This window comes from Enterobacter sp. WCHEn045836 (genome assembly GCF_003965585.1).
Taxonomy (GTDB): domain Bacteria; phylum Pseudomonadota; class Gammaproteobacteria; order Enterobacterales; family Enterobacteriaceae; genus Enterobacter; species Enterobacter dissolvens.
Map to the genome: position 1 here is coordinate 1 of NZ_RXPT01000027.1, position 48931 is coordinate 48931.

Here is a 48931-nt window from a genome sequence, read left to right on the forward strand (position 1 = left end):
AACGCAGAATGAGGATAATTCAACCGTTGGCCGCCACTTTACGCAGGTCAAACACCCGGCAGGCTTTCCCCTCCGAGCGCGGGATGCTGCCGCAGTTAACGATCATGACGTCCGTTGAAATCCCGACCATCGATTTAATGCGATGACGCAGCTGATGGCAGACCTGACAGCGCTGTTCGTGGGTCAGCGAGAGACTGCTCTCTTTCAGCTCTACTTTTACAGAAAGTGAATCAAGATGCCCCCGACGATTCACCTCCAGCTGGTAATGCGGAGAGAGATGCTCAAACTTCACAATCTCCTCTTCCAGCTGCGACGGGAAGACGTTGACCCCGCGGATGATGAGCATGTCATCACTGCGACCGCTGATCCTGTCCATGCGGCGCATGGTGCGGGCGGTCCCCGGCAGCAGACGGGTCAGGTCCCGGGTGCGATAGCGGATCACCGGCAGCGCCTCTTTGGTCAGCGTGGTGAACAGCAGTTCGCCCTGCTCGCCGTCATTAAGCGGGGTGCCGTCGTTCGGGTTGACGATCTCCGGGTAGAAATGATCTTCCCAGATGGTCGGGCCGTCGGCGGTTTCGATACACTCCATCGCCACGCCCGGCCCCATCACTTCCGAGAGGCCGTAGATATCCAGCGCGGTAATGCCTAACCGTTTTTCGATCTCATGACGCATCGCTTGGGTCCACGGCTCGGCACCGAACACACCCACGCGCAGGGAGCAGGCGCTGGCATCGCCGCCCATCTGGCGCTCCAGCTCTTCAATCAGGTTGAGGCAGTAGGAGGGCGTCACCATGATCATATCCGGCTTAAAATCGCGGATCAGCTGCGCCTGCTTCTCGGTCTGGCCGCCGGACATCGGGATCACCGTGGCCCCTAAACGCTCGGCACCGTAGTGGGCGCCCAGCCCGCCGGTAAACAGGCCATAACCATAGGCCACATGTATTTTGTCCTTCGCGCTGCCCCCGGCGGCACGCAGGGAGCGGGCCACCAGGTTGGCCCAGTTGTCGATGTCGCCCTGAGTGTAGCCGACAACGGTCGGTTTCCCGGTCGTGCCGGAGGAGGCATGAATACGCACCACCTGCTCCATCGGTACGGCGAAGGTATCGAACGGATAGTTATCGCGCAGATCCTGCTTGGTGGTACACGGGAATTTGCGGATATCGGCCAGCTCGTGGAAATCGTCAGGGTGAACGCCCGCGGCATCAAACTTACGTTTGTACATCGGCACGTTGTTATAGGCGTGGTTCAGCGTCCATTTCAGACGTTGGGTCTGCAACGCCTGTAATTCATCAATGGACGCGGTTTCGATCGGATCAAGCTTTGTTGTATTTATCATCGCAGGGTACTCACATTATTGTTCGCTCAAACACGCTCAAGGATCATGGCAATGCCCTGACCCACACCGATGCACATCGTACACAGCGCGTAGCGCCCGTGGCGTCGATGCAATTCATTGCTCGCGGCCAGCGCCAGCCTGGCACCGCTCATTCCCAGCGGATGGCCTAACGCAATGGCCCCTCCGTTCGGATTGACGTGTGCGGCATCGTCCGGCAACCCCAGCTGACGCAGCACACCCAGCGCCTGCGAGGCGAAGGCTTCGTTCAGCTCAATCACATCCATCTCGTTGATGCTGAGCCCCGCTCGCTCCAGCACTTTGCGGGTGGCGGGCACCGGCCCTAGCCCCATCAGACGTGGCTCCACGCCTGCGGTGGCCATGGCCACAATCCGCGTGCGCGGCACAAGCCCCTGTGAAAGCGCCATCTGCTCGCTGGCGATAATCAGTGCAGCGGCGCCATCGTTCACCCCAGAGGCGTTACCTGCGGTAACGACGCCATTTTTGCGAAACGGCGCTTTCAGGGCGGCAAGTTGCGCCAGCGTGGTGTCGGCGCGCGGGTGCTCATCAACAGAGACCTCCGTGACGGCCCCTTTTTTCCCCGGCACCAGCACCGGCACGATCTCCTGCGCCAGAATGCCGTTTTGCTGCGCCAGGGCGGTACGTTGCTGGCTGCGCAGCGCGAACGCATCCTGATCGGCACGGCTGATATTTAACAATTCAGCTACATTCTCTGCCGTTTCCGGCATGCTGTCAGTTCCGAACGTCTGATGCATGAGCGGATTCACAAATCGCCAGCCAAGGGTGGTATCGAAGATCTCCGCCTGGCGCTGAAACGCCGCGGTGGCTTTCGCCATCACAAACGGCGCGCGGGACATCGACTCGACGCCACCGGCAATCAGCAGATCGCCATCACCGGATTTTATGGCGCGTGCAGCAAAGCCAATCGCATCCAGCCCCGAGCCGCACAGGCGATTGATCGTCGTGCCGGAGACGGTGTTCGGCAGCCCGGCCAGCAGCGACGCCATACGCGCCACGTTGCGGTTGTCTTCCCCCGCCTGGTTGGCGCAGCCGAAGATCACATCATCAATCCGCTCCGGGTCGAGTTGCGGATAGCGCTCCAGCAAGGCTCGCAGCGGTATGGCGCCCAGATCGTCCGCGCGTACGGCGGATAACGCCCCGCCGTACCGCCCCACCGGGGTTCGCACCCCATCACAAATAAATGCGTCACGCATCAGGCTTCTCCTGTCACATTGCCGCCGATGCGGTGGGATTTTCCGCGAAAGAGAGCGACGGTTTTCTGTTGTTGGTTCTGAATTTCGATGTCATACACGCCGGTCAGTTTGCCCTGATGCTTTACCCGCGCGGTGGCGGTCAGCTTGTCTCCGACAAAGCCCGGACGAAGGAAATCGATTGTGCAGCCAGAGGCCACCGCCGCCAGCCCCTGGCTGTTGCAGGCGTAGGCAAACGCGGTGTCGGCCAGCGAGAAGAGCTGTCCACCGTGGCAGGTTTTGTGGCCGTTAAGCATCTGCGGGGTGATGGTCATGGTCACCACTGCGTAACCCTCGTCCATGTCGATAATGTCCATCCCCATTGCCTGCGCGCAGGCATCCTGTTCGTACATGGCGCGGGCGTTATGCCAGGCGTTATGACTCATAGCTACTCTCCAGAAGCGCACGCTGGCGCAGCAGTGAACAGGGGCGATAACGTTCTTCGCCGTAGTGACGCTGCAGGTTTTCCAGCAGCGTTAACAGACGTTGCCAGCCCAGCCGCTCGCCCCAGGCAATCGGCCCGGACGGGTAGTTCACGCCCAGACGCATGGCGGTATCGATATCTTTTTCGCTGGCGACCCCTTTCTGAAGCGCATCCAGCGCTTCGTTGGCAATCATCGCCACCGTGCGCCAGACCAGCAGGCCAGGGTAATCGGCAATCTGCACCACCCGCTTTCCCTGCTGTTGCAGGTAGCGGATGACTTTTTGCGTCGCGGTATGCGGGTTGCTGGCTGCCGACGCAATCACCGCCACGTCGCGCTCAATACGATCAACCACCACCACCGGGCAGTTGAGGCGCAGCGCCAGCGCCTGAGCGGTTTCGCCCTGCGTTTCAATCAGCAACACCTCATCGATTTCCGTGACACCGTCACGTTTTCGTTCAACCCGCATTGGGCTAAAGCTGTCGTTGATCGTTTCAAGCCATGGCACCGGTGGCGATTCGCCGCGCCAGTCGTAAACGCCCTTCCCGCTTTTTTTGCCCAGCCGTCCCGCCAGTACCAGCTCCTGCTGCACCAGTGAAGGCAGAAAACGCCGCTCCTGCCAGAACGCGTTAAACACCGAACAGGTCACGGCGAAGTTCACGTCCTGCCCAATCAGATCGGTCAGTTCCAGCGGCCCCATCGGGAAACCACCGCCCTCGCGCAGGGCCGCATCAATCACTTCAGGGGCTGCAACCTGTTCTTCCAGCGCGCGCCAGGCTTCGGAATAGAACGGGCGCGCCACGCGGTTCACGATGAAGCCCGGCGTTGACTGGCAGCGCACCGGCTGTTTCCCCCAGTTCAGCGCCAGCGCACACAGCGCGTCGGCCACTTCCGGCGAGGTCGCCAGCCCGCTGACCACCTCCACCAGCTTCATCACCGGGGCCGGGTTAAAGAAATGCAGACCTGCCACCCGCTCGGGATGACGGATATCCGCCGCAATCGCGGTGATCGAGATAGAAGACGTGTTGCTGGTAAGCAGGGTTTGCGGTGGGCAGATCTCAGCCAGTTCGGCAAACAGCGCTTTTTTCACCTCAAGGCGCTCGGAGGCGGCTTCTATCACCAGGTCCGCCGCGGTGAGCGCACTGATATCCGTGACCGGGGTCAGCCGGGCGAGGATCTGCCCACAGGCCTCCTCAGTGAGTTTGCCCCGCGTCACCCGGGAGGCCAGGCGCTGGCGAATGCCGTCAATGGCGCGGGAAATGGCCTCTGAGGCAATGTCGTACATCAGCACCTGATGCCCATGGCTTGCCGCGACTTCGGCTATTCCAGCGCCCATCGTGCCGCTTCCAATGACGGCGACAGTACGAATGTTCAGCATCTTACTTCCCCGTAAAATTGGGCGTGCGTTTCGCCAGGAAGGCGCTCACGCCCTCACGGTAATCGTCGCTGCGCCCGGCCAGCCGTTGATAGTCGCGCTCCAGGTCAAGCTGTGCGTCCAGGGTGTTGGTTTCAGCGGCGTTGATCGCCTGCTTGATCAGCCCCAGCCCAAAGGTGGGCTGCGAGGCAAAGTGCAGCGCCAGCTGCTGCGCCGTACTGGAGAGCTGGTCGTCATCCACCACCTGCCAGATCATTCCCCAGGCGTGCGCCTGTTCGGCGCTCAGTTTGTCGCCAAGCAGCGCCAACCCCATGGCGCGGGCACGTCCGGCCACGCGCGGCAGGAACCAGGTCCCGCCGCAGTCCGGGACTAACCCCAGCTTGCTGAAGGCCATTACAAAGGTGGCGGAGCGCGCGGCAATCACCATGTCGCACCCCAGCGCCAGCGTGGCCCCCGCTCCGGCCGCCACGCCGTTGACCGCGCAAATCACCGGTTTTGGCAGCGCTGCCAGACGACGCACCAGTGGGTTATAAAAGGTCTCGACGGACATCCCCAGATCCGGCGCCGGACCGTTCGGGTCGACGTTACGGTCGTTCAGATCCTGCCCGGCACAGAAGCCGCGCCCTGCGCCGGTGATCAGCAGACAGCGGATAGTGTCATCGCGCTCGGCCTGCTTCAGGCACTCTGAAAGCTGCTGGTGCATCACATCGTTAAAGCTGTTCAGACGCTCCGGACGGTTCAGCGTCAGGGTCATTACGCCTTGCTCTACATGACTGAGAATAAATTCCACAATTAGCGTCCTTTAAAGTCGGGAGTACGTTTCTGTAAGAAGGCGTCGATGCCTTCTCGCCTGTCTTCCGTGGCCGAGAGCAGCGTGAACAGTTGACGCTCCTGGGCCAGACCCGCCTGCAGCGGCACCTCCTGCGACTGGCGCAGCGCCTGTTTAGCCGCCTGTAGCGCCAGCGGCGAGTGGCGCGCCATCAGTGCCGCCTGTTTCAGGGCGTATTCCAGCGTCAGCGAAGCCGGGAAAACGTCGCTAACCAGACCGGCTCGCTGAGCCTGCTGCGCCGTAATACTTTCCCCGGTCAGCACCATTCTGCTGGCGAGCGATTTACCCACGCAGCGGATCAGGCGCTGCGTGCCGCCCGCACCGGGCATGATCCCAAGCGTGATTTCCGGCAGACCGAAGCGGGCGTTGTCACCGGCAATCACCACGTCGCACAACAGGGCCAGCTCGCAGCCAGCCCCGAGTGCAAAACCGTTCACGGCGGCAATCAGCGGTTTATTGAAGGCGTCTATCCGCTTCCACAGCTGAGGACGACTATCGTTCAGGGTGGCGGGCAGATCTTTTTCTGCCATTTCGTTGAGATCGGCCCCGGCCGCAAAGCAGCGCTCGCTGCCGTAAATCACGCAGGCAGAAATACTGTTGTCGCAGGCTGCGGCCTCCAGTTGTTCGGCAAGCTGCGTCAGCAGTGCATTGTTGAGGGCGTTGCGTGCCGCCGGACGGTTGAGCGTCAACTGCAGCACACGGCCATGACGGGTAACGAGGAGTTCGCTCATGCCATCCCCTTTGCGTCGAAGTCGACCACCACGTCGGCGGTTAGCGGCAGCGCCTGACAGCTCAGCACATACCCGGCAGCCAGTTCGTCCGGCTCGAGGCTGTAGTTGGTCGCCATGTCCACCTGGCCGCGCAGCACTTTGCATTTACAGGTGGCGCAGACGCCCCCCTTGCAGGCATACGGCAGATCCGCCCCCTGACGCAGGGCGGCATCCAGAATGCTGTCGTCGTCCGCCGTCAGGACGATCTCGCGGTCACGTCCGTCCTGACGCACGATCACCTTCTGGCCTTCCGCCTGCACGCTCACCGCGCGTTTAACGGCCGTGCCCGGCGTATTGAACCGCTCAAGGTGAAGGGATTTTTCGGCCATCCCCAGCGCTTTTAAAGTGGTTTCGGCCTCGTCCATCATCGCCGCCGGGCCACAGATAAAGGCCTCGTCGTACTGGCGGAAGTTGATCAGCGTTTTTGCCAGCGCCTGCAGCTTTTCACCGTCGATACGGCCGTAAAGCAGGTCGCTGTCCAGCCGCTCCTGGCTGAAGATGGCAACCAGCTGCAGCCGCTGCGGGTATTTATCCTTCAGGTCTGCCAGCGCCTGACGGAACATCATGCTCTGGCTGCTGCGGTTGCCGTAGATCAGGGTGAAGTGGCTGTTCGGTTCGGCGGCCAGCGTGGCGGATAAAATCGCCAGCATCGGGGTGATGCAGGAGCCTGCGGCAATCGCCAGATAGTGACCTTCCCGCTCAGGCTGCGGCTGATAGCCAAAATGCCCCTGGGGAACCATCACCTCCAGCGTCATGCCCGGTTTGATCTCATCCCGGGCGTAACGAGAGAAACGCCCGCCTTCAATGGCTTTAACCGCGACGCTGATCTCCCCCGGCGCGCTACTCCGGCAGATGGAGTAACAGCGGCGCAGTTCGTCTGCACCCAGTCTGGTTTTCAGGGTCAGGTGTTGGCCGGGACGAAAGCGGTACGCCTCCTGCAACGCCTGCGGAACCGCGAAGGTAATGGTCACCGCGTCGCGGGTTTCGGGTTCTACTTTTGCCACTGTTAATGAATGAAACGTTGTCATGGCAACCTCAAATACATTTGAAATAGTCGAAGGGCTCGCGGCAGCTATTGCAGCGGTAAAGCGCCTTACAGGCCGTTGAACCAAATTCACTGATAAGCGAGGTGTTGGTACTGGCGCAGCGCGGGCAGCTCACCTCAGCGGGAACGTGGGCATGACAGCTGTGCCCCACGGGTGGGCTGATGCCATACGCGCGCAGACGTTCACGCGCATCGTCGGTCATCCAGTCGGTGGTCCAGGCGGGTTCAAGCTGCAGCACGATGTGCACCGGCGTATACCCGTGTGCCGTCAGGGTGTCGCGGATAGCGCCAAGCAGGTGTTCCGTCGCCGGGCAGCCTGAATAGGTTGGGGTAAAGCCGATCACCCAGCCCTCGCCCTGCGCGGTGACGCTGCGCACCATACCTAAATCGGTGATGGTGAGCACCGGCACTTCCGGGTCCGGGATCTGGCTGAGCAACGACCAGATGTGCGGAACCTGCGGGGGGGCGATGTCGACAAGACGTTGCATGGCGTTCTCCTTTACCACTGCTGACCGGGATACGCGCGCTGGAGATACTGCATCTCTGCCAGCATCGGTCCCAGATGCTCGGTATGCAGCCCGCGTTTTCCGCCGGTGCGATAGGCCGTCTCATCGGGTACGCGCAGGGAGGCTTCCTGCAGTCCGGCAAACACTTCGTTTTCCCACGGCTGGCGCAGGGTGCGCGGATCAACCGCAACGCCGGACTCAATCAGCTCAAGCTCAACGTCATCCGCCTCGAACAACTCGGCCGTAAAGCGCCACAGGTTGTCGATGGCCTGCTGCATTTTTTGCGACGAGGTTTCACTGCCGTCTCCCAGGCGCACCAGCCAGCCGCGGCTAAAGCGCAGGTGATAACGCGCCTCTTTAATCGCCTTGGTGGCGATGGCGGCAAGCTGACTGTCGCTGCTGTGGATCAGCCGCTCGTAGAGGGCAACATTCCACGCGTCCATCAGGTACTGGCGGGCAATCGTGTCGGCGAAGTTGCCGTTCGGCTGTTCCACCAGCAGTAAATTGTGGAACTGACGCTCATCGCGGCCGAAGGCCAGGGTGTCTTCATCGCCCTGACCTTCCCGCTCTGCCGCGCAGGCGAGGAAGTTGCGCGCCTGCCCCAGCAGATCGAGACCAATGTTGGCGAGCGCAAGGTCGATTTCCAGCTCCGGCGCGTGTCCGCACCAGGCTCCGAGGCGCTGCGAGAGCACCAGACCGTTGTCGCCCAGACGCAGGGCGTATGCAGATACTGTTTTCATCCCTGACCTCACATATGCTCGATGCCATCAGGGATGGTGTAAAACGTGGGGTGGCGATAGACCTTGCTTTCCGCCGGGTCGAAGAACTCGCCGCTCTCTTCCGGCTGAGAGGCAACGATCTCGCTCGCCTTCACCACCCAGATCGAGCAGCCTTCGCTGCGGCGGGTATAGGCATCCCGCGCGTTTTCCAGCGCCATGCGATCGTCAGCGGCATGCAGACTGCCAACATGGCGGTGGGATAACCCTTGTTTGCTGCGTACGAACACTTCGTACAGCGGCCAGTAGACATTGCTCATCGTGATTTCCTCTTATGCGGCCTGACGGGCGCGTTGTTTTTCTGCATGCGCCAGTGCGGCTTCACGCACCCACGCCCCCTCTTCCCAGGCTTTGCGCTTAGCGGCCAGGCGTTCGTGGTTGCAGATCCCGCGTCCGTTGATCACCTCGTCAAACTCCTGCCAGTCAATCTCACCGAAGCGGTAGTGGCCGGTTTCCTCATCAAAGCGCAGGTCTGGATCGGGTACCGTCATCCCCAGCATCTCCACCTGCGGGATGGTGTTGTCGACGAAGCGCTGACGCAGTTCGTCATTACCAAAGCGTTTAATTTTCCAGGCCAGGCTGCGGGCGCTGTTCGGCGAGTTGTCGTCGTTTGGCCCGAACATCATCAGGGCGGGCCACCAGAAACGGTTGATGGCGTCCTGCAGCATCTGCCGCTGGGCGTCGCTTCCCTGCGCCAGCGCCATGCAGGCTTCAAACCCCTGACGCTGGTGGAAACTCTCTTCTTTACAGATTTTCACCATCGCGCGGGCGTACGGCCCGTAAGAGGTCCGGCACAGCGCCACCTGATTGACGATGGCGGCACCGTCCACCAGCCAGCCGATCACACCGATATCGGCCCAGCTCAGCGTCGGATAGTTAAAGATGGAGGAGTATTTCATCTTGCCGTCGAGCATTTTCTGGTAGATGTCTTCCCGCGCGCAGCCCAGCGTTTCAGCCGCGCTGTAGAGATACAGCCCGTGCCCGGCTTCGTCCTGCACTTTCGCCAGCAGGATCGCTTTGCGGCGTAGCGTCGGGGCGCGGGTGATCCAGTTCCCTTCCGGCAGCATGCCGACAATTTCAGAGTGGGCGTGCTGACCAATCTGGCGGATCAACGTCTTGCGATAGGCTTCCGGCATCCAGTCCTGGGGCTCAATCGCCATCTCCTGCGCTATGCGCTGCTCAAAGCGTTGTTCTTGCGTCACGTCATCACCTTTATGATTCGTTAGTTTGCAACTTAAAGCGTAATTGTGAATCACTTTGTTTTTTAAAAGTTACACAAAGGTTAAATACACCCCCAAGAAATGTTTCCTGATTTTGTGATGTCGCTCGCAGGGCTTTTGCGCAAAGGCCGCCACACCAGGGCTACAACCGCCACACATCTTCCCTTGAGATCACATTGTTAACAATTCATTAAAACTCAGCTTGATTTTTATGATTCATGATCAAACTATTGATAGTGAAATAACGAAACATGTGGAGATAAGAGATGCAGCAGTTAGCCAGTTTCTTGTCCGGTGTCTGGCAATCTGGCCGGGGCCGCGAACGTACTATTCATCACGCCATCAGCGGTGAAGCGCTCTGGAGCGTGACCAGCGAAGGGCTGGACATGGCGGCGGCACGTCGCTATGCCATTACGCATGGCGGTGAAGCCCTCCACGCCATGACCTTTATCGAACGCGCGGCGATGCTGAAAGCGGTGGCGAAGCACCTGCTCAGCCTGAAAGAGACGTTTTATGCTCTCTCAGCCCAGACCGGAGCGACAAAGGCCGACAGTTGGGTCGATATTGAAGGTGGGATTGGCACGCTGTTCACCTATGCCAGTCTGGGGAGCCGTGAATTACCGGATGACACGCTGTGGCCCGAGGATGAACTGATCCCACTGTCGAAAGAAGGCGGCTTTGCGGCACGCCATGTGCTGACATCGAAAGCGGGCGTGGCGGTACATATTAACGCCTTCAACTTCCCCTGCTGGGGCATGCTGGAGAAACTCGCCCCCACATGGCTTGCCGGGATGCCGGCGATCATCAAACCGGCCACCGCCACCGCACAGGTGACGCAGGCGATGGTGAAAGCGATTGTGGAGAGTGGCCTGGTGCCGGACGGTGCCATCAGTCTGATCTGCGGCGGCGCGGGCGATCTGCTGGACCATCTCGACAGCCAGGATGTGGTGACCTTCACCGGCTCCGCCAGTACCGGTCAGCAGCTGCGCGTTCACCCGAATATTGTGGCAAATGCCATTCCCTTCACCATGGAAGCCGACTCCCTGAACTGCTGCGTACTGGGGGAAGACGTGACGCCGGAACAGCCCGAATTCGCCCTGTTCATTCGTGAAGTGGTACGTGAGATGACCGCCAAGGCCGGACAGAAATGTACCGCCATCCGCCGCATTATCGTGCCGCAACACCAGATTGACGCGGTAAGTCAGGCGCTGATCGCCCGGCTGGAAAAGGTGGTGGTGGGCGACCCGGCGCAGGAAGGCGTAAAAATGGGTTCGCTGGTCAACAGCGAACAGCGTGCGGACGTGCAGGAGAAAGTGGATCAGCTTGTGGCCGCAGGCTGCCAGGTTCGCCTGGGCGGAAAAGCCGATCTGCAGGCCGCCGGGGCGTTTTACCCGCCAACCCTGCTCTTTTGCCCGCAGCCGGATGAGACCCCGGCGGTGCACGCCACCGAAGCGTTCGGCCCGGTGGCCACCCTGATGCCGTATCGCCATACAGACCACGCGATGCAACTTGCCCGTGCGGGCGGCGGTAGCCTGGCCGGGACGCTGGTCACGGCGGATCCCGCACTCGCCCGCCAGTTTATTTCTGGCGCAGCGCGGGCGCACGGGCGCATTCAGATCCTCAACGAGGAATCAGCAAAAGAGTCTACCGGGCACGGTTCTCCGCTTCCTCAACTGGTGCACGGCGGTCCGGGACGTGCGGGTGGCGGCGAGGAGCTGGGTGGCCTGCGTGCGGTCAAACACTATATGCAGCGCACCGCCATTCAGGGCAGCCCCACCATGCTGGCCGCCATCGGCAAACAGTGGGTACGTGGCGCGACGGTGCAGGAAGATCGCGTTCATCCGTTCCGCAAATACTTCGAGGAATTGCAGCCGGGCGACAGTCTTCTGACGCCGCGTCGTACCCTGACGGAAGCCGATATCGTTAACTTTGCCTGCCTGAGCGGGGATCATTTCTATGCCCACATGGACAAGATTGGCGCAGCGGAGTCGATCTTTGGCGAGCGGGTGGTACACGGTTACTTCCTGATCTCTGCCGCCGCCGGGCTGTTTGTTGATGCGGGCGTGGGGCCGGTGATCGCCAACTACGGCATGGAAAACCTGCGCTTTATCGAGCCGGTGAAACCGGGCGATACCATTCAGGTGCGCCTGACCTGCAAACGTAAAACCCTGAAGAAACAACGTACGGCGGATGAAAAACCCACCGGCGTGGTCGAATGGGCGGTTGAGATTTTCAATCAACACCAGCAGGCGGTGGCGCTCTACTCCATTCTGACGCTGGTGGCTCGCCAGCAGGGTGATTTTTAAGGCTGTTACCCGTGTGGGTTTATTAATCAGTTAATCACACTAAAAAAAGATGGGAAAACACGGACTGGATGGCTTTGGGTAACACATCATCCAGTCCGCATAGTCTGGCTAATTTACATCCAGAAACATTAAGAAAATTGACCATATAATTATCATGGTTATTATCCCTTACGGGAATTTTCCCCCAACTAAATTACATGGATGATGAGTAGACTATGGCAATTCCTGTATATCTTTTCTTAACTGACGACGGCGGTGCAAAAATCACCGGCTCGGTAGATGTTCATGAACGTGAAGGGAGCATAGAAGTTACTGGCTTTACACATAACCTCCGAATGGTACCGCATAAACGATGCCGGACAGGAAGTGGAATATTACAATATGCATCTCGATAATATTCGCGTCGTTTCCGTTACGCCCTTAATGCATGACACAAAGGATCAAACGAAAGAAAAACACAATCATCTTGAAGTTGTGGAGCTACGCTACGACAAGATTACCTGGACGTATTGCGACGGTAATTTGCGTTTCGCAGATAGCTGGGCAGAGCGTTAATTATGCGTACTCCTTTATATTCCACGCCGTACGATATCTCCTCTTTTTGACCGCCAGGGGTTGATGTTGTAAGCCATATGGTAATAGCCCGATTTCATGGCGGGGCCTCATTGATGACTTACGTGTGGTTTTATCAAATGGTGAGAAACCATGGTCCATGGGATTTTAAGCAAGGCCGTGCGCAGTATGCCAACTTTGGAAATTTCCATTTCGGTGCCGTGGGCGCGGCAGCGGGCATCCCTGATGGTGTGTTACTTCGGGGCGCAGGTGCTGCGCAGATCCTTGCTGGAACAAGCGATCCGGTAGAATTTGCTAAATACCAGGACGCCTTTGCATACGGTGATGACCCGGTTGATCAAATATGGATAAGAGCAGGAATAGATTATGCGCGACGGTCGGGTTTTTAACTGGCGAGTCGGGGTGATGGTTGTCATTCTCCTGGGCTTCATATTGTACCCTTTTCGCGATTTTTTCACCGTGTATGAAAACCTGCAGGGAAAAATGAGGATTAATGAGCAATTAAATTTGTACATCACCCGGGTAGAAGCCAGTTCACTCTCCAAAGATACGTTTCACTTTTATCTCTATGATGCGAGAAAAAGCCCCGAAGCGTTTATGTCTCATATTAAGGACATTAAGCCTGTTATGGTCACCAATGATGATAAAGCCACCGCGACCGTAAAAGACGGTGAAATTTATCTCCACGTTCGTGGCAATGTTTACTCGTTCAACACGGTTGGGTACGACGTACGTATACATCTCGATAGATCACCTTACTGATCATCAACGCTATTTACCGGGGATGTGATTTATCCCCGCCCTTTTCTAACCTGGCAAGACTGACAAATAACCTGGCAGATGCAGGCAAACGCTTTTTTCACGCGCCTGTCAGGATAAGACTCACAACACAATAAACACAACAAGATGAGGTCTACGATGAGAAGCAATTCTTCATTTTCTGCCCGTAGAACGGCACTGGCTCTGGCCGTTGCGCTCTGCTGTGCCTGGCAATCTCCCGTTTTCGCTCACGGCAGTGAGGCGCATATGGTCCCAATGGACAAAACGCTGGCAGATTTTGGCGCAGAGGTTCAGTGGGATGATTACGCACAAATGTTCACCATTGCAAAAGACGGTGCGTTCGTGAAGGTTAAGCCGGGCGCAAAAACCGCCATCGTTAACGGCAAACCCCTCGCGCTACCGGTGCCGGTGGTGATGAAAGACAACAAAGCCTTTATCTCGGACACCTTTATCAACGACGTCTTCCAGTCCGGCCTCGACCAGACGTTCCAGGTTGAGAAAAGCCCCCATCCGCTAAATGCATTAACGGCTGATGAAATCAAGCAAGCCGTGGCGATCGTCAAAGCCTCAAAGGATTTTAAACCAAACACCCGCTTCACTCAGATTGCCCTGGCAGAGCCCGAGAAAGCCAAAGTGTGGGACTTTGTGCTGAACGGCACGCCGGTGGAGGCCCCGCGTCAGGCGAATATCACCCTGCTGGACGGCAAGCACGTCATCGAAAGCCGGGTGGATCTGAAGGAGAAGAAAATCCTGCTCTGGGAGCCAGTCAAAGATGCTCACGGTATGGTGTTGCTGGATGATTTCACCGCCGTACAGCAGATCATCAACGAGAGCCCGGAATTTGCTGAGGTGCTGAAAAAACGCGGCATCAGCGATACGAAGAACGTGATCACAACCCCGCTGACCGTCGGCTATTTTGACGGCAAAGACGGCCTGAAACAGGAAGACCGTCTGCTGAAGGTGGTGAGCTATCTGGATGTGGGCGACGGCAACTACTGGGCGCACCCGATTGAAAATCTGGTGGCGGTGGTTGATCTCGAACAGAAGAAGATCCAGAAAATTGAAGAAGGTGCGGTTGTTCCGGTGCCCATGACCCCGCGTCCGTATGATGGTCGTGACCGCATCGAAACGCCGAAAAAGCCGCTTGAGATCATCGAACCGGAAGGCAAGAACTACACCATTACCGGCGACATGGTGCACTGGCAGAACTGGGATTTCCACCTGAGCCTGGACTCCCGTGTGGGGCCGATGATCTCGACCGTCACGTATAACGATAACGGTAAAAAACGCCAGGTCATGTATCAGGGCTCCCTGGGCGGGATGATCGTCCCTTACGGCGATCCGGATGTGGGCTGGTACTTTAAAGCCTATCTCGATTCGGGCGACTACGGCATGGGCACCCTGACCTCCCCGCTGGTCCGCGGCAAAGATGTGCCGTCCAACGCCGTGTTGCTTAATGAAACCATCCCGGATTACACCGGTACGCCGATGGAGATCCCGCGCGCCATCGCCATTTTCGAGCGCTACGCCGGGCCTGAATATAAGCATCAGGAGATGGGCAAGCCCAACGTCAGCACCGAACGCCGCGAGCTGGTGGTGCGCTGGGTGAGCACCGTTGGCAACTACGATTACATCTTCGACTGGGTATTCCACGAAAACGGCACCATCGGCATTGATGCCGGAGCCACCGGGATTGAAGCCGTGAAAGGCGTGCAGGCTAAAACGATGCATGACGCCACCGCCAAAGACGACACCCGATACGGCACCTTAATCGATCACAACATCGTGGGCACCACCCACCAGCACATCTATAACTTCCGTCTCGATATGGATGTGGATGGCATCGACAATAAACTGGTGGCGATGGATCCGCAGGTGAAACCGAACACGGCCGGCGGCCCGCGTACCAGTACCATGCAGGTCAATCAGTACGATATCGATACCGAACAGCAGGCGGCGCAGAAATTCGATCCGGGTACCATTCGCCTGCTGAGCAATACCCGCAAAGAGAACCGTATGGGGAACCCGGTCTCGTACCAGATCATCCCTTACGCGGGCGGCACGCACCCGGTGGCCACCGGCGCGAAGTTTGCGCCAGACGAGTGGATCTACCATCGCCTGAGCTTTATGGATAAACAGCTGTGGGTGACGCGCTACCACCCTGACGAAATGTACCCGGAAGGGAAATTCCCGAACCGCTCCACGCACGATACGGGGCTGGGTCAGTACAGCAAAGACAATGAGTCACTCAATAATCAGGACGATGTGGTCTGGATGACCACCGGAACCACGCACGTTGCCCGCGCGGAAGAGTGGCCCATCATGCCAACGGAATGGGTGCATACGCTGCTTAAACCGTGGAACTTCTTTGACGAAACGCCAACGCTTGGCAGAAAGAAAGACGAACAGCAATAATCACCGACCGGGCGTAATGCCCGGTTTTTTTTGCCATTCATTTTGATGATTCATCCAGCCTGCTTATAGTTAGTGATATGTCACCTTCACGCCCCTGGACGGGAAAACAACCTTTATGGAAAAAAGAAAAAACCTCACCCCCGAACGCGCCACCTGGCCAACACGTCAGGCCATGGTGCACCACGGGCTGGCGATGAACCTGCCCTGGCTGGCCTTTGTTAACGTCAGCTTTGCCCTGATGATCCTGCTGCGCCACGTCCTGCTGGAAAACAGCGTTTTTCTGTATCCCGGTTCACAGCATCTGACCCGGGTTGTCGATGCCTCGATGCTGGGCATCATTATACTGTCTGCCGCATTAATCCTGATGGCCTGGCGACGTATAGCCGGGATAAGCGTAGTGCTGTTTATCTGCAGTGCCTTCTGGTCGATGTGCAGTTACTGGTTCATTACCGCCCTGCACCTTCCCCACGTCTGGCCGCTTTGCGTGATTTTATTGCTCTCCGGTTTGACGGCGCTCTATTTTTACCCGGAGGGATTGCTCTCGTTTGTGCTCCCGCTCTGGCTCACTCTGCCGATCGCCAGCTGGGTGCTGAATGATGGCCTTAATCTTCGCTTTGTCACCATCTGGAGCGTATTCACGCTGATTATGCTTTGCGGGCGGTTTATCCTGTTAAGCTGGTTTGACGAGGCCTGGCGGCGGAATCAGCAAAACCAGCTGTTAATCTCCAGGCTCGATGCGCTGGCGCACCAGGATCCCCTCACCAAAACCGCCAATCGCCGGATGATGGAAGTGGTGCTGGAGAATGCCGTTGAGCAGAATAAAGCCTTCTCGCTGATCATGCTGGATATCGATTATTTCAAGCTTTATAACGATACCTATGGACATCAGGCCGGTGACGACTGTCTGACACGCGTGGCGCAGGTGCTGAAGCAGGCCGTGCGCCCCCCGGACGATGTGGTGTCACGCTACGGCGGAGAAGAATTTGTGGTGATCCTGTTTAATTGCCCGGAGAACGTTGCACAGCAGGTTGCCCGCCGCATTCAGGACGGCCTGCGCGCGGCGGCGATACCGCACGGTGCGTCCAAAGTCAGTGAGCATGTGACCGTCAGCATGGGGATTGCAGGAATTGCGCCGGGCCTGGCGGGCCCGGAACTGATCGCCCGCGCCGATGCGGCGCTGTACCGCGCGAAAGAGGCCGGACGGGATCGGTGGTCGCTGTAAAACTAGCCCGGTGCGGCCTGATTCCCTCACCCTGACCCTCTCCCACGGGAGAGGGAACAAACACTAAAAAGGCAACCTCCCGGTTGCCTTTTGCTTTTATTAATAGCGCACGCACACCGATTTGGTTTCACACCAGCCGTCCAGCCAGTCCGGGCCGAAGTCGCGTCCGGTGCCGGACTGCTTCATGCCGCCGAACGGCAGGTTGGCGTCGATCAGCGTATGGCTGTTCACCCAGACGGTACCCGCCTGCAATCTGTCGGTATACTCCAGCGCCTTGCTGATATTCTGCGTCCAGACGCTGGCGGTCAGGCCATATTCGGTATCGTTGGCAAGGGATAACGCCTCTTCGCCATCGGCTACACGTACCAGGTTAACCACCGGGCCGAACACCTCTTCGCGGGTGAGTCGCAGCCCGGGATCCGGGTTGACCACCAGCGTCGGCGAGACGTAATAGCCTTTTCCTTCCGGCCCACGGTTGCCGGTGATCAGCTCCGCGTTGCGCGATTTCGCTTCATCCAGGAAGGTCTGCACCTTGTCGCAGTGAGCCCGGGATACCAGCGGGTTGATAAACGCCTCCGGCGACATGCCTGGCCCCACGCTCAGGGATTTCACCGCCTGCTCAAACCCGCTGACCAGCGTGTCAAACAGCGGCGCTTCGATATAAATCCGCGAGCTCGCCGCACAGACCTGGCCTTGATTGAGGAAGCTACCGGTCATCAGCCCTTCAACCACCCACGCAGGGTCGGCATCTTTCAGCACGATGGCCGGGTTTTTACCGCCCAGCTCCAGCGTCACGCCGGTCAGCGTATCGGCCGCCGCGCGGGCAATCTGTTTACCCGTCGCCGTTGAGCCGGTAAAGCTCACTTTGGCAATATGCGGATGCGAGGTCAGCGCTGCGCCGCACACCGCGCCGCTTCCGGTCACCACGTTAAACACACCGTCAGGGACACCTGCTTCGCTCGCCAGTTCCGCCACCCGCAGCATGGTCAGCGGCGTGGTTTCTGAGGGCTTAATAACGATAGAGCAACCCGCGGCCAGCGCAGGCATCACCTTCCACATACCGATCATCAGCGGGAAGTTCCACGGCACAATCCCGGCCACCACGCCCACCGGCTCTTTACGCGTCCACGCCTGATAGCGTGCGCCTTGCGGCAAGGGAATGGAGAGATCGAGGGTTTTGCCGGCTATTTTGGTGGTCAGCCCGGCGGTATAGCGCATCCAGTTCAGGGTACAGCCCACTTCAAAGAGACGGGAAATGTTGATGGATTTCCCCTGCTCCAGCGTTTCAAGCTGGGCCAGCTCCTCGCTGTGCTGCTCCACCAGGTCGGCGAAACGCAGCAGGATACGCTCACGCTCTGCCGGTAATTTTCCGGCCCAGCTGCGGGCGACAAAGGCACGCCAGCCGGACATGACCGCGCGGTCGACATCATCGACGCTGGCGTCTGCCGTAGAGGCGATAACCTCACCAGTAGCAGGGTTATACACATTCAACCGTTTTTCGCTGTCCGACGCGGCCTGACGCCCCTCGATCCACAGCCCGTGATGTCGGTCCAGAAACTGCTGTACGCCAGGCTGGATGGCGACCTGTGATTCAGACATAGAGTACTCCTTCGTTATTCTTCGCAGGGTGTTACTGCAGTCTAAGAGGCCTTTTGCATTCCCGCTTTTGTCTGTGTGACATTCGCTTTGCCACCTGTGACAGGTGCCGCAATTCGTGATAATTCCGCCTTATAACGCTGTTACCGGTGAGTGTTCTTTCCTATAGTCAGCCTCATGGCTCTGACAAAACGCAACACAAATGCAACAATGCGAAAACATTTATGGCGCAGCGAGATAAACGATGGCGGGTGTAAGCGAACATGAACGGTATCAGCAGTGGCTGGCGCAAATTAACCATGTCTGCGGGCGCTTTAATGCGCGTCCTTTAGAGGGTGAGTTCATTGGTGAACTGGAAACGAGCTACACCCGAAGCCTGAAGTTAAGCACCGTCACCGCAGGCGGGGTCAACCTGTTTCGCTCCCGTCAGGAGATTAAACAGAGCAATGATGCCTGGTTTTATACCGTGTTCCAGCTTGACGGCAGCGCGGAGATTGAACAGGACGATCGCCGATCAATTCTGAACGCCGGCGACATTACGCTTATCGACGCCTCTCGTCCCTGCTCCATCAACTGGCAGCAAAAATCCCGCCAGATTTCGCTGCTGGTTCCCCGTCAGATTATTGAGCAGCAGTGTCGCTTTCAGGAGGTGAGCTGCGCGCTGACACTTTCCCGCTCGCTGCCCACCGTACAGCTCAGCCATCGTCTGCTGCTGGAGAGCATGAGCAATGCTGACCTGAGTGACAGAGAGAGCGAAGCCGCACTGGAAGCGATGATCTGCCTGCTCCGTCCGGCGTTTCAACAGCGCGACGCGGTACAGCCACGCAAGGAACGTCAGTTCCGGAACGTTCTGTCGTTAATTGATGACCATATTCAGTCGGAATCCCTGCGCCCGGAATGGATTGCCGCAGAGAGCGGCATGTCGGTGCGAAGCCTGTATCGCATGTTTGCCGATAAAGGGCTGGTGGTGGCACAGTACATCAAAAATCGTAGGCTGGATCTATGCGCGCAGGTGTTACGCTCCGCCAGCGACGAGGAAAAGCTGGCGGGGATTGGCTACAGCTGGGGATTTGCCGACCATAGCCATTTTTCAACGGCATTTAAGCAGCGTTTTGGCGTCTCGCCTGGCGAGTACCGTAAGCGCTTTCGCTGATTACTTCTTCAGCCATTTCCCGTTAATGCCCTTCACGTACTCTCCCGGCTGTGCGCGGGCCACCAGCTTTTGCCCCGCCATCTTCGCCACTTCATCAACCGGCAGGTTATTGCTGTCCGCCAGCTTCTGGTAGCTTTCCGTGCGCGCCGCGTTGATGCGGCTCACCAGCGCCAGCGTTTCAGGGTCTTGTTTCACCGGGGCAAGATACCCGCTCAGGGTCTCCCCGACACGCCCCTGCGCCCGGGCCTCGTTTAAGGTCAGGGTTGCCGCCTGCACGTTCATGCCCAGCGCCAGTAACATCAGAGCTAATCGTTTCATGGCGTCCTCAGAACAGATCGCTGCGCGATTTCAGCAGGGTTTCAACGTCTTTATCGACTTTAATGTGGATCTCATGTTCGATTTTGACGTTCATATTGATGGTGATCGGCTCCTTCGGCGCTGCGACTTCAATACGCGGCGTACAGCCGGTCAGGAGCACGGCAACGGCGACGGTGAGTACACCAGCCCTCATTTTCATTGTTGTTCCTCACTTTCCTTGCCAGTCGAACTGCGGATACCGGGTAGCGCCGCGTGTTGCTCAAACCAGGTTTGTAGATTGTCTCCAAAGCGCAGGCTGCGCCAGAGGGTAAAGACGTTCTCGTCATGGGTGTAGTTGAGATTCACGGAACTGCTTTTGCCATCGACCCGGCTGGTACCTTTAATGGTCGCCTGCATGGTTAATTCACCCAGATTATCTAAATTGATTCTTGTCCACGACCGTGAAATTTCCATATAGCGGAGCCAGTTAATCGCCGCCCCCGCAACCATATTATCCCTGACGATGGCGTCAGCGGTGTCTTTATCAATACGCAGCGTCATCGGCCCCGGGTTGGTCAGCCAGCCATCTTTAATGATCCATTTTTCATTGTCCAGCCAGAACGGCAGCGCTCCGCTTACCGGACCTGACATGGCGAACTGTTTCGGATTGACGGCGCTGATCAGCTCGCTTGACGAGATATTGTCCACGCGCAGCAGCGCCGGATCGTGCTGCGGCATTCTGAGCTGCTGCATGGTAATTTTCCCGCCGAGGGTCTCCACCTTGACGTTGGTCAGCAGCAGTGGGTTTTCTTCACTCCACGGATAGTTGCCCTGCAGGTCTGCGGTAATGTTGCGCGCGGTCACCAGGTTTTCCACTTCGCCAATGCGCAACGTGACCGGGCCACGCGTGCCCAGCGACCAGGTGCCCTCGCTAAACCGGAACGGCAGCACAAAATCCACGCCATTGATCTGGTTGTCTGGCATCCAGGCGCTACCGGATTTCAGCACGCCGTGACCGCCCGCCTCAAAGCCCTGGTCGGCAGCAGCAGAGAACGCCACCTGCGCATAGAGCTCACCGTCACGCAGCGTCATTTTCCAGTCTGGTGGGATCAATGGCTGGAACACGGTGAGGGATTGTTTTGGCCACCAGGCCTGACCGCGAAGGCGTTCCCCGTCCCAGCGACCGTTAACCTGCACCGGGCCGATGGCCTCGGCATGCAGATCGCCTTTGTACTGGAATATCGTCGGGTCAGTTCCGTCAACGCTGAAGGTCAGCACCGACGGTGGCAACACGCTGCCGCTGGCGAAATGGGTTTCTCCGGCATTGAGCGACAGCGCACCGCTAAATTTCGGTGTGACAGGGTCACGGATCCAGCGTACCGGCTTATCCAGTACCAGTCGCGGTTTACTGACGTCCATGGTGCCGTACTGCAGTTTGTCAAAGCCGGTAGAGAGCGCGGTCAGCTCAATAAGTTTGTCGCGCCATTCGCCTTTCCCGGCGACATCCCAGCGCGCATTCATTGGCGTAAAGCTGCCTTTGCCCCAGTAACGCCACTGCCACAGGCCGTTATCAGGTAAAAAGTCGTTGGCCTGACCGTCCAGATGTAGCTCAAAATCCCCCATCTCGTTCTCATGGGCCCGCAGAATAGCCTGCAGACGACCATCCACGCCCTTTTGCGTGAGCTTCACGCCCGCCAGTGGCCAGCGGATTTCGTCGATATCCAGCGAATCAATAATGCGCCCGCGCGAGCGCAGCAGCGCGCCCGGCTCAAAAGCGAGCTGAGGATCGTTCAGGCCGCCGGTCAGTCTGGCCGGAAGTCTGGCGTAAAGCACCAGGTCGTCCTGTTTGGCCTCCCCGCTCAGATGAAGCGGCATGTCGCTGTTTTCCAGGCTGAGCCTGCCCGGCCCGAGGTTCAACACGGCGTTACCCTTTCCGGCATCCCCCTGAGTCAGGACATTGAGGCGTCCGGTAAAGGTGGCTTTCTCCAGCCCCTGCTGCCAGTTATCTACCCGGAGACCCACGCGGCCGCTCATCGGCATGCCGGACAGGTTCCAGTTCCAGCGCCCGTCGCTGATATTCAGCTGTTCGGCCGTGATTTGCCATGGTAAATCGAGAAGCGGATCGGGGTTATCCCGCGCCATCACCAGCAGTTGCCCCTGATTTTCTTCCCAGTCCAGATCGGCATCGACCAGCGAGGTGAGCTGTGGCACGTTAAAAGTGGCGACCGCATGGCCTTTCACCGGCACGCCATCCGGCACCAGCGGCAGGGTGAACTCACCCACCAGTTTTACGGGCGGCACCTGGCCGGGGAGTTGTACATCAAGCTGACTGACCGAGAGAGTCTGGCCGCGTAACTGCCCTTTGAAACTGACCTGCTCGCCGTTGTAGGTCACCGCCTGTACCGCAGGCGTCAGTGAGGCATGCAGTTCCCCTTCCCACTGTTGCCAGGGAGAAAGTGTAAGGCGGCGGATAATGACCCAGGTATTTGGCAGTACCGACTGCCACTGAGCCAGGGTTTTTGGCGCAACGGTTGACGGTGCAGACTGGGGAATTTTACTGAGGCACACCGTGTTAAGTTCAAGCGCACCAATATCCAGATTCCAGCGGCTGGGGTGCGACAGCGTGGCGTTTTCAACCCGGGCAATTTCACAATCCTCAACCAGATAGCGAAGATCGGGGATCACCAGCGCATGCCGGGTCAGTTTAGGGCTTTCCTCAAAGGCGATACGTGTTCCGACAGGCAGCCAGATACCGGCGAGGGTCGGTACCCACTGGGCGAGCGTCATCAGCAGCGTCAGCGGCAATAAAATCAACAGCAATAAGAGCGCAATCGCGGCTTTGTATTTACCCTTCATGGGCAGTTAATATCCTGATTTAGCGAGAGAATTAAGCCGACAGTGCCGATCATTGTCGCATGTTTAGTCAATCAGTTGAAGTAAATGCCAGTTTTAAGAATAGATGCTCTAAAATAATTGATAGAACTTATTGATTTAAATAAAATTTTAGAAATTGTAAGATTATTTTAATCATGCTAACGTGGATGTAAAATCACTGGAGAAAGTCTTATGAAACTCGCGGTATATAGCACAAAGCAGTACGACAAAAAGTATCTGCAACATGTTAACGAGGCTTACGGGTTCGATCTTGAATTTTTCGACTTTCTGCTGACCGAAAAAACCGCTAAAACGGCGCACGGCTGTGAAGGCGTCTGCATCTTCGTGAACGATGACGGTAGTCGTCCGGTACTGGAAGAGCTGAAAAAGCACGGCGTAAAGTATATCGCCCTGCGCTGCGCGGGCTTCAATAACGTCGATCTGGATGCGGCGAAAGAGCTGGGGCTGAAGGTGGTTCGCGTTCCGGCCTACTCCCCGGAAGCGGTCGCGGAACATGCTGTGGGCATGATGATGTCCCTGAACCGTCGTATTCACCGCGCTTATCAGCGTACCCGAGATGCGAACTTCTCGCTGGAAGGACTGACCGGCTTTACCATGTACGGTAAAACCGCAGGCGTGATCGGTACCGGTAAAATCGGCGTGGCCGCCCTGCGCATTCTGAAAGGCTTTGGTATGCGCCTGCTGGCGTTTGACCCGTACCCAAGCGCCGCCGCGCTGGAGCTGGGCGTGGAATATGTCGATCTCCCGACCCTGTTCTCCCAGTCTGACGTGATCTCCCTGCACTGCCCGCTGACGCCGGAAAACTATCACCTGCTGAATCAGACCGCGTTTGAGCAGATGAAAGACGGCGTGATGATCATCAACACCAGCCGCGGCGGGTTGATTGACTCTCAGGCGGCGATTGAAGCGCTGAAAACCCAGAAAATTGGCGCGCTGGGGATGGACGTGTATGAGAACGAACGCGATCTGTTCTTTGAAGACAAGTCTAACGACGTCATTCAGGACGACGTGTTCCGTCGCCTGTCCGCCTGCCATAACGTGCTCTTTACCGGGCATCAGGCGTTCCTGACCGCTGAGGCACTGATCAGCATTTCCGAAACCACGCTGGGGAATTTACAGCAGCTGGAAAACGGTGAAGCGTGTCCTAACGAGATAGTCTAAGCCGACATGCCGGGTGGCGGTTACGCCTTACCCGGCACTGACGCTACGCCCCGTTCGGGGAGCTGTCGGTCTGCCAGCTCCGCTGAGCAAAGCGCCACCAGAGCAGCACCGCCACCAGCGCAATGGCGCTCAACACACTAAAAGCCGTCGCAAAAGAGTAGTGTCCGGCGATCGTCCCGGTTAACGCGGGGCTCATCGATGCGCCAACACCCTGCATCAGCATCACCACGCTCTGCCCGGCATTGACGTGCCCGCTTCCGCGCAAAAGTACCACGATAAATGACGGCACCACCACGCCCAGGATCCCGGCGGCAAGACCATCAAGAATTTGTACCGGGATCATCATAAACGGTGCATCGGTGGAGGCCGCCAGCGCCGCGCGTACCGGCATGATTAACAGCGCCAGCATGATAAAGCGCCAGTAACCGTAGCGATCGATTCGCCTGGAAACCCAGATAGCCACCGGGATCATCACCGCCTGCGAAATAATGACCGTCGCCGCAGCGAACACGCCGGGATTAACGCTGGCAGGCGCGGCGGCGACCCGCATGCTGAGCATCGGCAACAGGGCCGCATTCGCCAGATGGAACAACAGCAGCGTCAGCCCGGTCACGAAAAGTGCCCGATTTTTTTTCAACACCGCAAAACCCGGCACCGGCTGATGCTCTGAGGTGTTCAGCCCGCGCGCGGCATCGTTGTCGATATCCTTATTGCGTATCGCCAGCAGCGAACAGAGCGTTAACAGCGTCGTACAGGTCATCAGCAGGAAGATCCCGCCAATGCCCCAGTACCAGGCAATGCCTCCGGCAATCAGTGCCGTGAGGAAATTTCCGGCGTGATTGAAGGCCTCATTTTTGCCCATCTGCGTGCTAAACCCGCTCTGCCCCGTCAGCCCCAGGGTGATCCCGGTGATAAGCGGCCCCACGAACGCCGCACAGATCCCGGTGACAATTTGCGAAACCGCAACGACCCCACTCTGCTGGCTAAACCAGAGCAGCAGCGTACTCAGGGTGATCAGCAGGCAGAGCAGCGCCAGAACCGAACGTTTGTTTTTGGTGGTGTCGGTGATAAATCCCGCTGGCAGCGTGGCCAGGAGTCCCGCCAGACCACCGGCGGTCATCAGTAAGCCGATGTCATCCGGCGTCCAGTGGCGCTCCGTCAGGAAGATACCGAGAAAAGGGCCGAGACCGTCACGGACGTCAGCGATAAAAAAACTCGTCAGGCACAACGCCCGCAGTGAACGAAGAGACATACTTCCTGCCTTTTGTCGGGATGGCTGGCTCGGTTAGCGGCGGCCTGAATCTCAAGTTCGCCCGGAAATCAAAACGTTGAGCCAAGTTTATCAGCCAGACGTCAGAGCGAAAACTACGCGATTTGATTACAGGCACGCCGGGTAATGCTGCGCTTACCCGGCTAACCGGATCAGCAGGGCCAGGTAAGCAGCATTTATCCTTAATAAATTACGTGGTTGGTTTTTAGATTTAAATCTGCAATGGCCGCCGGTTTGCCGAGTAAATATCCCTGGACTTCGTCACACTTATTTTTCTTCAGGAACGACAATTGTTCTACGGTTTCGACACCTTCTGCGGTGACCTCCATAGAATAGGCTTTACCCAGATCGATGATCTTCTCGACCACCGACTGGTTCTGTGTCGAATCCCCTAAGGAAAAAATAAAGCTTTTATCGAGTTTTAACCCGTCAAACTGAAACTTACGCAGATAGCTCAGAGAGGCATAGCCGGTACCGAAATCATCAATCAGAATGCGTACCCCCATTTTTTTGAGCGCCTTCATGGTCTGCAACGTTTTCTCTGGATTAGAGAGCGTGACATTTTCAGTCACCTCTATTTCCAGCCGGGTAGGCTCAAGCCCGGTTTCATCAAGAATAGCTTTTATTCTTTCGGCGAGATCGCTTGCCTGGAATTCAATGGCTGAAATATTGACTGAAACCGAAAGCCCCGGCAGTTTTTCATGCGTCTCAGTACAGGCCTTACGAATGACCCAGTTGCTGAGGTTGATGATGAGCCCCGTTTCTTCAGCGAGTGGAATAAACTGATCGGGCATCATGTTTCCGCGTTCAGGATGCTGCCAGCGAACCAGGGCTTCTACGGCGTCGATGCGTGAATGTCTGAGGTTATAACGCGGCTGATAAACCAGATAGAGTTGGTCTTCCCGAATTGCGGTCTTCAGCGCTAATTCCAGCTTTCTGCGCTCGGTCAGCTTTTCCGACATATCCTGACGATAATAGACCCATCGGTTCCGACCGGATTGTTTAGCCTGATAAAGCGCAATATCAGCATAGCGTAAAAGGTCGTTTGCACTGGTACTGTCCTGGGGAGCCAGAGCAATGCCCATGCTGACGCCGATGGTCACATCATTACCATCAATGGTGAACGGACGGTTGAGTTCTTGCACGATGCGATGACACACCTCTTCTATGTGGTCCAGATGCCGGGTGTTGTCGAGAAGCAGCATAAATTCATCCCCGCCCTGCCGGGCGACAAAATCACCGCTACGAATACAGGCTTTAAGACGTAAAGCAACCTCACCAAGCAGGGCATCACCTGTGGAATGGCCAAAAATATCATTCACGGGTTTAAACTTATCTAAATCCATGCAAATCATGGCAAAGGGGAAATGGTGAAGATCTTCTTTCGCCAGCTGCCCCGTAAGGAATTCCTTAATATGATATCGGTTGGGAAGCCCCGTTAATTCGTCATGGCGTGACAGGAATTCAACACGTTTGGTGGCTTCAACTTCCAGAGAGACATCGGATGCAGCGCCCCGTAAAACCACCGTGCCATCAGGCTGAGAAGAAAATTTTGCCAGAAGTGTGCAATAAGAAGTGGCATTTTGATAGTTGGTATAAGGGCAATGCTTAAATTCGAAGCGTCCTGATAATTCCCGGCGCCTGACACACGGATTTAATACATCTTTGGTCGAAGGAAAAAGTTCATCCAGGCTGCGCCCTATCCATTGACTCTCATCATATCCCGTTACAGTCGAAAAACGCCCTGATAACCAGGTGATCGTTAACGCTAAATCGGTTTCCCAGAACCAATCGCTGGTTGTTTCACTGACATCCCTGAATCGTTTTTCGCTAATAATCAGATTCAGCCGTGCCTGCTCAAGGAGAAAGATATTTTCGTCATGGATTTTCGCCTTGTGCATAATATGGCGCATCAAAATAGCCGTCAGCGCAAGCGTCAGGAGAACGGAAAGAATGAGCAAGGGTAAAAAATAAATGATCAATGCCTGACCGGGATTTTCACTCTCCCAGATAATATGTACAGCACCCTTTTGGGTATTTAATGTTAATTCAGTCGGATTATTTGCCTGGGAAACGGTGTTGAAGGGCAAAGCGCGAACATTTTCGATACCCGCATCGCGTCCAATCGCGAGAAGTTTCTTAGCCGTTAACTTGTCTATAAACAGCATGGTTGAAGGCTTACCGGGCAAGGGTTGAACACTCGCATCATCACCCGTCGTGATCCAGGCCGCAGAAACAATGGCGGGTACGGAGTCGATAAGCGTTAGCGTGGACACCGGCAACCCATTATTCATACGCATTTCACTGAGTAACTGCTCTTTTGTGGCGTGATCTATCCAGCGTTGCAGATCTTCACGCTTCAGTTTTCCGTCAAGTACGCTGTAAAGGGAGGCGCCATCCGGGGACAGCACGAACACGCCTTCGTAGCCAAAGTTATCGTACAGGGACTTACCCAGGTTCTGTTTATCCCATGCCCAGTTTATGTCGATTTTTTGATGAAGGTGATTGTAGGCATCACCCCACTCAGCATAATCTTTCAAATGACTACGCACGTTTTCCTGACGGCTGTCTAACGCCTTTCTTAACAAGAATTCATCATGCTTGTCGCCGATTTTATTCACATTGTTTTTTATGATTAGCAACGAAACTATCGCTGCGATGAAAATACATATCAACAGCGTAACAATATAGGTAAATGTTTTATTTATCAGTCCTTTAGAATGCTCGCTATCCGTAAAGCCAGGGGTCTTCTGAGGTATGGTCATTCTTCGCCTTCTTAACTGCGATTACGTCATTTTTTTGTGCCATCCTCAGTTATCGGCAAAAAAAAACAAAATTTTATAGCGAAGCCCCCTTAAGCGAAACAAACTTTATTTTACAAGCCAGATCAAATTATTGCGCATTAATTTATATAAAAAACCGGGCTGCCCGCCCGGCTCTGTTTCCAGCCAATAATGATTCTCTGGTATAACCCAATTATACTCTGTTAAGCAGAATATTTAGCATACGCCGTAACGGTTCCGCGGCCCCCCATAATAGTTGATCCCCAACGGTCAATACCGAGTAAACAGGATCATTATTTAGCGCCATTTTTTTATAACGCCCTACGCCAACCTCAAGCGTGCCGCTAATATGTGCGGGAGTCAGCTGGCTGACGCTGGCCTCTTTATTATTAGGAACGTATTTTACCCAGGGATGAGCGTCGCTTACTATTTTGGCAAATTCAGCTTCATCCACTTCACGTTTCAGCTTCATCGTAATCGCCGCACTATGGCACCTGATAACACCAACACGAATGCACAGACCATTAACCGGGATGGTACCTTTTTTCAGGCCAAGGATTTTATTTGTTTCTGCTTCACCCTTCCACTCTTCGCGGCTATTGCCATCCCCCAGGTCGCTATCAATCCAGGGAATGATGCTCCCCATCAGCGGCGCGCCAAAATTCTCAACAGGCAAGTCACTGCTGTTAATCAGTTCACTGACTTTATTAACCAGAGGAAGCACCGAGTTTGTGTTTTCCAGTTCGTCGCGGGTTAAATTTCGGGTGACAAATGCACTTTGGGCGATCAACTCGCGAACATGCTTTGCACCCGCCCCAGACGCTGACTGATAGGTCATCACGCTCATCCATTCAATGAGATCAGCCTTGATCAAACCTGCGAGCCCCATCAGGCTTAAGGTGATTGAACAGTTTCCGCCTACAAAAAGTTTACCGCCCTTTTTGATGGAATCATCGATATTTTCACGGTTCACAGGATCCAGGATGATACAGGCTCTTTCGTCCATTCGCAGCGCTGATGCGGCATCGATCCAGTAACCTTCCCACCCATAATCAATTAAAGATTGATAAATTGATTTTGTATATTCACCGCCCTGGCAGGTAATGATGATATCCATTTCCACCAGCGCATCCAGGGAATAAGCATCTTTAAGTACCGAACGGACACCATTAATGACAGGCCCAGGCGCCCCAACAGAAGACGTACTAAAAAAACTGGCTGCAATATCATTAAAATCATTTTCTTCGACCATGCGTTGCAGCAATACTGACCCAACCATGCCGCGCCAACCAACAATGCCAACCTGCTTCACGGGTTTACCTCAATGACGTTACAAAAGGGTTAAGAGAGGTAAAGTTTATAACCCGTTAAATCCCGCGCGTCATTCTTTATTTTACTCGTTTTTGCAATAATAAGAATGTTTAATAAGGGGTTAGCGAAACTGATGAATATTGTGTTTGTGTTCAAGCCAAAAAAAAATAGATATCTTTAATTAGGCTGTTTAAAACGATTTTATGCCCCGGGGAAACATAAAGTCATAGTTATCAGCGAAGCCGATGCCCACACCGATGCGCCGTTTGCAACGCCACCTTTCCTCAACGCATAAAAAACCCGCCGGTTGGCGGGTCGGTTAGTCTTTAAAGATCAGAGATTTTTTTTCTTCAACTCTTCAAGCCTGCTGTTATCTTCCTCAGTGAACATTGTTGCATCATACAACGCCTGATTATCAGTACCGTCCACTCTTACGAGTGTCACAGTCAAAACAGCGTCTTTTGGGGCATAAAGTACACCCCATTCAGAATTCTTAGGGGGGGCAATAGCCCATGTGGCTTCTTCATTTGGCTTAAGCCCCTCAGGAATATCATAGAAAAAATTACTTACCAGCCATGGTACTGAGTATCCCTCGCTTGCCATCACTCCGTGCAGGTACGCTCTGGAGATAACGGTATCAGTATTATTTTTAACAACCAGTCTAATTACGGGTTGTGGCTTACCGTCTTGCTCAGGCTCCATGGTAAATCTGGATGATAAAACCTGGATTTTCATCAACTCTTTTTTAGCCACGTCGGCGTCAGCTTTTTTCTGTTCCAGCGCTTTGATTTCCTGAGTCATCTTTTCTTTTAACTTCATCTCTCTCTCAGCAGTGACTTGCTGTGCGTAAGAGATTATTTCTTCACCCGTCTTACCAGACAGGCTTTCGCGCATCTTTTTGCTTATCTCTTCGTTATCATTATTTGAAGTGGAACGCATCAGGTCAGCCATATTGATGTTACTGAATGCCACAACCTTTAAGGCGCTATCGAATTCCTCCCGTTTATTTTCCGGAAGTGAATCTCTGACTTTGGCTATCGAGGATTTCATTGCAGCATCAGTTGAAGAATCCATTTTGGGTTTATCGCACCCGACGAGTAAGCAAGAAAGTAATAACACACCAATAATTTTCTTCATGTTCCTGTTCCATCAGTAAAAAATTAAGATTAATCCTACCAGAGTTTGACCATACGACAAAATCTACTTGTGCATGTTATTGGAAATTTGTTGCATACCAGACGAAACCCTTAGCTTTGACTGCTTCGCCAGTGCGGAGCAAAATTAGAGGCGTTTTCGAGAAGAGAAATTGGACAAAAAAACCGGGCTTCCGCCCGGTCCTGTTTAAGCCAAAAATGACGCTACTCGCTCAGCCCGCGATTCTCCAGCATCGGCTCAATCTTCGGATTGTGCCCGCGCCAGTTTCGGTACAGTTCAGCTAAATCCGTGCTGTTCCCGCGCGACAGAATCGCCTCGCGGAATGTTTGCCCGTTTTCACGGGTTAAGCCGCCCTGCTCGACAAACCACTGATAGCCATCGTCCGCCAGCATCTGTGTCCACAGGTAGGCGTAATACCCCGCCGCATAGCCGCCGCCGAAAATATGCGCAAAGTAGCTGCTGCGATAACGTGGCGGTACGGCGGGCAGATCCAGCCCCTCTTTTTGCAACGCTGCCTTTTCAAATTCCTCTACGCCCGAAACGGCCTCGCTGATGCCGTGCCAGTTCATGTCCAGCAGCGCGGCGCTGAGCGTTTCCGTCATGTCATAGCCTTTGTTGAAATGCGTCGCGTTGAGCATGCTCTCGCGCAGCGCGTCCGGCATGGGTTCGCCGGTCTCGTAATGGCGGGCATAGTGGGTAAATACCTGCGGATGGCGGGCCCAGTGCTCATTGATTTGCGACGGAAACTCCACAAAATCACGCGGGGTATTGGTACCGGACAGCGTGGCGTAGCGCTGACTGGCAAACAGACCGTGTAGCGTGTGACCAAACTCGTGGAACAGGGTGATCACGTCATCCCAGGAGAGGAGCGCAGCACCGCCGTGACTGGGTTTTTGATAGTTACAGACATTGTAGATAACCGGTCGGGAGGCAAATTCATAAGATTGCTCAACGAAATTCCCCATCCACGCTCCGCCATGCTTTGAGTCACGGGCAAAGAAGTCACCGTAGAACAACGCCATGCCTTCCCCGGTATGGTCGAAAATTTCCCACACGCGGACGTCCGGGTGATAAACCGGAATGTCGAAACGCTCAACGAAGCGAATGCCAAACAACTGGCTGGCCGTCCAGAACACCCCATCATGCAGTACGTTATTCAGTGCAAAGTACGGCTTGATTTGCGCCTCATCCAGCGCATATTTCGCCTGACGCACGCGCTCGGCGTAAAATGACCAGTCCCAGGCCTGCACGGTGAAACCACCCTGTTCGTCATCGATCACTTTTTGAATATCGGCCTGCTCACGTGCCGCCCTGTCGCGCGCCGCGGGGACAATTCCGCGCATAAAGGTCAGCGCGGCCTCAGGCGTTTTCGCCATCTGGTCGCTGATACTCCAGCTGGCAAAATCATCAAACCCCAGTAGCTGCGCCTGGCGCGCGCGTAAGGCAGTGAGACGAAGGATCAGCTCGCGGGTATCATTTTCATCGCCTTTCTGCGTACGCAGCCAGCCCGCGTTGAACAGGTTTTCACGGGTCTGTCGATTGCGAAGCAGTGAAAGCGCAGGTTGTTGGGTGGTGTTCAGGAGGGGGATTAGCCAGCGATCCTTCAGCCCTTTATCGGCGGCGGCCTGAGCAGCCGTGGCGATCTCGTCCGCACTTAAACCCTCAAGCTGATGAACATAATCCACCACCAGCCCACCTGCATTATCGGCGGCCAGAAGACGCTGGTTAAACTGGCTGATAAGTGATGCCGCTTCTGTGTTCAGGGCTTTCAGTTCAGCTTTTTCGTCATCATTCAGACGCGCCCCGGCCAGCACAAAGCGTTGGTACGTCACTTCGACCAGCCGGCGGGACTCTGCATCCAGCGCCGCACGATCCTGCCAGACGCTTTCGACGCGGGAGAATAGCGTATCGTTGAGCCAGATATCATTTGCCAGCGCGGCTAATTCAGTCGAGAACTGTTCCTCCAGCTCCTGTAAGCGGGCATTGGTGTGCGCCGACGTCATGGCGAAGAAGACACTGCTGACGCGCGCGAGCATGGCACCGCTTTTTTCCAGTGCCAGTACCGTGTTGTCAAAATCGGGGGCTACCGTTTGCGCGACGATAGCGTCAATATCTGCCCGCTTCTGGCGCAGGGCTTCATCAAACGCCGGGCGATAGTGGCTGTCGTTGATTTCATCAAAACGCGGGGCCTGATAAGGCAGCAGGCTAATGTCAAAAAAAGGATTACGGGTTGACATCTTTTACTCCTGGTAACGGTTAACTTTCCCAGAGTAGGCCAGGCCGCCGTTGACCGCAATGCGGTCATACAAATGTTGCCTTAACGCACCCTCTCAGGGCGTGCTATGTTAGTACAACACAAAAAGCGTTGAGGAACAGTGAGATGATTATTTTAGTTACCGGGGCAACGGCAGGTTTTGGTGAAAGCATCACGCGTCGCTTCGTCGCCAACGGGCATAAGGTGATTGCAACCGGTCGTCGTCAGGAGCGTCTGCAGGAGCTGAAAGAGGAGCTGGGTGACAACATCCTGACCGCGCAGCTGGACGTGCGTAACCGTGCCGCCATCGAAGAGATGATTGCCAATCTTCCTGCCCAGTGGCGTGCCATCGACGTGCTGGTCAACAACGCCGGTCTGGCGCTGGGTCTGGAGCCTGCCCATAAAGCCAGCGTTGAAGACTGGGAAAACATGATCGACACCAACAACAAAGGTCTGGTGTACATGACCCGCGCCGTGCTGCCAGGCATGGTTGAGCGCAATCGCGGTCATATTATCAATATTGGCTCGACCGCCGGGAGCTGGCCATATGCGGGCGGCAACGTTTACGGTGCGACCAAGGCGTTTGTGCGCCAGTTCAGCCTGAACCTGCGTACCGATCTCCACGGCACCGCCATCCGCGTCACGGATATCGAGCCGGGCCTGGTGGGCGGTACCGAATTCTCGAACGTACGCTTCAAAGGCGATGACGCGAAAGCGGATAAAACCTACGAGAATGCCAACGCGCTGACGCCGGAAGATGTCACCGAAGCGGTCTGGTGGGTTGCGACGCTGCCAAAACACGTCAATATCAACACCGTAGAGATGATGCCTGTCAGCCAGAGCTTTGCCGGACTGAGCGTCCATCGTGGCTGACTCTGCCCTTCCCGGCCTGCGGGCCGGGTCTGTATCAGGGTATAAAAGAATGGTAGTATGTTCAGGCTAACTCTCTGAGAAATGACAACTCATGGCCGCTGAATCGCAACTCAATCCCACCCAGCCCGTTAACCAGCAAATCTATCGCATTTTACGACGTGATATTGTGCATTGCCTGATCCCGCCTGGCACGCCGCTCTCCGAAAAAGAGGTATCTGTGCGTTTTGACGTTTCCCGTCAGCCCGTGCGTGAGGCGTTTATCAAGCTTGCCGAAAACGGCCTGATTCAGATCCGCCCGCAGCGCGGCAGCTATGTGAATAAAATATCGCTTTCTCAGGTCCGTAATGGCTGTTTTGTCCGGCAGGCCATTGAGTGCGCGGTAGCGCGTCGTGCGGCCAGGCTGATTAATGACAACCAGTGTTATCTGCTGGAACAGAACCTGCATCAGCAGCGTATTGCCATCGACCGTAAACAGCTTAACGATTTCTTTCAACTGGACGATGAGTTTCACCAGAAGCTGGCGCTAATTGCCGATTGTCAGCTGGCCTGGGACACCATTGAAAATATAAAAGCCACCATCGACCGTGTGCGTTATATGAGCCTCGACCATGTCTCTCCGCCGGAAATGTTGCTCCGACAGCATCATGATATTTTTAGCGCGCTGGAAAAACGCGACCCTGACGGTGTGGAAAAAGCGATGACTGTCCATCTGCAGGAGATCAGCGAATCCGTGCAGCTTATTCGTCAGGAAAATAGCGAGTGGTTTAGTGAAGAGTAAAATTCGCCGCCCCCTTAACGGGCGCGGCGAGATATCAGCGCACGACCAGGACGGGAATAGTGGCGTAGCGCAGGATAGATTCGGCATTTGAACCCAACAGATGCGTGGTGATACTCGGGTTTTTTGAGCCGATAACAATCACGTCATATTCCCCTTCTTTGCTCATCCTGATAATTTCGTCGCGTACGTTGCCGAAACGCACTTCACAATCAATATCGTCCGGGGAGAGATCAAAGAGCCGGGTTAACGCCTTCATCTTTTTGCTGGATTCCGCGGTCATATACTCTTCAAACTTCCTGATATCTGCATTGAACCCGCGCAGTAACGAGCGGCTGCTGTTGGGCAGAATGTTGACCAGGGTAATCGATGCGCCTTCAGCCTTCGCCAGGTTGGCCGCATGCCGCACCGCTTTATCGCTTAAATCCATTTCAAACACATCAACAGGCATCAAAATCTTTTTATACATAAGCCTGACTCCTTATTGTTAAAAGACGTTATTTACTGCACCCAGAGTGCCATGAGAAATATAAACCCGACCTAAACGCTCACCGGCTGAAATTATCAATTAAAGAAAATAACTGTCCGCTTTGTAAATCAGTGTCGTGAACCGTCATCGCCGTACCGGAATCAACAAAAAAGTGTGAGTTTGATCAAAAACAAAAAAACGATCGCCAGAGAGGCGTATTTATAGTGCCCCGTGGACGGCACAACCTGAAATAGCGCCGTAACGGATGTGTTAGCGAGGAGAAAATACCATGATGACTTACGACCGTAACCGTAATGCAATTACCACCGGCAGCCGCGTAATGATTAACGGCACCGGGCACACAGGCGTAATTAAAGCGATCCACAGCGACGGGCTGGATGCCGCGCAGGTGCGTCGTAGCAAAACGGTGGAAGTGGAAGGATGCGAAGGTAAGTTCGAACCGATTGAACTGATTCGTTTGGGTATGCACTAACCGGTGCGACATCATGCCGCCGCGAACGGCGGCATGACATGAATTACAGCTGTGCCGCGTACTGCGCAACCGTGGCTTTCGCCCCTTTTTGCAGTAACGTCTGATACGCCGTCATGACCGCCTCAACAAAGCACGTTTCGTATGGCAGTTCCTTGCCGAAGATGGCCTCAATGCCCAGCAGGGCTTTCACCCGACTTTCCCCTTCCGCGCTCCCGTTGACCGCCGCCTGAATCACTGCCAGCTGAGGATCGCTCACCTCGATGGCGTTCCCCTGCTCATCCACCCCGCCGACATAGCGCATCCAGCCCGCTACACCCAGCGCCAGCAGCGGGAAAGGTTTCTGATGCGCCAGATGCCAGCGCACGGAATCCAGCATACGTTGCGGAAGCTTCTGGCTGCCGTCCATCGCGATTTGCCAGGTCCGGTGACGCAGGGCCGGGTTGCTGAAGCGCGCTATCAGCAGATCGGCATAGTGGCCTAAATCAACCCCTTTGACTTTCAGCGTCGGCGCCTGCTCTTTCAGCATCAGCGCGTGGGCGGCACGGCGGTAATGTTCATCTTCCATACAGTCGTTGATGTGCTGATACCCCGCCAGATAGCCAAGGTACGCCAGGAAAGAATGGCTGCCGTTGAGCATACGCAACTTCATCTCTTCAAACGGAATAACGTCGGCCACCAGCTCCGCCCCCGCCTTTTCCCACTGCGGACGTCCGGCGACGAAGTTGTCCTCAATGACCCACTGACGGAACGGCTCGCAGGCCACGCCCGCCGGATCGCGTACGCCGGTCAATTGTTCGATTTTATCCAGCGTTTCCGGCGTCACCGCAGGCACAATACGATCCACCATGGTTGACGGGAAGGTGACGTTGGCCTCAATCCACGCGGCCAGCTCCGCGTCGACCGCGCGGGCATAGGCGCAGGTGACATTGCGCATAACGTGGCCATTCTCCGGCATGTTGTCACAGGACATCACGCTAAAGGCAGGCAGCCCCGCCGCTTTGCGTCGCGCCAGCGCTTCAACCACTACACCCGGCGCAGATTTTGGCTGATGCGGGTTTTGCAGGTCGGCCGCAATCAATGGGTGATCGAGCATCAGTTTGCCCGTCGCCGGTGAGTGGCAGTAGCCTTTTTCGGTGATGGTAAGCGACACAATCGCCACCTGCGGCTCACACATCGCCGCCAGTACGGCATCCAGCCCGTCAACCTGCGCGTGCAGCGCGTTTTTGACCACGCCGACGACCCGTGATGTCCACGCGTCCGCCGACATTTCGGCCACTGTATAGAGGTTATCCTGCGCGTTCAGATCGGCAATCTGCTGCTCACCGCCAATCAGGTTCACCTCTGTGTAACCCCAGTCGCCGCCGTGTTCAGCGGCCAGAATATCGGCGTACACCGCCTGGTGTGCACGGTGGAACGCGCCAAACCCTAAATGAACAATGCGTGCCTGGAGGCTGCCGCGATCGTACTGAGGCAGCGTCGCTTTCGCCTGTAATAATCGGTTTTCCATGGTTGAGACTCGTTTAATTAAGGAAGCTGAGTTCTGCGACCGCACCTTGGCGCGCGGTCGCGCATGTTGACTACACCAGCCAGAATGGCAGTAACCCCCTGGTGCCTTGCCCACCACCATACGGGTTATGTTCAGCGGAACATTGATTTACATTAACTTTGCGCCAACTGGTGTGATATCAAAATTAAGTTGTGTGACATCTTTCAAAAAGATATGTACCACCATCACACAGGATTACGCGCCGGTTCTGCGCCAGAACGGCCAGCGGGCTCACGGCACAGCCTGTCGTAGGAATACCCCGTCAAATCTTCCACCACGCGGCGTGCTTCGGCGGAAGCCAGTTGGGGAGAACCGTTCGCTTTCAGGCGGTCCAGTTCATCCACGAAGATCTTGTGCGTACGCTTGTTCAGATGGAACGTAAATGCCTGCCACAACGCCAGGATGAGTAAGCCCGCAGTCCCGATGAACATCAGCATTGCGATGGTATGAATGGCTTCCTCCGGCTGTGTCTGGCTGCCCTTTACAAAGCCGCCATTCTGCAACAGCAGCCCCACAATAAAGGTGGCGATGGCCACGGTCGTTTTGCGGGAGAAGGTCATCACCGCCGCGAACAGCCCCTCGCGACGCTGGCGACTAACCATTTCGTCAATATCCGGGATGAACGGGAAGACGTTCCACGGCGTAAACTCCAGCACACAGCGACCGACCTGATATAACCCGGCCAGAACAACCAGCGTCGCGACGGTGTTGAGTGCCGGAATTTGATACACGGCGAAAAAGCCACCCAGGCAAAGCATCATCAGCGAGTAGGCGAACACATACAGCTTCGACGGCCCGAATTTTATGATCCCCACTCCCGCGATCAGCGTGACAGGCAGGCCGACGATACTCATCGACAGCAGTGTGCCGGCGAGCGACGAAGAGACATTCAGGCAGTAAACACAGAAGAAGACAAACACGGTGTTGTAGACATCTTTCCCGGTAAACGACAGCAGGTAGATGGCAAGGTGTTTTCTGAAAGCCCGGATTTTCAGCGTTGAACCATACTCTTTAAAGAGGCGACCAAAGGCAGCCAGCTTTTGCGTCAGCGTTCGGGGCGCCGTGCTGGTTTCAAGCTCGGCCAGCATTTCCGGGGTTAACTCGCGTTCCCAGGTCACCTTCCACGAGATAAAGACGCACACCATAAACAGGACGGCAAAAATAACGCCGTTAATCAGATAAGCATGGGCGCTGTTTTCCCCAAAATAGCCAATCAGCAGCCCCGGAATGAACGTCGCCAGGAAGGTGCCGGACGCAGAAAGGAACATGCGGCAGGTCGAAAGCTTGGTGCGCTGGTTAAAGTCTTTTGTCATTTCCGATGGCAGCGTTTCCCAGGGGATCAATACCATCGCGGCGATAATTTCAAACGCCAGATAGACTGCGAGATAAAAACCGTAGGTCATGCCATCAAGCCACAGTAACGCATAGACCAGCATTAACGGCGCGCCGATCAGCAAAAAGAAGCGTCGACGACCAAATTTTTTACCAAAATAATTTTTGTAAAAATGATCGGTAAAACTTCCCATAAACAGACTGACAATGGCATCGACAATACGCGCGATGGCGACAATGGAGGCTGCTTCAACCGGCGATAGCCCAACGAATGTCGTATAGAAAAATAATAGCCAGGCGCCGATCACGGTAAATGCACCGCCACCCATAATATCCGTTAGTCCGTAGCCAATACTAACCGGAATGGTAATTTTTTTAGCCGCACGAGACATATTTCATCCCCACTTAATGAAGTGAATTTAAAATTTGAAATAATTCTTAGCGTTGTCGTGGCAAATATTTTTAATCATCCGCGTGAGAATATCGTTATTATCAGGGACTTCTCCCCGCTCCACCCAACCGCCGATCATATTGCACAGAATGCGGCGAAAATAATCGTGACGGGTATAGGAGACCAGGCTACGGGAGTCGGTCAGCATGCCGACAAAATTCATTAACAGCCCCTGATCTGCCAGGCTGTTGAGCTGGTTTTCCATCCCGCGACGGGTGTCGTTAAACCACCAGCCGGAGCCGAATTGCATCGGTGATTTCACTCCCCGTTCTGCACTCTGAAAATTGGCGATCGTCGTCGCGACAATATCGTTGTAGCTGGGGTTGAGGTTATACAGAATGGTTTTCGGCAGTGCGTCTGCAAGGGCCATGGCATCCAGCAGTTGATTAATATTCGCAGCAAGATTGACCTGATCCGTTAGTGAATCAAACCCGGTATTTATGCCCAGGGCACGGTACATGCGGGTATTATTATTGCGTATCGCACCGAAGTGTATTTGCATGGCCCAGTCATGCTGCCGGTAATAACGCGCGAGCATGATAAAAATAGCACTGTCAAGAATCGCGCTATCCCGTGCGTTGAGATATTCACCCTGCCGTTTACGGACAAATATCGATTCCACGATACTGTCATCCGCAGCCTGAAAATGGATCTCCACGGGGCCATGATCCGAAATACGGCACCCCATATCGTGGAACCAGGCAATACGCTCGCCGAGCGCAGCAGCAAAATCGCTAAAGGCGTGAATGGATCGCCCCGTCAGCTCCGCTAATCGATCGGTAAAGTCGGCGAACTGATGCGCATCCGGCGTAAAAACGTCATCCGGGCGGAATGTCGGTAATACCTTGACGTTGAATGTTGCGTCATCGCGTAATAACTGATGGTAACGCAGGTCATCCAGCGGTGCGTCTGTGGTACAAATGACCTCCACTTTTGAGCGTTTAATCAGTTCGCGGGGCGTAAAATCAGGCTGTTGTAATAAACGATTACAGCGTTCCATTATTTCACGCCAGTTATGGCTGCCCAGCGGTTCATCACAGGAAAAATAGTGATGCAGCTCTAAATGCGTCCAGTGATAGAGCGGATTGCCATAGCTGGCGTCGACCGTTTCAGCCCACGCCGCAAATTTTTCTTCCGCGGTGGCGCTGCCCGTAATGAATTTTTCATCTATACCATTGGCGCGCATGGCACGCCATTTGTAGTGATCGCCTGCAAGCCAAAGCTCGGTAATGTTCTCCAGCGGTTTATTTTCGAAAATATCTTTCGCAACCAGATGACAGTGATAGTCAATTATCGGCAATTCTTTCGCGACGTCGCGATATAACGCAACGCCCCTGGCATTGCTAATCATAAAATTATCATTAATGAAACTCATAGCAGCGCTCCATATTTCCGTGACTCACCTGCCTCATTGTTCAGCGCCTGTGGTTCAGCCGCGTCTTGTGCTGCGCTCAAATCACGGTCGCGCACTTCCGGCATGAAAATGGCTGAAACCAGACCAATCACGGAATAGGCAATCAGCATCGCGACAATCGGCCACCAGGAGCCGGTCATGTTGCAGAAGATCCCCGCCAGCACCGGACCAAAGCCCACCGCCACCAGACCGCCCGCCTCTTTGGAGATGGCCATGCGGGTAAAGCGATTACGCGAGCCAAACATCTCCGCCATCGTGATGTTTTCCAGCGCGAACAGCCCCAGCACCGCGAAGTTATGAATGACAATAATCGAGAGCATAATGACGCCCGGCGCATAGCTTTTATCGACGATAATCGACAGCATCGGGTACGCCAGAATGATGGCGGAGACGTTGAGCAGGATATACGGCAGACGGCGCCCGACTTTGTCCGACAGCCACCCCAGCAGCGGGATAGAGATAAACCCGAGGATTGAACTTATCATCAGCGCATCGGTGGGGATCGCTTTATCAAACAGCAGCGTTTGTACCAGATACCCGGCAAGGAACGTCTGGATCAGACCGGAGTTACCCGCCTGACCAAAACGCAGCCCGGTGGCCAGCCAGAAGGATTTGCTTTTCACCATCGCCCCAAGGGAAGTATCCGGCTTCGCCACCGGTACGGCAGCTTCAGCGTCGTTCACTTTTTCGAATACCGGGCTCTCTTTCAGGTTCATACGCAGCCAGATGGCGAAGATCATCACGACGACGCTGGCCAGGAACGGCACACGCCAGCCCCATGCCACCAGTTCTTCACGATCGAGAGCAAAGAACATCACCGCCCAGATCGCCGTGGCACTCAGGGTTCCGCAGTTGGTCCCCATCGCCACCAGCGAGGAGATGATCCCGCGTTTGCCCTTTGGCGCATACTCGGCCAGCATGGTTCCCGCACCGGAGATTTCTGCCCCGGCACCCAGCCCCTGAATAATGCGCAGCGTCACCAGCAGGACCGGCGCAAAAATGCCAATCTGGCCGTAGGTCGGCAACACGCCAATCAGGGTGGTACAGATCCCCATCATGGTGATGGTAATAAACAGCACTTTTTTGCGACCAATCCTGTCGCCCATTCTGCCAAAGATAAAGGCCCCGACGATGCGCGCGATATAGCCTGCGCCGTAGGTTCCCATCGCCAGGATCAGCGCCATCGCGGCGGATTGTTCCGGGAAGAAGATCTCATGGAAAACCAATGCGGCTCCCAGCGAATAGAGCTGGAAGTCCATAAACTCCAGCGCAGTGCCCAGCCAGCCGGATACGGCAGCTTTCACCAGGTCTGAAGTCGTTCTTTGAGGTTGTGCTTGAGTCATAATGGCTATCTCTGCAAGGTAAGATGCGTACCACTCAGAGCCTGTCTGCGCAGGCTCTTAACCGCGTAAATTATTATTGGTCGAAGGTGAGCAAGACTTTGCAGCACTGCCGCTGGTCTTTCTCAAACAGTTCGATGGCGTCTGTCACGTGGTGGTAGTCAAAGGTGTGGGTAATCAGTTTTTCGGGGTCGATCAGCCCCTTCTCCAGCCAGTCGATCACAACCGGGAATTTGTTGGCATTCAGGCGCGAGGAGAATATCGACAGCTCTTTGCCGGTGATCCCCTGCTGAACAATCTGGCTCGGATCGCTGGAAAAGCCCATCAGCACGATACGTGCCGCCGGGGAAGCCAGAGCTATCGCTTCCTGCAAAATCGACGGATGACAGGCGGCATCAATAATTAACGTCGGTTTGATGCCTTTTTCTTCCAGCGCCTTGTGTAAATCGTGCTTACCGTTGTTCAGAACCCAGTCCGCGCCGCTGCGTTGCGCCATCGCCAGCCGTTCATCAATGCGGTCGACGACAATCACCTGCCTGATGTTGTAGACACCTTTCAGCGCCTGAACGGTAACCAGCCCCATCGGGCCTGCGCCATACACCAGGGCGATATCCTGTTCCGTCGGTTTTGCCTGCCCGGTGACGTTGGCAGCAATGGTGAATGGCTCAACCATCACGGCGTGTTTATCGGGAATGGCGTCCGGGATGGGCCATGCATTTTTCGCCGGTACCACGGCGTATTCCGCAAAGCCGCCGTCGCGATGCACGCCGAGCACGACCAGGGAGGTACACACGTTCGGTTTACCCACCGAGCACGGATAGCAGTGCCCACAGCTGATCACCGGATCAACGGAAACCCGCTGCCCCAGGCGTCCGGGGTCAACGCCCTCGCCCGTGGCGTCAATCACACCAAAAAATTCGTGCCCGATAACGCGCGGATATTTCGCGAAGGGGTTATGCCCGCGGTAGATATGGCTGTCGGAGCCGCAGATCCCGGCAAGTTTAATGGTGACGCGCACTTCCCCTGCCACCGGTTGCGGGAGTGGACGCTCTTCAATCACCAGCTGGTTGGGCTGTTGGATCACTACGCTTTTCATCGTTCGCTCCTCGTTTACCAGTTCCACAGCGTGCCGTCTTCCAGACGAGCCACAGGCAGGTAGGCCGGATCGTACGGGTATTTCGCGGCCAGCTTTTCGTCGAACTCAATCCCCAGACCCGGCTTGTCGCCCGGGTGCATATAGCCGTTGTCGAAGCGCCAGTTGTGCGGGAAGACTTCAAGCATCTGTTCGGAATAGCCCATATATTCCTGCACGCCGAAATTTGGCACCCACAGGTCGAAGTGCAGCGCGGCAGCGTGGCAAATCGGCGATAGATCGGACGGGCCGTGTGACCCGGTCCGCACCTGGTAGAGCGAGGCAAAGTCTGCAATACGACGCATGCCGGTGATCCCGCCCGCATGGGTAATGGTGGCGCGAATGTAGTCGATAAGCTGCTCTTCAATCAGCTGCTTGCAATCCCAGATGCTGTTAAAGACTTCACCCACGGCAATCGGCGTGACGGTGTGCTGGCGGATCAGGCGGAAGCACGCCTGGTTTTCAGCAGGCGTAGGATCTTCCATCCAGAACATGCGGAATTCTTCGATGCTCTTACCGAAACGCGCCGCTTCAATCGGCGTCAGGCGGTGGTGCATGTCATGCAGCAGATGTTCGTTGAAGCCAAATTGACTGCGCACCGCGTCGAACAGCTTCGGCGTGAAGTCGAGGTATTTCTCGGTGGACCACAGCTGCTCTTCCGGCCAGTCCCCTTTGGTAGCAGGCTCATAGGCCAGCCCTTTCCCCTTCGACATGCCGTAGGTGGTTTTCATTCCCGGCACGCCGCACTGGACGCGGATCGCCTTGAAGCCCATCTCTTTATGACGGGCGTAATCTTCCAGCACGTCGTCAATGGTGTGCCCGGTGGTGTGGCAATAGACCATCACGCCTTCGCGGGAGGCACCGCCCAGCAGCTGGTAAAGCGGCATGTTTGCGGCTTTGGCTTTGATATCCCACAACGCCATATCCACGGCGGAGATTGCCGACATGGTGACCGGACCGCGACGCCAGTAGGCGCCTTTATAGAAGAACTGCCAGATATCCTCGATACGGTGCGCATCGCGGCCAATCAGCTGCGGGCAGAGGTGGTCTTTCAGGTAAGAGGCGACGGAGAGTTCGCGTCCGTTCAGCGTGGCATCGCCAAGACCGACGATGCCTTCATCGGTCGTAATTTTAAGGGTGACAAAGTTACGCCCCGGGCAGGTGACAAATACTTCAGCCCCGACAATCTTCATAATTCCTTTCCTTCCATCGCATGTTGTGATGGGGGAAATTTACGCAACTGAGCTACTACCATACAAGTATAACGATCAAAATATACGCGGACGATCACAAAATCAGGGCGCTCAGGCGCGCCCCCAGCCAGCAACGATAATCAGCATGCCGCACAGGGCAATCAGGGCCCCGGCCCAGTCGTAGGCGCTGAGTTTTACCCCATCGACCACGCGTAACCACAGCAACGCGGTACAGACATAAACCCCACCGTAGGCGGCATAGACGCGGCCGCTGGCCGCCGGATGCAGCGTTAACAGCCAGACAAACAGCGCCAGCGCAACGCCCGCCGGGATCAGCAGGAGTACAGTTGCCCCTTTCTTAAGCCAGAGCCAGGGAAGGAAGCAGCCGATGATTTCACAGAGCGCGGTGGCAAAAAATAGCAGCGTTGTTTTGATCATATTTCATTTCGGGTGAGGATTTATTTAACCATCATACCTGATGATACCGTTTACTTTTCCATACCTGCGCCGCGGGTATGCCGTCATTTCTGTTTGGTGTAGAATCTGAACAGGGTAACGTGATTATCTGCACCGATTCAAAAAGGAAACGCTATGAGTACATTAAGCAAACGCCTTTGTCTGACCGCCGCACTGGCGCTGTCAACGCTCGCCTTCGCTGCAACGGCTACCGCCGAAACCAGCAAACTCATTATTGAGTCTGGCGATAGCGCGCAGAGCCGCCAGAACGCCGCGATGGACAAAGAACAATGGAATGACACCCGCAGCCTTCGTCAGAAGGTGAACAAGCGTGCTGAGAAAGAGTGGGACAAAGAAGATGTCGCCTTTGACGCACGTGATAAGTGTCAGCAAAGCGCAAACGTTAATGCCTACTGGGAGCCGAACACCCTGCGTTGCCTGGATCGTCGCACGGGTCGTACGGTAGCACCGTAATGCCGGGTCTTGAGGTTAAACTGCGTCCGCTGGAGCGCGAAGACTTGCGCTTCGTCCACCAGCTCGACAACAACGCCAGCGTGATGCGCTACTGGTTTGAAGAGCCGTACGAGGCGTTTGTCGAACTGTCCGATCTGTACGATAAACACATTCACGATCAAAGCGAACGGCGTTTTGTGGTGGAGTGTGAAGGCGAAAAGGCCGGGCTGGTTGAACTGGTGGAGATCAACCACGTGCATCGCCGGGCTGAATTCCAGATCATTATCTCCCCGGAGCATCAGGGTAAAGGCCTGGCCTCACGGGCGGCGAAGCTGGCGATGGACTACGGATTCAACGTGCTGAATCTGTACAAGCTCTATCTCATCGTCGATAAAGAGAACGAAAAAGCGATCCATATCTACCGTAAGCTGGGCTTTATGGTGGAAGGCGAGCTGATCCACGAGTTCTTTATCAACGGGGAATACCGCAACACCATTCGCATGTGCATTTTCCAGCACCAGCATCTGGCCGGACACAAACCGTCTGGCGCCAGCCTGCTGAAACCTACCGCGCAGTAACCTGCGCGGCTTTACTCTCAGTAGTATTCAATGGTGTTTTTTATGCTGTACTTGCGCTCAACCGCGGGTTTCACGCTGTCGTCGGTGATCGTCAGGTCGCAGCTCACCGGGTTATTGTGCCGGTCGTAATCGCAGCTCTGCTTCACGTTCCCCAGCGGTTTGTCATTCAGTAAACTCACGGCCGAGTAATCCATTCTTTTGCGCAGATCCTTCGAGGGTGTCGACTGTACGGATAAGTGCTGATCCCCGGAAACGGTGGTTTTGCCGAGCGGGTAGCCATCCGCGTCATAGCGATACTTCACTTCCATCTCTTTACCGTGCGCCGCCACAACAAACCCGTTGTCGTCGGTATCCCACGTCACACCGGCAGACGGCAGCTCGGCCAGCTGGCATTTGCCCTGCAGTTTCACTTTTCGCTGCTGGGTTTCTGCATCGATGTAGTAGTTGGCATCCAGCACCAGCGCGACGCCGGTATTCGCTTCAAGATCGTGTAGCTCAAGCGTATCAAAGCACCCTTCTGTCGACATCGTCCCGGTCACCCGTTTGGAGACCTCGCCCTTGTCGTTAAACAGCGTCTGGGTAAAGTCTTTGACCGGGCCGCGCAGCGGGTCAAAATCAAACTCATTCGAAAAACTCGCCATCTCAGGCGTGAACGACAGCGGCGCGGAATTGTTGTCGCACCCCACCAGTGTCGCGGCCAGTAGCGTTATCGCTGCGTATTTCTTCACATCATTTACCGATTCAGGGAGATTATTCCCAATCATATTAGCAAATACAGTTGTTTACACGAACCCTGCTAAAATTAATCTACACACAGAGAAAAGGAGCTACAGATGAAACGGTTACCCTGGATTACCGCCCTGCTGTTAATGAGTGCCTCTACCGCCGCGCTGGCGGCACCGGATTCCTGCGAACGTGTAAAAAGCGACATTCAGCAGAAAATCATCAACAACGGCGTACCGGAATCTGGCTTTACGCTGAACATCGTACCCAACGATCAGGCCGATCAGCCGGATGCGCAGGTCGTTGGGCATTGTGCCAATGACACCTTCAAAATTTTGTACACGCGCACAGGCAGCGGGGCTGCGTCTGGCACCCAGGAGAGTCCGCAAGGCGAACCGCAGTGATTTTTATCCCCTTTCCTGACGCCAATCCCCCTTGAATTGATGAGGATTAATATTTAATACCTCCAAATAAGTAACACTCACCCCATCATTAGCCCGGTTGTAATCACGGGCGAAAATAATACGCAAATAAAATGATGGGGTGAGTCATGTCCGATGTCGAACATCACGACGGTATAAGCCGTCGAACGCTCGTTAAATCCGCCGCGATGGGTTCTCTGGCGCTTGCCGCCGGTGGCATCTCGTTGCCGTTTGGATTGAAAAGCGCCGCTGCTGCGGTGCAAAACGCCGTACAGCCTGCTGAAGATAAAGTGGTCTGGGGAGCCTGCTCGGTGAACTGCGGCAGTCGCTGCGCGCTGCGTCTGCATGTCCGTGACGATGAAGTTTACTGGGTGGAAACGGATAATACCGGGGAGGATATCTACGGCAATCATCAGGTCCGCGCCTGTCTTCGCGGACGCTCCATCCGCCGTCGCATTAATCATCCTGACCGCCTTAACTACCCGATGAAGCGCGTGGGCAAACGCGGTGAAGGTAAATTTGAGCGCATCACCTGGGATGAAGCGCTGGATACCCTGACCCGCAGCCTGAAAAACGTGGTCGAAAAATACGGCAACGAAGCGGTGTACATTAACTACTCCTCCGGCATTGTCGGCGGCAATATCACCCGCTCTTCCCCTTACGCCTCGCTGGTGGCGCGCCTGATGAACTGTTACGGCGGCTTCCTGAGCCACTATGGCACTTACAGTACCGCGCAAATTTCCTGCGCGATGCCGTACACCTACGGCAGCAACGATGGCAACAGCACCTCCGACATCGAAAACAGCAAACTGGTGGTGATGTTCGGCAATAATCCGGCGGAAACGCGTATGAGCGGCGGCGGGATCACCTACTATCTCGAACAGGCGCGCGAACGCTCTAATGCGCGGATGATCGTCATCGACCCGCGTTATACCGACACCGCTGCCGGACGTGAAGATGAATGGATCCCGATTCGTCCGGGTACCGATGCCGCGCTGGTAGCCGGAATTGCATGGGTATTAATCAACGAGAACCTGGTCGACCAGCCGTTCCTTGATAAATACTGCGTGGGCTATGATGAAAAAACGTTGCCGGAAGGCGCGCCTGCTAACGGGCACTACAAAGCGTATATTCTCGGCCAGGGTGACGACAACACGGCGAAAACCCCGGAGTGGGCCTCGCGCATCACCGGTATTCCGGCGGATCGCATCATCAAGCTGGCGCGCGAGATTGGCTCGACAAAACCCGCCTATATCTGCCAGGGCTGGGGACCGCAGCGCCAGGCCAACGGTGAGCTGACGTCACGTGCCATCGCCATGCTGCCGATCTTAACCGGCAACGTGGGTATCAACGGCGGTAACAGCGGCGCGCGCGAATCGACCTATACCATCACCATCGAACGGATGCCTCTGCCGGAAAACCCGGTAAAAACGCAGATCTCCTGTTTTAGCTGGACGGATGCCATCGCCCGCGGCCCGGAAATGACCGCCCTGCGCGACGGCGTGCGCGGCAAGGATAAGCTGGATGTGCCAATCAAGTTCATCTGGAACTATGCCGGTAACACCATCATCAATCAGCACTCCGACATCAACAAAACCCACGATATTCTGCAGGACGAAAGCCAGTGCGAAACCATCGTGGTGATCGACAACTTTATGACCTCTTCGGCGAAATACGCCGACATCCTGCTGCCGGACCTTATGACCGTCGAGCAGGAAGACATCATTCCGAACGATTATGCGGGCAACATGGGCTATCTGATTTTCCTGCAGCCCGTCACCGCGCCGAAGTTTGAGCGGAAGCCCATCTACTGGATCATGAGCGAAGTGGCGAAACGCCTCGGGCCGGATATCTATCAGAAATTCACCGAAGGCCGGACACAGGCGCAGTGGCTGCAGTATCTGTACGCCAAAATGCGGGAGAAAGATCCGCAGCTTCCGTCCTATGACGAACTGAAAAAAATGGGCATTTATAAGCGCAAAGATCCCAATGGACACTTCGTGGCGTATAAAAAATTCCGCGATGATCCGGATGCCCATCCGCTCAAAACCCCGTCAGGCAAGATTGAAATTTACTCAAGCAAGCTGGCAGAGATTGCCGCCACCTGGGAGCTGGAAAAAGATGAAACCATCAGCCCGCTGCCGGTGTACGCTTCAACGTTTGACGGCTGGGATGCCCCGGAACGTAAAACCTACCCGCTGCAGCTTTTTGGCTTCCACTTCAAGGCGCGCACCCACTCCAGCTACGGCAACGTGGATGTGCTGAAAGCCGCCTGTCGTCAGGAGGTGTGGCTCAATCCGGTTGATGCGGCAAAACGCGGTATTCAAAACGGCGATATGGTGCGCGTGTTTAACGACCGCGGCGAAGTGCGCATTGCCGCGAAAGTCACCCCGCGTATCATGCCCGGCGTCAGCGCGATGGGCCAGGGGGCCTGGCACGACGCCAACATGAACGGCGATCGGATCGACCACGGTTCATGCATCAACACGTTGACCACCCATCGCCCGTCACCGCTGGCGAAAGGCAACCCGCAGCACACCAATCTGGTGCAGATCGAGAAGGC

The 48931-nt window shown here is 55.5% G+C and carries 43 protein-coding genes and 1 pseudogene; 15 read left to right on the plus strand and 29 right to left on the minus strand.

Annotated elements, in window-relative coordinates; translation table 11 throughout:
- Positions 1–19: 19 nt before the first annotated feature.
- Genes paaK through paaA form a run of 11 tightly spaced genes read right to left on the minus strand, consistent with a single transcriptional unit; the run spans position 20 to position 9529 of the window.
- The gene (gene paaK, locus EKN38_RS23970; RefSeq protein ID WP_014831766.1) at positions 20–1336 is read right to left on the minus strand and encodes a phenylacetate--CoA ligase PaaK; all 1317 of its coding nucleotides are present in this window, start codon (positions 1334–1336) and stop codon (positions 20–22) included.
- Positions 1337–1362: 26 nt separating this feature from the next.
- Positions 1363–2568, minus strand: coding sequence for a 3-oxoadipyl-CoA thiolase (gene pcaF / locus EKN38_RS23975; RefSeq protein ID WP_014831765.1), 1206 nt, complete (start codon positions 2566–2568; stop codon positions 1363–1365).
- Positions 2568–2990: a hydroxyphenylacetyl-CoA thioesterase PaaI gene (gene paaI / locus EKN38_RS23980; RefSeq protein WP_014831764.1), complete on the minus strand. Its 423-nt coding sequence runs from the start codon at positions 2988–2990 to the stop codon at positions 2568–2570. Before paaI ends, pcaF begins: the two co-directional genes overlap by 1 nt.
- Entirely contained in the window at positions 2980–4404 is a 1425-nt protein-coding gene (gene paaH / locus EKN38_RS23985) for a 3-hydroxyacyl-CoA dehydrogenase PaaH (protein ID WP_014831763.1), read from the minus strand. The genes paaI and paaH overlap by 11 nt, the downstream gene beginning before the upstream one ends.
- Before the next feature lies 1 nt (position 4405).
- Positions 4406–5194, minus strand: coding sequence for a 2-(1,2-epoxy-1,2-dihydrophenyl)acetyl-CoA isomerase PaaG (gene paaG, locus EKN38_RS23990; RefSeq protein WP_118282557.1), 789 nt, complete (start codon positions 5192–5194; stop codon positions 4406–4408).
- On the minus strand, positions 5194–5961 hold the full coding sequence (paaF, locus tag EKN38_RS23995; RefSeq protein ID WP_014831761.1) for a 2,3-dehydroadipyl-CoA hydratase PaaF: 768 nt from the start codon (positions 5959–5961) through the stop codon (positions 5194–5196). Before paaF ends, paaG begins: the two co-directional genes overlap by 1 nt.
- Positions 5958–7028, minus strand: coding sequence for a 1,2-phenylacetyl-CoA epoxidase subunit PaaE (paaE, locus tag EKN38_RS24000; RefSeq protein WP_126522930.1), 1071 nt, complete (start codon positions 7026–7028; stop codon positions 5958–5960). The genes paaF and paaE overlap by 4 nt, the downstream gene beginning before the upstream one ends.
- A gap of 7 nt (positions 7029–7035) precedes the next feature.
- Complete coding sequence (gene paaD, locus EKN38_RS24005) at positions 7036–7533, minus strand: 1,2-phenylacetyl-CoA epoxidase subunit PaaD (protein ID WP_014831759.1); 498 nt, start codon at positions 7531–7533, stop codon at positions 7036–7038.
- Positions 7534–7544: 11 nt separating this feature from the next.
- Entirely contained in the window at positions 7545–8291 is a 747-nt protein-coding gene (gene paaC, locus EKN38_RS24010; RefSeq protein WP_014831758.1) for a 1,2-phenylacetyl-CoA epoxidase subunit PaaC, read from the minus strand.
- An 8-nt stretch (positions 8292–8299) separates the two neighbouring features.
- Entirely contained in the window at positions 8300–8587 is a 288-nt protein-coding gene (gene paaB / locus EKN38_RS24015; protein ID WP_003857353.1) for a 1,2-phenylacetyl-CoA epoxidase subunit PaaB, read from the minus strand.
- A gap of 12 nt (positions 8588–8599) precedes the next feature.
- Positions 8600–9529 carry a 1,2-phenylacetyl-CoA epoxidase subunit PaaA gene (gene paaA / locus EKN38_RS24020; protein WP_014831757.1) on the minus strand — a complete coding sequence of 310 codons (930 nt, stop codon included), beginning with the start codon at positions 9527–9529 and terminating at the stop codon, positions 8600–8602.
- Between the two features lie 284 nt (positions 9530–9813).
- Between paaA and paaZ the strand changes: the two genes are divergently transcribed.
- From paaZ to EKN38_RS24050, 6 genes and pseudogenes are all read left to right on the plus strand, one after another.
- Positions 9814–11853 (plus strand): phenylacetic acid degradation bifunctional protein PaaZ, encoded by a 2040-nt coding sequence (gene paaZ / locus EKN38_RS24025; protein WP_014831756.1) that lies wholly within the window; start codon positions 9814–9816, stop codon positions 11851–11853.
- Positions 11854–12068: 215 nt separating this feature from the next.
- Positions 12069–12408: pseudogene (gene tssD / locus EKN38_RS24030) on the plus strand (type VI secretion system tube protein TssD).
- A gap of 113 nt (positions 12409–12521) precedes the next feature.
- The gene (locus tag EKN38_RS24035) at positions 12522–12815 is read left to right on the plus strand and encodes a polymorphic toxin type 44 domain-containing protein (RefSeq protein ID WP_238540754.1); all 294 of its coding nucleotides are present in this window, start codon (positions 12522–12524) and stop codon (positions 12813–12815) included.
- A complete protein-coding gene (locus tag EKN38_RS24040; RefSeq protein ID WP_014831753.1) occupies positions 12793–13188 on the plus strand; it encodes a hypothetical protein in 396 nt (131 codons plus the stop codon). Before EKN38_RS24035 ends, EKN38_RS24040 begins: the two co-directional genes overlap by 23 nt.
- 156 nt (positions 13189–13344) lie before the next feature.
- Positions 13345–15621, plus strand: a complete 2277-nt coding sequence (gene tynA / locus EKN38_RS24045) for a primary-amine oxidase (RefSeq protein ID WP_014831752.1) — start codon at positions 13345–13347, stop codon at positions 15619–15621.
- A 115-nt stretch (positions 15622–15736) separates the two neighbouring features.
- The gene (locus tag EKN38_RS24050) at positions 15737–16843 is read left to right on the plus strand and encodes a diguanylate cyclase (RefSeq protein ID WP_014831751.1); all 1107 of its coding nucleotides are present in this window, start codon (positions 15737–15739) and stop codon (positions 16841–16843) included.
- A 99-nt stretch (positions 16844–16942) separates the two neighbouring features.
- Here the strand turns inward: EKN38_RS24050 and EKN38_RS24055 are convergent, their stop codons facing one another.
- Positions 16943–18442, minus strand: a complete 1500-nt coding sequence (locus tag EKN38_RS24055; protein ID WP_014831750.1) for an aldehyde dehydrogenase family protein — start codon at positions 18440–18442, stop codon at positions 16943–16945.
- Between the two features lie 241 nt (positions 18443–18683).
- Between EKN38_RS24055 and feaR the strand changes: the two genes are divergently transcribed.
- On the plus strand, positions 18684–19592 hold the full coding sequence (gene feaR / locus EKN38_RS24060; protein WP_014831749.1) for a transcriptional regulator FeaR: 909 nt from the start codon (positions 18684–18686) through the stop codon (positions 19590–19592).
- Here feaR and EKN38_RS24065 read toward each other — a convergent pair whose 3' ends face one another.
- From EKN38_RS24065 to EKN38_RS24075, 3 genes are read right to left on the minus strand one after another with little or no spacing between them, the layout of a single operon-like run.
- Entirely contained in the window at positions 19593–19910 is a 318-nt protein-coding gene (locus EKN38_RS24065; RefSeq protein ID WP_028028066.1) for a YdbL family protein, read from the minus strand.
- Between the two features lie 7 nt (positions 19911–19917).
- Entirely contained in the window at positions 19918–20109 is a 192-nt protein-coding gene (locus tag EKN38_RS24070) for a YnbE family lipoprotein (protein ID WP_014831748.1), read from the minus strand.
- Positions 20106–22745: a YdbH family protein gene (locus EKN38_RS24075; protein ID WP_014831747.1), complete on the minus strand. Its 2640-nt coding sequence runs from the start codon at positions 22743–22745 to the stop codon at positions 20106–20108. Before EKN38_RS24075 ends, EKN38_RS24070 begins: the two co-directional genes overlap by 4 nt.
- A gap of 210 nt (positions 22746–22955) precedes the next feature.
- On the opposite strand from EKN38_RS24075, the gene EKN38_RS24080 reads away from it, so the two are divergent.
- Positions 22956–23945, plus strand: a complete 990-nt coding sequence (locus EKN38_RS24080; RefSeq protein ID WP_013096773.1) for a 2-hydroxyacid dehydrogenase — start codon at positions 22956–22958, stop codon at positions 23943–23945.
- 43 nt (positions 23946–23988) lie between these two features.
- Here the strand turns inward: EKN38_RS24080 and EKN38_RS24085 are convergent, their stop codons facing one another.
- The 5 genes from EKN38_RS24085 to dcp all read right to left on the minus strand — a co-directional run bounded on the left by EKN38_RS24085 (position 23989) and on the right by dcp (position 32701).
- The gene (locus tag EKN38_RS24085; protein WP_126522934.1) at positions 23989–25197 is read right to left on the minus strand and encodes an MFS transporter; all 1209 of its coding nucleotides are present in this window, start codon (positions 25195–25197) and stop codon (positions 23989–23991) included.
- A gap of 200 nt (positions 25198–25397) precedes the next feature.
- Positions 25398–27980: an EAL domain-containing protein gene (locus tag EKN38_RS24090; RefSeq protein ID WP_014831745.1), complete on the minus strand. Its 2583-nt coding sequence runs from the start codon at positions 27978–27980 to the stop codon at positions 25398–25400.
- 211 nt (positions 27981–28191) lie between these two features.
- Positions 28192–29310 carry an aspartate-semialdehyde dehydrogenase gene (gene asd / locus EKN38_RS24095; protein ID WP_014831744.1) on the minus strand — a complete coding sequence of 373 codons (1119 nt, stop codon included), beginning with the start codon at positions 29308–29310 and terminating at the stop codon, positions 28192–28194.
- A gap of 332 nt (positions 29311–29642) precedes the next feature.
- A complete protein-coding gene (locus tag EKN38_RS24100; RefSeq protein WP_126522936.1) occupies positions 29643–30446 on the minus strand; it encodes a DUF6694 family lipoprotein in 804 nt (267 codons plus the stop codon).
- A gap of 221 nt (positions 30447–30667) precedes the next feature.
- A complete protein-coding gene (gene dcp / locus EKN38_RS24105; protein ID WP_126522938.1) occupies positions 30668–32701 on the minus strand; it encodes a peptidyl-dipeptidase Dcp in 2034 nt (677 codons plus the stop codon).
- Between the two features lie 143 nt (positions 32702–32844).
- Between dcp and ydfG the strand changes: the two genes are divergently transcribed.
- Both ydfG and EKN38_RS24115 read left to right on the plus strand, forming a co-directional pair.
- Positions 32845–33591: a bifunctional NADP-dependent 3-hydroxy acid dehydrogenase/3-hydroxypropionate dehydrogenase YdfG gene (ydfG, locus tag EKN38_RS24110; RefSeq protein WP_014831741.1), complete on the plus strand. Its 747-nt coding sequence runs from the start codon at positions 32845–32847 to the stop codon at positions 33589–33591.
- A gap of 91 nt (positions 33592–33682) precedes the next feature.
- Entirely contained in the window at positions 33683–34369 is a 687-nt protein-coding gene (locus EKN38_RS24115) for a GntR family transcriptional regulator (RefSeq protein WP_126522940.1), read from the plus strand.
- Between the two features lie 34 nt (positions 34370–34403).
- Here EKN38_RS24115 and EKN38_RS24120 read toward each other — a convergent pair whose 3' ends face one another.
- A complete protein-coding gene (locus EKN38_RS24120; RefSeq protein ID WP_050859638.1) occupies positions 34404–34835 on the minus strand; it encodes a universal stress protein in 432 nt (143 codons plus the stop codon).
- Between the two features lie 289 nt (positions 34836–35124).
- Here EKN38_RS24120 and ydfZ point away from each other — a divergent pair, with 289 nt between their 5' ends.
- Complete coding sequence (gene ydfZ, locus EKN38_RS24125; protein WP_014831738.1) at positions 35125–35328, plus strand: putative selenium delivery protein YdfZ; 204 nt, start codon at positions 35125–35127, stop codon at positions 35326–35328.
- 43 nt (positions 35329–35371) lie between these two features.
- Here the strand turns inward: ydfZ and EKN38_RS24130 are convergent, their stop codons facing one another.
- From EKN38_RS24130 to EKN38_RS24160, 7 genes are all read right to left on the minus strand, one after another.
- Positions 35372–36835 carry a mannitol dehydrogenase family protein gene (locus EKN38_RS24130; protein ID WP_014831737.1) on the minus strand — a complete coding sequence of 488 codons (1464 nt, stop codon included), beginning with the start codon at positions 36833–36835 and terminating at the stop codon, positions 35372–35374.
- A gap of 224 nt (positions 36836–37059) precedes the next feature.
- Positions 37060–38598: an MFS transporter gene (locus EKN38_RS24135; protein WP_014831736.1), complete on the minus strand. Its 1539-nt coding sequence runs from the start codon at positions 38596–38598 to the stop codon at positions 37060–37062.
- A 27-nt stretch (positions 38599–38625) separates the two neighbouring features.
- Complete coding sequence (gene uxaC, locus EKN38_RS24140) at positions 38626–40032, minus strand: glucuronate isomerase (protein ID WP_014831735.1); 1407 nt, start codon at positions 40030–40032, stop codon at positions 38626–38628.
- Positions 40029–41414 carry an MFS transporter gene (locus EKN38_RS24145; protein ID WP_043951621.1) on the minus strand — a complete coding sequence of 462 codons (1386 nt, stop codon included), beginning with the start codon at positions 41412–41414 and terminating at the stop codon, positions 40029–40031. The genes uxaC and EKN38_RS24145 overlap by 4 nt, the downstream gene beginning before the upstream one ends.
- Positions 41415–41487: 73 nt before the next feature.
- Positions 41488–42507 (minus strand): Zn-dependent oxidoreductase, encoded by a 1020-nt coding sequence (locus EKN38_RS24150; protein WP_014831733.1) that lies wholly within the window; start codon positions 42505–42507, stop codon positions 41488–41490.
- A gap of 14 nt (positions 42508–42521) precedes the next feature.
- Entirely contained in the window at positions 42522–43736 is a 1215-nt protein-coding gene (manD, locus tag EKN38_RS24155) for a D-mannonate dehydratase ManD (RefSeq protein WP_014831732.1), read from the minus strand.
- Positions 43737–43847: 111 nt separating this feature from the next.
- Positions 43848–44174: a YnfA family protein gene (locus tag EKN38_RS24160; RefSeq protein WP_014831731.1), complete on the minus strand. Its 327-nt coding sequence runs from the start codon at positions 44172–44174 to the stop codon at positions 43848–43850.
- 153 nt (positions 44175–44327) lie between these two features.
- On the opposite strand from EKN38_RS24160, the gene EKN38_RS24165 reads away from it, so the two are divergent.
- Positions 44328–44666 carry a DUF1283 family protein gene (locus EKN38_RS24165; protein ID WP_013096793.1) on the plus strand — a complete coding sequence of 113 codons (339 nt, stop codon included), beginning with the start codon at positions 44328–44330 and terminating at the stop codon, positions 44664–44666.
- Positions 44666–45223 carry a spermidine N1-acetyltransferase gene (gene speG, locus EKN38_RS24170; protein ID WP_013096794.1) on the plus strand — a complete coding sequence of 186 codons (558 nt, stop codon included), beginning with the start codon at positions 44666–44668 and terminating at the stop codon, positions 45221–45223. The genes EKN38_RS24165 and speG overlap by 1 nt, the downstream gene beginning before the upstream one ends.
- A gap of 17 nt (positions 45224–45240) precedes the next feature.
- Here speG and EKN38_RS24175 read toward each other — a convergent pair whose 3' ends face one another.
- On the minus strand, positions 45241–45951 hold the full coding sequence (locus EKN38_RS24175) for a YnfC family lipoprotein (RefSeq protein WP_014831730.1): 711 nt from the start codon (positions 45949–45951) through the stop codon (positions 45241–45243).
- A gap of 105 nt (positions 45952–46056) precedes the next feature.
- Between EKN38_RS24175 and EKN38_RS24180 the strand changes: the two genes are divergently transcribed.
- Both EKN38_RS24180 and ynfE read left to right on the plus strand, forming a co-directional pair.
- Positions 46057–46350 (plus strand): DUF1161 domain-containing protein, encoded by a 294-nt coding sequence (locus tag EKN38_RS24180; RefSeq protein ID WP_014831729.1) that lies wholly within the window; start codon positions 46057–46059, stop codon positions 46348–46350.
- A gap of 146 nt (positions 46351–46496) precedes the next feature.
- On the plus strand, positions 46497–48931 hold a 2435-nt coding region (gene ynfE, locus EKN38_RS24185; protein ID WP_148103713.1), incomplete at its 3' end, for a selenate/tellurate reductase subunit YnfE.

Bases quoted from the DNA above. Each gene is read 5' to 3' on its own strand.
- paaK (WP_014831766.1), bottom strand. From the start codon at position 1,336: ATGATAAATACAACAAAGCTTGATCCGATCGAAACCGCGTCCATTGAT.
- pcaF (WP_014831765.1), bottom strand. From the start codon at position 2,568: ATGCGTGACGCATTTATTTGTGATGGGGTGCGAACCCCGGTGGGGCGG.
- paaI (WP_014831764.1), bottom strand. From the start codon at position 2,990: ATGAGTCATAACGCCTGGCATAACGCCCGCGCCATGTACGAACAGGAT.
- paaH (WP_014831763.1), bottom strand. From the start codon at position 4,404: ATGCTGAACATTCGTACTGTCGCCGTCATTGGAAGCGGCACGATGGGC.
- paaF (WP_014831761.1), bottom strand. From the start codon at position 5,961: ATGAGCGAACTCCTCGTTACCCGTCATGGCCGTGTGCTGCAGTTGACG.
- paaE (WP_126522930.1), bottom strand. From the start codon at position 7,028: ATGACAACGTTTCATTCATTAACAGTGGCAAAAGTAGAACCCGAAACC.
- paaD (WP_014831759.1), bottom strand. From the start codon at position 7,533: ATGCAACGTCTTGTCGACATCGCCCCCCCGCAGGTTCCGCACATCTGG.
- paaC (WP_014831758.1), bottom strand. From the start codon at position 8,291: ATGAAAACAGTATCTGCATACGCCCTGCGTCTGGGCGACAACGGTCTG.
- paaB (WP_003857353.1), bottom strand. From the start codon at position 8,587: ATGAGCAATGTCTACTGGCCGCTGTACGAAGTGTTCGTACGCAGCAAA.
- paaZ (WP_014831756.1), top strand. From the start codon at position 9,814: ATGCAGCAGTTAGCCAGTTTCTTGTCCGGTGTCTGGCAATCTGGCCGG.
- EKN38_RS24035 (WP_238540754.1), top strand. From the start codon at position 12,522: ATGACTTACGTGTGGTTTTATCAAATGGTGAGAAACCATGGTCCATGG.
- EKN38_RS24040 (WP_014831753.1), top strand. From the start codon at position 12,793: ATGCGCGACGGTCGGGTTTTTAACTGGCGAGTCGGGGTGATGGTTGTC.
- tynA (WP_014831752.1), top strand. From the start codon at position 13,345: ATGAGAAGCAATTCTTCATTTTCTGCCCGTAGAACGGCACTGGCTCTG.
- EKN38_RS24050 (WP_014831751.1), top strand. From the start codon at position 15,737: ATGGAAAAAAGAAAAAACCTCACCCCCGAACGCGCCACCTGGCCAACA.
- EKN38_RS24055 (WP_014831750.1), bottom strand. From the start codon at position 18,442: ATGTCTGAATCACAGGTCGCCATCCAGCCTGGCGTACAGCAGTTTCTG.
- feaR (WP_014831749.1), top strand. From the start codon at position 18,684: ATGGCGGGTGTAAGCGAACATGAACGGTATCAGCAGTGGCTGGCGCAA.
- EKN38_RS24065 (WP_028028066.1), bottom strand. From the start codon at position 19,910: ATGAAACGATTAGCTCTGATGTTACTGGCGCTGGGCATGAACGTGCAG.
- EKN38_RS24070 (WP_014831748.1), bottom strand. From the start codon at position 20,109: ATGAAAATGAGGGCTGGTGTACTCACCGTCGCCGTTGCCGTGCTCCTG.
- EKN38_RS24075 (WP_014831747.1), bottom strand. From the start codon at position 22,745: ATGAAGGGTAAATACAAAGCCGCGATTGCGCTCTTATTGCTGTTGATT.
- EKN38_RS24080 (WP_013096773.1), top strand. From the start codon at position 22,956: ATGAAACTCGCGGTATATAGCACAAAGCAGTACGACAAAAAGTATCTG.
- EKN38_RS24085 (WP_126522934.1), bottom strand. From the start codon at position 25,197: ATGTCTCTTCGTTCACTGCGGGCGTTGTGCCTGACGAGTTTTTTTATC.
- EKN38_RS24090 (WP_014831745.1), bottom strand. From the start codon at position 27,980: ATGACCATACCTCAGAAGACCCCTGGCTTTACGGATAGCGAGCATTCT.
- EKN38_RS24100 (WP_126522936.1), bottom strand. From the start codon at position 30,446: ATGAAGAAAATTATTGGTGTGTTATTACTTTCTTGCTTACTCGTCGGG.
- dcp (WP_126522938.1), bottom strand. From the start codon at position 32,701: ATGTCAACCCGTAATCCTTTTTTTGACATTAGCCTGCTGCCTTATCAG.
- ydfG (WP_014831741.1), top strand. From the start codon at position 32,845: ATGATTATTTTAGTTACCGGGGCAACGGCAGGTTTTGGTGAAAGCATC.
- EKN38_RS24115 (WP_126522940.1), top strand. From the start codon at position 33,683: ATGGCCGCTGAATCGCAACTCAATCCCACCCAGCCCGTTAACCAGCAA.
- EKN38_RS24120 (WP_050859638.1), bottom strand. From the start codon at position 34,835: ATGTATAAAAAGATTTTGATGCCTGTTGATGTGTTTGAAATGGATTTA.
- ydfZ (WP_014831738.1), top strand. From the start codon at position 35,125: ATGATGACTTACGACCGTAACCGTAATGCAATTACCACCGGCAGCCGC.
- EKN38_RS24130 (WP_014831737.1), bottom strand. From the start codon at position 36,835: ATGGAAAACCGATTATTACAGGCGAAAGCGACGCTGCCTCAGTACGAT.
- EKN38_RS24135 (WP_014831736.1), bottom strand. From the start codon at position 38,598: ATGTCTCGTGCGGCTAAAAAAATTACCATTCCGGTTAGTATTGGCTAC.
- uxaC (WP_014831735.1), bottom strand. From the start codon at position 40,032: ATGAGTTTCATTAATGATAATTTTATGATTAGCAATGCCAGGGGCGTT.
- EKN38_RS24145 (WP_043951621.1), bottom strand. From the start codon at position 41,414: ATGACTCAAGCACAACCTCAAAGAACGACTTCAGACCTGGTGAAAGCT.
- EKN38_RS24150 (WP_014831733.1), bottom strand. From the start codon at position 42,507: ATGAAAAGCGTAGTGATCCAACAGCCCAACCAGCTGGTGATTGAAGAG.
- manD (WP_014831732.1), bottom strand. From the start codon at position 43,736: ATGAAGATTGTCGGGGCTGAAGTATTTGTCACCTGCCCGGGGCGTAAC.
- EKN38_RS24160 (WP_014831731.1), bottom strand. From the start codon at position 44,174: ATGATCAAAACAACGCTGCTATTTTTTGCCACCGCGCTCTGTGAAATC.
- EKN38_RS24165 (WP_013096793.1), top strand. From the start codon at position 44,328: ATGAGTACATTAAGCAAACGCCTTTGTCTGACCGCCGCACTGGCGCTG.
- speG (WP_013096794.1), top strand. From the start codon at position 44,666: ATGCCGGGTCTTGAGGTTAAACTGCGTCCGCTGGAGCGCGAAGACTTG.
- EKN38_RS24180 (WP_014831729.1), top strand. From the start codon at position 46,057: ATGAAACGGTTACCCTGGATTACCGCCCTGCTGTTAATGAGTGCCTCT.